Source organism: Pseudomonas sp. o96-267, assembly GCF_003935465.1.
Taxonomy (GTDB): Bacteria; Pseudomonadota; Gammaproteobacteria; order Pseudomonadales; family Pseudomonadaceae; genus Aquipseudomonas; species Aquipseudomonas sediminis.
Genome location: NZ_RHQP01000015.1, coordinates 58,532 through 107,794 on the forward strand (window position 1 = coordinate 58,532; position 49,263 = coordinate 107,794).

Annotated in this window: 52 protein-coding genes and 2 riboswitches (1 of these 54 running past the window's edge); of the genes, 36 read left to right on the plus strand and 16 right to left on the minus strand. The window is 64.6% G+C overall.

Annotated elements, in window-relative coordinates; genetic code table 11:
* The 5 genes from EGJ86_RS12440 to EGJ86_RS12460 form a co-directional block, all read left to right on the plus strand.
* Positions 1 to 221, plus strand: partial view of a response regulator gene (locus EGJ86_RS12440; protein ID WP_158620903.1) — the 3' end only. Its footprint begins 832 nt before the window's first position; 221 of the gene's 1,053 nt are visible here — the last part of the coding sequence; the start codon falls outside the window, past its left edge; the stop codon is at positions 219 to 221.
* Entirely contained in the window at positions 218 to 1,573 is a 1,356-nt protein-coding gene (locus EGJ86_RS12445) for a sensor histidine kinase KdpD (protein ID WP_125835287.1), read from the plus strand. Before EGJ86_RS12440 ends, EGJ86_RS12445 begins: the two co-directional genes overlap by 4 nt.
* Positions 1,574 to 1,721: 148 nt before the next feature.
* On the plus strand, positions 1,722 to 2,606 hold the full coding sequence (locus EGJ86_RS12450; protein WP_125835288.1) for a sugar nucleotide-binding protein: 885 nt from the start codon (positions 1,722 to 1,724) through the stop codon (positions 2,604 to 2,606).
* Complete coding sequence (locus EGJ86_RS12455; protein WP_125835289.1) at positions 2,599 to 3,519, plus strand: NAD-dependent epimerase/dehydratase family protein; 921 nt, start codon at positions 2,599 to 2,601, stop codon at positions 3,517 to 3,519. Before EGJ86_RS12450 ends, EGJ86_RS12455 begins: the two co-directional genes overlap by 8 nt.
* Before the next feature lie 87 nt (positions 3,520 to 3,606).
* On the plus strand, positions 3,607 to 4,980 hold the full coding sequence (locus EGJ86_RS12460; RefSeq protein ID WP_125835290.1) for an IS1182 family transposase: 1,374 nt from the start codon (positions 3,607 to 3,609) through the stop codon (positions 4,978 to 4,980).
* Between the two features lie 128 nt (positions 4,981 to 5,108).
* On the opposite strand, the gene EGJ86_RS12465 is transcribed toward EGJ86_RS12460, so the two are convergent.
* A complete protein-coding gene (locus EGJ86_RS12465) occupies positions 5,109 to 5,801 on the minus strand; it encodes an OmpW family protein (protein ID WP_106733410.1) in 693 nt (230 codons plus the stop codon).
* Between the two features lie 193 nt (positions 5,802 to 5,994).
* Here EGJ86_RS12465 and EGJ86_RS12470 point away from each other — a divergent pair, with 193 nt between their 5' ends.
* The 6 genes from EGJ86_RS12470 to EGJ86_RS12495 are packed head-to-tail and all read left to right on the plus strand — an operon-like array spanning position 5,995 to position 10,860.
* Complete coding sequence (locus tag EGJ86_RS12470) at positions 5,995 to 6,768, plus strand: DUF3450 domain-containing protein (protein ID WP_099526279.1); 774 nt, start codon at positions 5,995 to 5,997, stop codon at positions 6,766 to 6,768.
* Positions 6,765 to 8,114 carry a MotA/TolQ/ExbB proton channel family protein gene (locus EGJ86_RS12475; protein WP_106733411.1) on the plus strand — a complete coding sequence of 450 codons (1,350 nt, stop codon included), beginning with the start codon at positions 6,765 to 6,767 and terminating at the stop codon, positions 8,112 to 8,114. Before EGJ86_RS12470 ends, EGJ86_RS12475 begins: the two co-directional genes overlap by 4 nt.
* On the plus strand, positions 8,107 to 8,655 hold the full coding sequence (locus EGJ86_RS12480) for a MotA/TolQ/ExbB proton channel family protein (RefSeq protein ID WP_003463249.1): 549 nt from the start codon (positions 8,107 to 8,109) through the stop codon (positions 8,653 to 8,655). The genes EGJ86_RS12475 and EGJ86_RS12480 overlap by 8 nt, the downstream gene beginning before the upstream one ends.
* Before the next feature lie 11 nt (positions 8,656 to 8,666).
* Entirely contained in the window at positions 8,667 to 9,077 is a 411-nt protein-coding gene (locus EGJ86_RS12485; protein WP_003463247.1) for a biopolymer transporter ExbD, read from the plus strand.
* On the plus strand, positions 9,077 to 9,760 hold the full coding sequence (locus tag EGJ86_RS12490; RefSeq protein ID WP_125835291.1) for an energy transducer TonB: 684 nt from the start codon (positions 9,077 to 9,079) through the stop codon (positions 9,758 to 9,760). Before EGJ86_RS12485 ends, EGJ86_RS12490 begins: the two co-directional genes overlap by 1 nt.
* Before the next feature lie 2 nt (positions 9,761 to 9,762).
* Complete coding sequence (locus EGJ86_RS12495; RefSeq protein ID WP_125835292.1) at positions 9,763 to 10,860, plus strand: tetratricopeptide repeat protein; 1,098 nt, start codon at positions 9,763 to 9,765, stop codon at positions 10,858 to 10,860.
* A 198-nt stretch (positions 10,861 to 11,058) separates the two neighbouring features.
* Here EGJ86_RS12495 and EGJ86_RS12500 read toward each other — a convergent pair whose 3' ends face one another.
* The 4 genes from EGJ86_RS12500 to EGJ86_RS12515 all read right to left on the minus strand — a co-directional run bounded on the left by EGJ86_RS12500 (position 11,059) and on the right by EGJ86_RS12515 (position 14,417).
* Positions 11,059 to 11,580, minus strand: coding sequence for a DUF3299 domain-containing protein (locus EGJ86_RS12500; RefSeq protein WP_099526283.1), 522 nt, complete (start codon positions 11,578 to 11,580; stop codon positions 11,059 to 11,061).
* Positions 11,581 to 11,638: 58 nt separating this feature from the next.
* Entirely contained in the window at positions 11,639 to 13,045 is a 1,407-nt protein-coding gene (locus EGJ86_RS12505; RefSeq protein ID WP_125835293.1) for an FtsX-like permease family protein, read from the minus strand.
* Between the two features lies 1 nt (position 13,046).
* Entirely contained in the window at positions 13,047 to 13,754 is a 708-nt protein-coding gene (locus tag EGJ86_RS12510) for an ABC transporter ATP-binding protein (RefSeq protein ID WP_125835294.1), read from the minus strand.
* Between the two features lie 75 nt (positions 13,755 to 13,829).
* A complete protein-coding gene (locus EGJ86_RS12515) occupies positions 13,830 to 14,417 on the minus strand; it encodes a DUF2796 domain-containing protein (protein ID WP_125835295.1) in 588 nt (195 codons plus the stop codon).
* A 113-nt stretch (positions 14,418 to 14,530) separates the two neighbouring features.
* On the opposite strand from EGJ86_RS12515, the gene EGJ86_RS12520 reads away from it, so the two are divergent.
* On the plus strand, positions 14,531 to 14,872 hold the full coding sequence (locus tag EGJ86_RS12520; protein ID WP_125835296.1) for a hypothetical protein: 342 nt from the start codon (positions 14,531 to 14,533) through the stop codon (positions 14,870 to 14,872).
* Positions 14,873 to 15,107: 235 nt separating this feature from the next.
* On the opposite strand, the gene trxA is transcribed toward EGJ86_RS12520, so the two are convergent.
* From trxA to EGJ86_RS12535, 3 genes are read right to left on the minus strand one after another with little or no spacing between them, the layout of a single operon-like run.
* Positions 15,108 to 15,980 carry a thioredoxin gene (trxA, locus tag EGJ86_RS12525; protein ID WP_125835297.1) on the minus strand — a complete coding sequence of 291 codons (873 nt, stop codon included), beginning with the start codon at positions 15,978 to 15,980 and terminating at the stop codon, positions 15,108 to 15,110.
* Positions 15,981 to 16,034: 54 nt separating this feature from the next.
* The gene (locus EGJ86_RS12530; RefSeq protein ID WP_064495013.1) at positions 16,035 to 16,694 is read right to left on the minus strand and encodes a methyltransferase; all 660 of its coding nucleotides are present in this window, start codon (positions 16,692 to 16,694) and stop codon (positions 16,035 to 16,037) included.
* Positions 16,691 to 17,131 carry a hypothetical protein gene (locus EGJ86_RS12535; protein WP_125835298.1) on the minus strand — a complete coding sequence of 147 codons (441 nt, stop codon included), beginning with the start codon at positions 17,129 to 17,131 and terminating at the stop codon, positions 16,691 to 16,693. Before EGJ86_RS12535 ends, EGJ86_RS12530 begins: the two co-directional genes overlap by 4 nt.
* A 143-nt stretch (positions 17,132 to 17,274) precedes the next feature.
* Here EGJ86_RS12535 and nrdR point away from each other — a divergent pair, with 143 nt between their 5' ends.
* The 13 genes from nrdR (at position 17,275) to EGJ86_RS12600 (ending at position 27,209) form a co-directional block, all read left to right on the plus strand.
* Positions 17,275 to 17,742, plus strand: a complete 468-nt coding sequence (nrdR, locus tag EGJ86_RS12540) for a transcriptional regulator NrdR (RefSeq protein ID WP_003243991.1) — start codon at positions 17,275 to 17,277, stop codon at positions 17,740 to 17,742.
* Positions 17,739 to 18,854, plus strand: a complete 1,116-nt coding sequence (gene ribD / locus EGJ86_RS12545) for a bifunctional diaminohydroxyphosphoribosylaminopyrimidine deaminase/5-amino-6-(5-phosphoribosylamino)uracil reductase RibD (protein ID WP_125835299.1) — start codon at positions 17,739 to 17,741, stop codon at positions 18,852 to 18,854. The genes nrdR and ribD overlap by 4 nt, the downstream gene beginning before the upstream one ends.
* Positions 18,855 to 18,918: 64 nt before the next feature.
* A riboswitch (FMN riboswitch) is annotated at positions 18,919 to 19,073 on the plus strand.
* Between the two features lie 126 nt (positions 19,074 to 19,199).
* A complete protein-coding gene (locus EGJ86_RS12550; RefSeq protein WP_125835300.1) occupies positions 19,200 to 19,862 on the plus strand; it encodes a riboflavin synthase in 663 nt (220 codons plus the stop codon).
* A 12-nt stretch (positions 19,863 to 19,874) separates the two neighbouring features.
* The gene (gene ribBA, locus EGJ86_RS12555) at positions 19,875 to 20,954 is read left to right on the plus strand and encodes a bifunctional 3,4-dihydroxy-2-butanone-4-phosphate synthase/GTP cyclohydrolase II (protein WP_125835301.1); all 1,080 of its coding nucleotides are present in this window, start codon (positions 19,875 to 19,877) and stop codon (positions 20,952 to 20,954) included.
* A gap of 312 nt (positions 20,955 to 21,266) precedes the next feature.
* Positions 21,267 to 21,743 (plus strand): 6,7-dimethyl-8-ribityllumazine synthase, encoded by a 477-nt coding sequence (gene ribE, locus EGJ86_RS12560; RefSeq protein WP_064495009.1) that lies wholly within the window; start codon positions 21,267 to 21,269, stop codon positions 21,741 to 21,743.
* On the plus strand, positions 21,740 to 22,219 hold the full coding sequence (nusB, locus tag EGJ86_RS12565; RefSeq protein WP_003463208.1) for a transcription antitermination factor NusB: 480 nt from the start codon (positions 21,740 to 21,742) through the stop codon (positions 22,217 to 22,219). The genes ribE and nusB overlap by 4 nt, the downstream gene beginning before the upstream one ends.
* Before the next feature lie 150 nt (positions 22,220 to 22,369).
* Positions 22,370 to 23,323, plus strand: coding sequence for a thiamine-phosphate kinase (gene thiL / locus EGJ86_RS12570; protein WP_125835323.1), 954 nt, complete (start codon positions 22,370 to 22,372; stop codon positions 23,321 to 23,323).
* A gap of 15 nt (positions 23,324 to 23,338) precedes the next feature.
* Complete coding sequence (locus EGJ86_RS12575; RefSeq protein ID WP_125835302.1) at positions 23,339 to 23,866, plus strand: phosphatidylglycerophosphatase A; 528 nt, start codon at positions 23,339 to 23,341, stop codon at positions 23,864 to 23,866.
* A 9-nt stretch (positions 23,867 to 23,875) separates the two neighbouring features.
* The gene (locus EGJ86_RS12580) at positions 23,876 to 24,610 is read left to right on the plus strand and encodes an ABC transporter substrate-binding protein (RefSeq protein ID WP_125835303.1); all 735 of its coding nucleotides are present in this window, start codon (positions 23,876 to 23,878) and stop codon (positions 24,608 to 24,610) included.
* A gap of 18 nt (positions 24,611 to 24,628) precedes the next feature.
* Positions 24,629 to 25,273, plus strand: coding sequence for a TIGR02281 family clan AA aspartic protease (locus tag EGJ86_RS12585; protein WP_125835304.1), 645 nt, complete (start codon positions 24,629 to 24,631; stop codon positions 25,271 to 25,273).
* Positions 25,274 to 25,384: 111 nt separating this feature from the next.
* On the plus strand, positions 25,385 to 26,005 hold the full coding sequence (gene ribA, locus EGJ86_RS12590) for a GTP cyclohydrolase II (protein ID WP_099526297.1): 621 nt from the start codon (positions 25,385 to 25,387) through the stop codon (positions 26,003 to 26,005).
* Complete coding sequence (locus EGJ86_RS12595; protein ID WP_090337664.1) at positions 26,002 to 26,415, plus strand: MFS transporter; 414 nt, start codon at positions 26,002 to 26,004, stop codon at positions 26,413 to 26,415. Before ribA ends, EGJ86_RS12595 begins: the two co-directional genes overlap by 4 nt.
* Positions 26,415 to 27,209: a cobalamin-binding protein gene (locus EGJ86_RS12600; RefSeq protein WP_125835305.1), complete on the plus strand. Its 795-nt coding sequence runs from the start codon at positions 26,415 to 26,417 to the stop codon at positions 27,207 to 27,209. Before EGJ86_RS12595 ends, EGJ86_RS12600 begins: the two co-directional genes overlap by 1 nt.
* Before the next feature lie 57 nt (positions 27,210 to 27,266).
* On the opposite strand, the gene EGJ86_RS12605 is transcribed toward EGJ86_RS12600, so the two are convergent.
* From EGJ86_RS12605 to EGJ86_RS12640, 8 genes are all read right to left on the minus strand, one after another.
* Positions 27,267 to 29,153 (minus strand): TonB-dependent receptor domain-containing protein, encoded by a 1,887-nt coding sequence (locus EGJ86_RS12605; protein ID WP_125835306.1) that lies wholly within the window; start codon positions 29,151 to 29,153, stop codon positions 27,267 to 27,269.
* An 82-nt stretch (positions 29,154 to 29,235) separates the two neighbouring features.
* A riboswitch (cobalamin riboswitch) is annotated at positions 29,236 to 29,442 on the minus strand.
* Between the two features lie 72 nt (positions 29,443 to 29,514).
* The gene (gene dxs / locus EGJ86_RS12610; protein ID WP_125835307.1) at positions 29,515 to 31,410 is read right to left on the minus strand and encodes a 1-deoxy-D-xylulose-5-phosphate synthase; all 1,896 of its coding nucleotides are present in this window, start codon (positions 31,408 to 31,410) and stop codon (positions 29,515 to 29,517) included.
* A gap of 82 nt (positions 31,411 to 31,492) precedes the next feature.
* Complete coding sequence (locus EGJ86_RS12615) at positions 31,493 to 32,443, minus strand: alpha/beta fold hydrolase (protein WP_125835308.1); 951 nt, start codon at positions 32,441 to 32,443, stop codon at positions 31,493 to 31,495.
* A 10-nt stretch (positions 32,444 to 32,453) separates the two neighbouring features.
* On the minus strand, positions 32,454 to 35,726 hold the full coding sequence (locus EGJ86_RS12620) for a carboxyl transferase domain-containing protein (RefSeq protein WP_125835309.1): 3,273 nt from the start codon (positions 35,724 to 35,726) through the stop codon (positions 32,454 to 32,456).
* A 120-nt stretch (positions 35,727 to 35,846) separates the two neighbouring features.
* Positions 35,847 to 36,155, minus strand: a complete 309-nt coding sequence (locus EGJ86_RS12625) for a DUF2388 domain-containing protein (protein ID WP_106733431.1) — start codon at positions 36,153 to 36,155, stop codon at positions 35,847 to 35,849.
* A gap of 7 nt (positions 36,156 to 36,162) precedes the next feature.
* Positions 36,163 to 37,050, minus strand: a complete 888-nt coding sequence (gene ispA / locus EGJ86_RS12630; RefSeq protein ID WP_125835310.1) for a (2E,6E)-farnesyl diphosphate synthase — start codon at positions 37,048 to 37,050, stop codon at positions 36,163 to 36,165.
* Positions 37,047 to 37,289 carry an exodeoxyribonuclease VII small subunit gene (locus EGJ86_RS12635; RefSeq protein ID WP_125835311.1) on the minus strand — a complete coding sequence of 81 codons (243 nt, stop codon included), beginning with the start codon at positions 37,287 to 37,289 and terminating at the stop codon, positions 37,047 to 37,049. Before EGJ86_RS12635 ends, ispA begins: the two co-directional genes overlap by 4 nt.
* Before the next feature lie 183 nt (positions 37,290 to 37,472).
* A complete protein-coding gene (locus EGJ86_RS12640) occupies positions 37,473 to 38,249 on the minus strand; it encodes a sulfite exporter TauE/SafE family protein (RefSeq protein WP_125835312.1) in 777 nt (258 codons plus the stop codon).
* Between the two features lie 145 nt (positions 38,250 to 38,394).
* On the opposite strand from EGJ86_RS12640, the gene pcaQ reads away from it, so the two are divergent.
* From pcaQ to pcaD, 11 genes are all read left to right on the plus strand, one after another.
* Complete coding sequence (gene pcaQ / locus EGJ86_RS12645; RefSeq protein ID WP_125835313.1) at positions 38,395 to 39,327, plus strand: pca operon transcription factor PcaQ; 933 nt, start codon at positions 38,395 to 38,397, stop codon at positions 39,325 to 39,327.
* A gap of 127 nt (positions 39,328 to 39,454) precedes the next feature.
* Positions 39,455 to 40,174 carry a protocatechuate 3,4-dioxygenase subunit beta gene (pcaH, locus tag EGJ86_RS12650; RefSeq protein WP_106733434.1) on the plus strand — a complete coding sequence of 240 codons (720 nt, stop codon included), beginning with the start codon at positions 39,455 to 39,457 and terminating at the stop codon, positions 40,172 to 40,174.
* A gap of 12 nt (positions 40,175 to 40,186) precedes the next feature.
* Positions 40,187 to 40,795, plus strand: coding sequence for a protocatechuate 3,4-dioxygenase subunit alpha (gene pcaG / locus EGJ86_RS12655; RefSeq protein ID WP_125835314.1), 609 nt, complete (start codon positions 40,187 to 40,189; stop codon positions 40,793 to 40,795).
* Between the two features lie 4 nt (positions 40,796 to 40,799).
* Positions 40,800 to 41,843, plus strand: a complete 1,044-nt coding sequence (gene zapE / locus EGJ86_RS12660) for a cell division protein ZapE (RefSeq protein WP_125835324.1) — start codon at positions 40,800 to 40,802, stop codon at positions 41,841 to 41,843.
* Positions 41,837 to 42,784, plus strand: a complete 948-nt coding sequence (locus EGJ86_RS12665; RefSeq protein ID WP_125835315.1) for an AEC family transporter — start codon at positions 41,837 to 41,839, stop codon at positions 42,782 to 42,784. Before zapE ends, EGJ86_RS12665 begins: the two co-directional genes overlap by 7 nt.
* A gap of 238 nt (positions 42,785 to 43,022) precedes the next feature.
* The gene (locus tag EGJ86_RS12670) at positions 43,023 to 43,868 is read left to right on the plus strand and encodes an IclR family transcriptional regulator (RefSeq protein WP_099526311.1); all 846 of its coding nucleotides are present in this window, start codon (positions 43,023 to 43,025) and stop codon (positions 43,866 to 43,868) included.
* A gap of 131 nt (positions 43,869 to 43,999) precedes the next feature.
* Positions 44,000 to 44,851 carry a CoA transferase subunit A gene (locus tag EGJ86_RS12675; protein ID WP_125835316.1) on the plus strand — a complete coding sequence of 284 codons (852 nt, stop codon included), beginning with the start codon at positions 44,000 to 44,002 and terminating at the stop codon, positions 44,849 to 44,851.
* Positions 44,851 to 45,633 carry a CoA-transferase subunit beta gene (locus EGJ86_RS12680; RefSeq protein WP_099526313.1) on the plus strand — a complete coding sequence of 261 codons (783 nt, stop codon included), beginning with the start codon at positions 44,851 to 44,853 and terminating at the stop codon, positions 45,631 to 45,633. The genes EGJ86_RS12675 and EGJ86_RS12680 overlap by 1 nt, the downstream gene beginning before the upstream one ends.
* Positions 45,630 to 46,835: a 3-oxoadipyl-CoA thiolase gene (gene pcaF, locus EGJ86_RS12685; protein WP_125835317.1), complete on the plus strand. Its 1,206-nt coding sequence runs from the start codon at positions 45,630 to 45,632 to the stop codon at positions 46,833 to 46,835. Before EGJ86_RS12680 ends, pcaF begins: the two co-directional genes overlap by 4 nt.
* 132 nt (positions 46,836 to 46,967) lie before the next feature.
* Positions 46,968 to 48,320: a 3-carboxy-cis,cis-muconate cycloisomerase gene (locus EGJ86_RS12690; protein WP_125835318.1), complete on the plus strand. Its 1,353-nt coding sequence runs from the start codon at positions 46,968 to 46,970 to the stop codon at positions 48,318 to 48,320.
* 9 nt (positions 48,321 to 48,329) lie between these two features.
* The gene (gene pcaD / locus EGJ86_RS12695; RefSeq protein ID WP_125835319.1) at positions 48,330 to 49,118 is read left to right on the plus strand and encodes a 3-oxoadipate enol-lactonase; all 789 of its coding nucleotides are present in this window, start codon (positions 48,330 to 48,332) and stop codon (positions 49,116 to 49,118) included.
* Positions 49,119 to 49,263: the final 145 nt, after the last annotated feature.

Below are 49,263 nucleotides of genomic sequence, written 5' to 3' on the forward strand. Positions count from 1 at the left end.
TGTTCGGTCTGACGCGCACAGAAGCCAAGGTTGCGCGGCTCCTGGCGCTTGGCAAGCGTAGTGAAGAAGTGGCAGAAGTCTTGTTTGTGTCGGCTACCACCGTCGCCTTTCACCTGCGTAATCTCTTTCAGAAAACCGGAGTTTCTCGACAGAGTGACCTGGTGGCACTGATCCTTGCTGCTGGCTGGACTTTGCCGAATCTCGGTGGGGAGCAGTTGTGAGGGCAGCAAGGTGGCTGCGAGCGCTGGCGCTTTTGCTGGTGGTATTTTTCGGCGGGCTGCTGAGCTACAGCCTGATTGCGCTGCTGGATCTGCAAGAGGAACTTGCCGAGGACCTGGGGGAGAACATGGTCTGGGCTGCAGGTCAGGCAACCTATCAGGCCAGTCTGCTGCTGCAGGCGAGTCAGTTGCCCAGTGAGGGGCATCGGGGCAATGCTGCATTGCAGCGACATCTTTTGCGGGCGCGGTTGGAGGTTCTGCTGTCCCCTAGCCAAGCCAATTTCATGCAGCGCGCCGGTGTGCTCGAGCAGCTGCAGCAGGCCAGAAATCAGCTCGGGGAGGCCGACGTCGATCACGCGGCGATGCAGGCGCTGCTTCACGATATCGGTCGCAAGATCATGCAGGTCGAGCGCGAGCAGGCCGGTGAGCGTCGCGACGTCTACAAGCGACTGATGCATCAACTTATTTTGTCGATTCTCTGCGTCATGGCCGCTGGCGGGGGGCTGTGCTGGCAGTTACTGCGCAGCATGTGGGCGAGCCAGCGAGCTCACGACCAGATTGCCGAGCAGCATCGCCACACCCGTAAGCTGCTCAGTGACCTGGAGCATGAGCGCTCGGTGCGATTGCGCTATCGCGATTTCGTTTCGTTGATGTCACATCAGTTGCGTACTCCCTTGTCGGTCATCGATTCCAGTGCTCAGCGACTGATGCGCCAGAGTGAAAGCGAGTCGGGCCCGGTGGCCGAGCGGTCGCAGCGCATCCGTTCTTCGGTAGGGCAACTCAACCGCCTGGTTGGGCGCCTGCTCGACGGACTGCGGCTGGACGAGACGGGTACCTTGGTACAGAGCTCCCTGGTACTGTCACGCTGCCTCTGGCGGGATATCGTCGGTGAGGCTATCGAACGCTTCGCTGACACGCTGGCGGGGCGGCAGGTGCAGCAGGAATGGGCCCTGGAGTGTGAAGGGCAACTGCTTTGCGACCGCCTGTGGAGCGTGGAGATTCTCGTCAACCTGCTGTCGAACGCGCATAAGTACAGTCCGCCAGACCAGCCGATCCTGATCAGGGTATGGAGACGAGACAGCTGGTTGTACTGCGCCGTACGTGATTTTGGCACTGGCGTGCCGGAGGCGGAGCATGCGCAGATCTTCGAGCGCTTCTATCGCAGCGCCGGTACCCAGCATCTGAGCGGTGTTGGGCTGGGACTGCCGATTGCCCGCACGCTGGCGCAGTGGCAGGGTGGTAGTCTGAGCGTGCGCAACGCCGAGGATGGCGGCGCCGTATTTACCCTGGCACTTCCCATCGGCAGCGGCGATGACGATATCGCCCAGAGTACGGCCCTGGTGCTTCCCGCCTGATCGTGCGACCGCAGTGGCCCTCGCCCGGCTGCGGGGTACAACGTGGCGCGTTATAGTGACGTGCGTGATCGAAAACCGCAGAATGGCGCCTTCGCTCTGTTGTTCGGGGTGTATCTCTTATGCTTTTGGGTAGGTTGCTAAACCAATCATGCGAATGCGGTTGTTACTTTTGGGGGGCGGCAACGCCTTGGGAAAGGCCCTGGTGCATCAGGGTGCCGAGGAGGGCATCGGCTTTCTCGCGCCTCGTCCACTACAAGATGGCTGGGATGCGAAGAGCCTGACCGAGTTGCTTGACGACACCCGCCCGGATGCCGTGATCAACCTCGCCTACTACTTCGACTGGTTTCAGGCCGAGTCGGTAGCAGAGCCGCGTCTGCACACCCAGGAGCGTGCCGTGGAGCGTCTGGCCGAGCTGTGCCAGCACCACTCCATCGTCCTTCTGCAGCCGTCGAGTTATCGCGTTTTCGATGGTTCGCGGGTCACTGCCTACAGTGAAAAGGAGGAGCCGATCCCCCTCGGCCCGCGTGGACAGGCCCTGTGGCGACTGGAGCAGAGCGTGCGGGCGATCTGTCCGCGTCATGTGTTGCTGCGCTTCGGCTGGTTGCTCGATGACAGTCGCGAAGGGTTGCTGGGGCGATTTCTACAGCGGGCCGAGCGCGATGATGCGCTGTATCTCGCCGATGATCGGCGCGGTAATCCCACGCCGGTGGACGATGCCGCGCGGGTGATTCTGGCCGTGCTCAAGCAGCTGGACTGCGAGTCGCCCTTGTGGGGCACCTATCATTACGGCGGTCATGAGGCGAGTACGGCGCTGAGCCTGGGGCAGGCGATATTGAGCGAGGCGCGTCACTATCGCAGCAACCTGGTCGAGGATGTCGCCCCCCAGGCGCACGCCGCTCGCCCGGATGCTGCCGACGAACCACAGCACGCCGTATTGGCCTGCAAGAAGATTCTTCACACCTTCGGCATCAAACCGCGCGCCTGGCGCTCCGGTCTGCCGAGCCTGCTGGACCGTTATTATCGCCATGGCTGAAATTCTCGTAACCGGCGGCGCCGGCTTCATTGGCTCGCATCTGGTCGATGCCTTGCTGGCCGCCGGCCACGGCGTGCGTGTGCTGGACAATCTGTCCATGGGCAAGCGCAGCAACCTGCCGCTGGACAACCCGCGTCTGCGCTTCATCGAAGGTGATGTCGCCGATGCCGAGGTGGTCGCCCGCGCGGTAGCGGGTTGTTCGGCCGTGGCGCATCTGGCTGCGGTGGCTTCGGTACAGGCCTCGGTAGACGACCCTGTCGCCACGCATCAGAGCAACTTCATCGGCACCCTGAATGTTTGCGAAGCGATGCGCCAACACGGTGTGCGGCGTGTGGTCTACGCCTCCAGCGCGGCGATCTATGGCAATAACGGCGAAGGCGTGGCGATCGATGAAGCCACCGCGAAGGCGCCGCTGACGCCCTATGCGGCAGATAAACTTGCCAGCGAGCACTACCTGGATTTCTACCGCCGTCAGCATGCGCTGGAACCGGCGATATTCCGTTTCTTCAATGTATTCGGGCCACGCCAGGATCCGTCGTCGCCGTACTCCGGGGTGATCAGTATCTTCACCCAGAGGGCGCAGCAGGGGCTGCCGATCAGCGTTTTCGGCGATGGCGAGCAGACCCGGGATTTTTTCTATGTGGGTGACCTGATCGAACTGCTGCTGCAGGGCTTGCTGGGTGAATTCGTCGAGCAGCCGGTCAATGTCGGCTGGAACCAGGCGGTAAGCCTCAATCAGTTGCTGGCGGAGATCGGTGCGCTTTGCACGGGCTTGCCGCTAGTCACCCACTCGCCTGCACGAGCTGGCGACATCCGTCACTCTCGTGCCGACAATACGCGTTTGCAGGCTCATTACCGTATGCCGCCGCAAACGCCTCTGCGTGAAGGGTTACGTCAGTTGCTCGAACAGTGAATCGGGCACATGAAAAAGCCGGCTTTCCAGACTGTGTGAAAACCTAGCAGTCTGAGAGCAAGCTAAAGACAATGCCTCCATCAGTTGATGGGGGCAGAGGAGCTGGTACCGGAGGATCATCTGGTACGGGTGATCGAGGCCTATGTCGCTCGTCTGGATCTGCAGGCTCTGGGTTTCAGCAAGGCCGAGCCGCTCAAGACTGGACGTCCTGGCTACGATCCGGCGGATCTACTCAAGCTTTATCTATACGGTTACTTCCAGCGCATCCGCTCCTCCCGACGCCTGGAAGCCGAGTGCCAGCGCAATGTCGAGGTGATGTGGCTGCTGGGCCGATTGGCACCGGATTTCAAGACCATTGCTGATTTTCGCAAGGACAACAGCGCTGCTTTTCAGGCGACCTGCCGCACCTTCGTCCAGCTCTGTCGCCAGGTGGGGCTGATCAGCGGGCAACTCGTGGCCATCGATGGCAGCAAGTTTCAGGCGGTAGCGTCGCAACGCAAGCATCTGAGCCTGACAAAGCTCAAGCGTCAACAAGCCAAGCTGGAGGCGCAGATCGCCCGTTATCTGGCAGAACTGGACGAGGCTGACCGCAGTGAGGCCGCTGAAGTGGTTGATCGCAGTGCGGTCAAGGCTGCGCTGCAGCAGCTGGAGAGCCGACATGCCGATAACCTGACAGCCCAGGCGTTGATGGAGGCACAGGGGCTGGATCAGTTCGTCGTGGGTGAGGACGAGGCCCGCATGATGCGTACCCACCAGGGGGCTCGCGTGGCTTATAACGTGCAAAGCGCGGTAGATGGCGAGCATGGGCTGATCTTGCATCATGTCGTCACTCATGACGGCAGCGATAACCAGCAACTGGAACCTATGGCCAAGGCCGCCCAGGCGATCCTAGAACAGGAAGCGCTGACGGTTACAGTCGATGCCGGCTACTCCAATGGCGAGCAGTTTCAAGCCTGTGACGATGCAAAGATCACGGCCTATGTGCCGGAGAATCGAGGCATCAATAACAAGGGCGGCGACACACCGCTATTCGATCGCAGCGCCTTCACCTACGACGCAGAAAACGATCAGTACCAATGCCCGGCGGGCAAGTGGCTACTGTTCAAGCAGGTCAGTGGCCTACAGCGCATCTATGCCGTGCAGGATGACTGCGCGGGCTGTCCTTTGAAATCACGCTGCACCAAGGCCAAGCGCCGATACGTGACTCGGCATGTCCATGAAGCCGCGTTCGAACGCATGCATCAGCGGATGCAGGCGCATCCAGAGATGATGGTCAGGCGCCGATCCATCGTCGAACATCCCTTCGGCAATCTGAAGCAGTGGATTTTGGGTAATGGTCGCTTCCTGCTCCGACAACTGCGGGGAGCGCGGACGGAAATGGCCCTGGCGGTCAACGCCTACAACCTGAAACGAGCCATCAATGTGCTGGGTGCCCGTCGGTTGATCGAACTGTTGGGATAAATCCCGTCTTCCATTTCCAGCCATCAAAAACACCAACGCCCCGAACCAGACGGGGCGTTGGGTTTGCCTATGGTCGGGGCGTTTTCACACGCTCTGTAGTGCGGGCTTTTTCGTTTCTGTGAGGGCTGTCAGAACTTGTAACCCAGGCCAACCATGTAGATGAAGGGGTCTACGTCCACATCAACCTTGGCGCGCACGCCGAGGGCGTTGTTGTCGACATAGGCAGTAGTGTCGATGTCGATGTAACGCACTTGGGCGTTGAGCATCAGGCTGTCGGTCAGCATGTAGTCGGCACCCACCTGCCAGGCCAGGCCCCAGGAGTTCTTGGCGCGGAAGTTGTCGAAGCCGTTGGCGCTGGCGGCGCTGCCGACGTGCTCGTCGAAAATCCAAGTGTAGTTGATGCCTGCTCCGACATAGGGCTGGAAGGCTGACTTGGCGTCCAGCGGGTAGTACACCAGGCTCAGGGTCGGCGGCAGGTGCTTGAGGCTGCCCAGCTTGCCATTGGCTGCATCGAGGACGGTGCCTTTGATCTTCACATCGTGCTCGAATGGGGTTGCCGCCAGCAACTCGATGCCCAGATTGTCGGTGAGCATGTAGGCGAAGTTCAGGCCCAGTTGGGTGTCACTGCTCATGGTTGCTTTGCCGCCCAGGTCGGTGCCGGCGAGGCCGCCGCGATCAACCTTGACGCTGGAGGAGTCGGCCTCCGGGTTGACGGTGATGGCGCCGGCACGGATGAGGATGTCGCCAGCCTGGTGGGCCTGGGCGACAGGGGCAGCGATGGCGAGGGCCAGCAGTGAGGCAGTGAACAGTGACTTGTACATAGCGAGCTCCAGTTCGAGTCGGTTGTGTGTCTTGGCTGAAATCAATGCTAAGCCAAGCAACAATTCACTTTTTGACCTGGCTCAATAGATCGACGGGCTCTGCTGCGGTGTTTTGTCCATTGCTTCGAATGCATCTGTAGATGATAATGTTTCTCTTTTTGAAGCAAGCCCGTCTGTCGAGGACCCTCTGCGCATGAATCGCTTCCCCCACCGTTCCCTGGTCGTGGCACTGATGTTGAGCAGCGGCTCGCTGCTCGCCGCGCCGCTGGATGCTGCGCTGGACGAAAGCCAGCGCCTGGCCGCCGAGGCGAAAGCCTCCCAGGGCCGTGTCGAACAGCTGGATGACGCCAGCCGTGAGATGCTCAATGAGTACCGAAATGCCTTGCAGCAGGCTGAGGCTTTGAAAGGTTATAACAGTCAACTTCGTGACCTGGTCGAAGCCCAGCGTCAGGAGCTGGCCAGTTATCAGAAGCAGCTCGATGGCATCGAACGCACCCAGGAAGCGGTAAGCCCGCAGATGGTCAAGATGGTTGAGGTGCTGGGTGAGTTCATCGCCGCCGATCTACCCTTCCTGCCCGAGGAACGTGAAGACCGTCTGGCTCAGCTGCAGGACCTGCTACCGCGCGCCGATGTCAGCCTGGCCGACAAATATCGCCGCATCCTCGAGGCTTACCAGATTGAAAGCGACTACGGTCGCACCCTGGAGGCCTGGCGTGGCGAACTGAACCAGGCCGATGGCGGCTCGCGTAGCGTCGAGTTCCTGCGCCTGGGCCGCAGCATGCTCTATTACCAGACCCTCGATGCCCACGAGAGCGGCTGGTGGAACCCGCAGACCAAGGCCTGGGAAGTGCTCGACGGCAGCGCGCGTCGTCCGCTGACCCAAGCTATCGCCATCGCCCGTCAGCAACAGGCGCCCGCCGTGCTGTCCCTGCCGATCAAGACCCTGGCCGAGGAGGCCGCACAATGAGTCGTCGTGTTGTAGCCGTATTGGCGCTCAGCCTGTTGCCGGCACTGGCCGCCGTGGCCGAAACCCTCAACCCCGATCAACTGCTGCAGCGCATCCGTAGCGAGCGCGCTGCCGAAGTCAGCGCCATGCAGGAGCGCGAGCAGGCGTTTCTCGCCAAACGTAGCGAGCAGGCGCAGTTGCTGGCTGCCGCACGTTCCGCGCTGAATACCCAGAAAGCCGAAAGCGAACGCCTCAAGGCCGAGTTCGACCGGCAGGAGGCCGAACTGGCCGAGCAGGAAAAACTGCTGGCACAGCGCGTTGGTCACCTCGGTGAGCTGTTTGGCGTGGTGCGCCAGAGCGCGGGTGATGTCGCCGGGCAATGGCAGGACAGTCTGCTCAACGCCCAGTATCCGGAGCGTCTGAAGCGCCTCAAAGCATTGGCCGAAAGCCGCTCGCTGCCGTCCGCTGACGATCTTGACGGCTACTGGATGCTGCTGCTCGAAGACCTGGCTGCCAGCGGCCGTATCGAGCGCCTGCAACTGCCGGTGGTGAGTGCCGATGGTTCGCGTCAGGAGCAGCAGGTACTGCGGGTCGGCGCCTTCGCTGTGTATGGCGAGGATGCCTTCCTGCGTTACGACGCCGATGCCGGGCAATTGGTGGCGCCGCCGCGTCAGCCGTCCGGCCTGGGCCAGGTCAAGGACTACCTGAGCAGCACCGATGCGCTCGCCACGCTGCCCATCGATCCGAGCCGTGGCAGCCTGCTGGCGCAGCTGCAGCAGCAGCCGACTCTGTGGGACCGTCTGCAACAGGGTGGTCTGGTCGGTTGGGTGATCGTCGTGCTGGGTGCTTTCGGCCTGCTTCTCGCTGTGTGGCGCATGGTCTACCTGGCTCGCGTTGGTAGCGGCGTCAAGGCGCAGATGCACGACCTCAGTGCGCCGCGTAATGACAACCCGCTAGGCCGCGTGATTGGTGTACTGGGCGCCAAGCCACAACTGGCCGACCTGGAGACGTTGGAGCTGAAGCTCGACGAAGCGATTCTGCAGGAAACGCCGCCGCTGGAGAAAGGCCAGGGCCTGCTCAAGCTGCTGGCAGCCGTGGCACCGCTGCTCGGCCTGCTGGGCACCGTGACCGGCATGATCGTGACCTTCCAGGCCATTACCCAGAGCGGTGGCGGCGACTCGCGCCTGATGGCCGACGGTATCTCCCAGGCGTTGGTGACTACCGTGCTCGGTCTGGTGGTGGCCATACCGCTGCTGTTCCTGCACAGCCTGCTGGCCAGCCGCAGCAAGGGCCTGATCCAGATTCTGGAGCAGCAGAGCGCCGGGCTGATCGCCCTGCACCTGTCGGGAGCGCCGCGCCGTGACTGATCTGTTCGCCTTCTGGCTGCGTGCAGTCGACAGTGCTCATGCACTGCTCGACTTCATGAGCGCTGGCGGCGTGGTGATGTGGGCGCTGGCGGTGCTCTGCGTGGTGTTCTGGACCCTGGTGTTCGAGCGTTTCTGGTACATGCGCAGGATTTTCCCGCGCTGGGTGCAGGAGCGCCGCGAGGCCTGGCAGCAGGTGCTGGCTGATGACAACGGCAACTGGCAGCGCGCCGTTCGCCTGGCCTGGCTGGCGCAGGCGCGTCAGCAACTGGCCGCGCCGCTGCGCCTGGGCAAGACCCTGGTGGCGCTGTATCCGCTGCTCGGCCTGCTCGGCACCGTGCTTGGCATGATCGCCGTATTCGATGTGCTCGCCCTCAACGGCACCGGTAACCCTCGCGGCATGGCCGCAGGCGTGTGGCAGGCGACCCTGCCGACCATGGCCGGCATGGTTCTGGCCATTCCTGGATTGTTCAGCCTGGCGCGCCTCGAACGCGAAGCCAGCCAGGCCATCGAGCGGCTGGCCGACCAGCTGCGTCACGACTGAGATCGCCCAACATGAGAATGCGTCGTCACCACCAGCAGGACGAAGACACCGGCATCGACCTCACGCCGATGCTCGACGTGGTCTTCATCATGCTGATCTTCTTCATCGTCACCAGCTCCTTCATTCGTGAGTCTGGCGTCGAAGTGCAGCGCCCGCAGGCGGAAACCGCCAGCCCGCAGGACAAGGGCAATATCCTTATCGCCGTCACCGCCGATGGGCAGATCTGGATGGACAAGCAACCCGTGGACATCCGCAGCGTGCGCGCTCACGTCGAGCGCATGCGCGTTGATCAGCCGGATGGCGCCGTGGTGGTGCAGGCCGATCAGGATGCGCGTACCGGCCTGGTGGTTCAGGTGATGGATCAGGCGCGTCTGGCCGGTGTGCAGGATGTCGCTCTGGCCGCCGGTAGCGGAGTCAACTGATGCGCCTGCCGCTGTCTTTTCTCGGCGCCTGCCTGATGGCCTTGGGGCTGTTCGCCCTGATGCTGTACATGGTCGCGCCACCGAGCGCCAAGGTGAGTCAGGACCCGGTCAGCGTGGCCAATTTCGTGCGCATGGACGGTAACGCCAGCGAGACCGCCAGCCGCACCCGTCAGCAGGCACCACCGCCACCTCAGCCGCAAACGCCGCAGCCACCCACGCCGCCGACGCCGCAAACGGCCACGCCGAATGCCAACCTGCCGGCGCTGGATATCCAGCTGCCGAGCCTGGCCAGCGGTATTGCTGTCAACAGCGCGCCTGCACCGAGTCTATCCGGTCTTGCACCGGGGGCTCCGGCACCGACGCCGCCGAGCGAGGCAGCCGAGTCCGGCGGGCAGATGGGCGGGATGGAGAGCGAAGTCATGCCGCTCAACGACGTGCGTCCGGAATACCCGCGTTATGCGTTGCAGCGTGGTATCGAAGGTTTCGTCAAACTGGCTTTCACCATCAATCGTTCCGGCAACGTGGAGAACATCCGCGTGCTGGAGGCCAACCCGCGTAACGTGTTCGAGCGCGAAGCGCGCCGTGCCGCCTCTCGCTGGCGCTTCGCACCACGCACCGAGGGTGGCCTGGCGGTGGACCGCGAAGCGGTGAAAACCCTCTACTTCCGTCTGGAAAGGAGCTGACCATGTACCGTTGGTTGTTGCTCGTGATGCTCAGTGCTGCGGCCATGCCTGGCATGGCCCAGCAGACCGTCGATCCGGCCGTGTTCAAGGCCCTGAATGCGGCGCAGGCGGCGCAGCAGAAAGGTGACTACGCCGCCGCCCGGCGCGCGCTTGATGAGGCCAAGGTCAAGAGCGACAGCCTTGAGGAGGCGCTGGTGTGGCGTAGCAAGGCCTACGTGGCCTGGTCTGCCGGCAACAATGGCCAGGCCATCGACTGGCTGGACAAGGCTGTGCGCAGCGGCAAGCTCGACGCCGAAATGCTGGCTGGCGAGCGGCTCAACCTGGCCAAGCTCAATCTGGGCGAGCGTCGTTACGCCAAGGTCGTCGAGCTGCTGGCGCCGAATCAGGGCCATGCCTCAGAGGAGGTGCTGCAAATGCTGGTGCAGGCCTATCAGGGCATGAACCAGCCGGCCAAGGCGTTGCCGTTGGCCGAGCGATACGTGCAGGCCAATCCCAACGCCGCCGACATCTGGCTGCAGTTTCTGGTGGGTGCCAATGCCGACCTGAAACGTTATGCCCAGGCCGAGCGCTGGCAGCGTCAGTTGCTGTCGCGCCAGCCGAACGATGCCAAAGGCTGGCGTCAGCTGGCTGGCCTGCAGCAGATGGCCGGTAGTAATGACAAGGCGCTGGCGACCCTGCGTGCGGCGCATAGCAAGGGCCTGCGTTTTAGCGAATCCGAGCTGGACAACCTGGTGCTGCTGGCTGGCGCTGCGGATCAGCCCTGGCAGGGCGCCAAGCTGCTCGCCGGGATGCTCGACAGTGGTCTGCTGGCCAACACCGCCGCGCGCCAGGAGCGCCTGGGGCTGTTCTGGTGGCAGGCGCGTGATCGCTCTGCTGCGGTGCGGGTGCTGCGCCCGTTGGCCGAGCGTAGTGGCAACGGTAAGCACTGGCTGTACGTCGCTCAGCTGGAGCTTGAGCAGTCGCGCTGGCAGGCAGGGCTGGATGCGCTGGCGCGCGCCGAACGTGGCGGTGCCGAGCGGGCCAAGGTGCGCTCCTGGCGGCAGTGGGCGGAAAGCGAGCTGCGCTTCGAGCGGGAGAACCGGGTCGCCAGTCGCAGTTGAGTCGTGTTCGGTGCGCGCGGCGCACCCTACTTGGGTGACCGCCGCCTGTAGGGTGCGCCGCGCGCACCAAGTAAAAAGCCAGACTCCAGGGTCTGGCTTTTTTTGTTGTAGGCGCGGCGGGCGGTGTTCCGATTTATCCGCGAATCTTTTCGCGGCTGAAGCCGCTCCTACAGCTACACCTACGAATGCCCGGCAGGGTCAGCTATCCGGCAATTCGTAGGCGTAGATCTTGTCCGCTTCCATCTGATAACCAACTTCGGCCAGCTCGCTGCTGACATGTTCGGTTTTCAGCGGGCCTTCCACCCAGAACGGTTGGTACAACGCGTCGAGCAATACGCCGAGCTCGCTGGTGACGTGGACGATCTGGTTCGAGGGCGGTGGTGGTACGTGAATGCAGGCGCCGAAGTAGGGCACCAGCAAAAACTCCACCACCCGGCCTTCGTCAGTCACATCCAGCGGCACGATATAACCGGGCAGCTTCACCTGCTGACCATTGAGCTCCTTGACCACTGGCGCGGCCGGCGATTGCTGCATGGCGGCCGGGCCAGATTCGGCCAGGGCGTCGGCCAATTGCGAGAGGTCGTGGATCGGCGCTGGGTTGATGACCTGCGGCGGAGCGTCCGATGGAATCAGCTCGGACCAGGTGAGTTCGCGCACATCAGCGGCGGCCAGCGGCAGTGCCAGGGTCAGCAGCAGAGTGGCGAGCAGGGGGCGGGACATGAGGAACCTCGTAATAAGAGCGCCTGCGCAGTGTACGACAGGCGCTCTCAAGTTTCCCTCAGAGCCTGATCGACAGGCCATCGGCCAACGACTGCCGATAGGCCCGCCAGGCCGGCACGCTACCCATCGCCACGGCTGCGGCGAGAATGCAACCAAGTAGTTTCCATTCGTAACTCGACGGCGCATTGAGTGCCAGATACAGGCCGTAATTGGCCTGAACGAAACCCTGACTGCCGGCGATGCCCAGATAGAGCAGCGCGACACCGAACGCCACGCCGGCAAGCGCCAGAGTGAAGGCCTCCAGCACCAGCAGACTGGCGATATGCCAGGGGCGGGCGCCTACCGAGCGCAGAATGGCCATCTCCCGGCGGCGCTCGTTGAGGCTGGTGAGGATCGCTGTGAGCATGCCGATCAGGCCGGTCAGCACGACGAACAGCGAGACCACGAACAGTGCTTTTTCGGCCGTACCCATCAGGCTCCACAGCTCCTGCAGGGCGACGCCTGGCAGGATCGCCAGCAGCGGTTCACCACGAAACTCGTTGATCTCGCGTTGCAGGCTGAAGGTGGCGATCTTGCTGTTGAGACCTAGCATGAAGGCAGTGATCTGCTTGGGCTGCAGCGCCTGTCCACAAGCTACTGCGCTTGACGCTGCTGCGTTGAAAGCGGGCTCGGAATGCTCATTGAGACTCGACTCAACTGCGCTTCCTCGCCCGCTTTCGCCTTGCCCCGTCTGCGCTCGCGACGCTTGTGAACAGGCGCTTGCCCACTCTCGCACCTGATCCGCGCTGATCTGCGCCGCGCCGCGTGCCGGCATGCCGTTTTGCCAGTCGATGTGCAGCGCCTCCATGCCGGCCAGGGAAATGTGCAGCGTGCGGTCGACTGGTGTGCCGGTGCGCTCGAGGATGCCGACCACGGTGAACGGCTTGTCGTCGTGCTTGACCAGGCTGATGGTGGCGACGCCGTGTGCCAGAACGATGTTCTCGCCGAGGCCGTAGCCCAGCGCCTGGGCCACTTCCGCGCCGAGTACTACCTCGAACGGATCGTCGGCAAACTCGCGGCCCTGGGCCAACTTCAGGGCCTGGCTGCGGGCGTAACGATAGTGCTCGAAGTAGGCGGTGCTGGTGCCCATCACCCGGTAGCCGCGGTGTGAGTCGCCGAGAGAAATGGGGATGGCCCACTTCACCTGACGGTGGTTGGCGAAGTGCTCGAAACTGTCCCAGCGGATGTTGTTGGTGGCATTGCCGATGCGGAACACCGAGTACAGCAGCAGGTTCACGCTGCCGGAGCGGGCGCCGACGATCAGGTCGGTGCCACTGATGGTGTTGGCGAAGCTGGCGCGGGCTTCGGTACGTACACGCTCCACGGCCAGCAGCAGGCAGACCGAAAGGGCGATGGCGAATACCGTGAGCAAGGCGGTGAAACGGCGGTTGGCCAGGCTGGCCAGGGCGATGCGGATCAGATGCATCTCAGGCCTCCTGAGGGCGCGTGGCGCGGTTGAGTTCGGCCAGTGAAAGGTTGCGGTCGAACAGCGAAGCCAGGCTCTGATCGTGGCTGACGAACAGCAGGCTGGCGCCGGCAGCGCGACATTCGGCGAAGAGCAACTGCAGGAAGGCCTCGCGGGCGTCGAAGTCCAGCGCCGAGGTCGGCTCGTCGGCGATCACCAGCTCTGGCTGGCCGATCAGTGCGCGCGCGGCAGCGACCCGCTGTTGCTGGCCGATGGACAGTTCGTCGGCGCGACGGCCGAGTAGGTCGGCGCGCAGGCCGAGATGGTCGAGCAGCGCTGCTGCGGCGGCATCGACGCTGCCGTGACGCTGGCGCGCGCGGTCGGCGCGCCGGCGCGAGAAGCGGCAGGGCAGCTCGACGTTCTCGCGCACAGAAAGAAATGGCAGCAGGTTGAACTGCTGGAAGATGTAGCCAGTGTGGTCGACGCGAAAACGGTCGCGGGCACCGGCGGAGAGTTGGCCGAGGTCCTGGCCGAGCAGGCGGATATGGCCGCTTTGCGCACGTTGTACGCCGCCTAGCAGGCCGAGCAAGGTGGTTTTGCCGCTGCCACTTGGGCCTTTGAGAAACAGGGTTTCACCGCGTGCCAGGGTGAAGGCGGGGATATCCAGCAGCTGCGCCTGGCCGGGCCAGGCGAAGCCGAGATTGGCGAGTTCGATCAGAGGTTCGGTCATTGTCTGCAGCGTGTCGGGAGAAGGCGTTTATTGCCGGAGCGAGGGGCGCTCACTCCGGCAATGAGACGTGGCAGGTCAGAAGCTCAAGCGTGGCTGTGCTGGCGTCAGTTCCACGCCCTGCTGACCATTCGGGCCGATCAGTTGTACCTGAATCTTCTCGGTGGCGGGGAAGCGTTTGAACAGTTCGGCGAGATCCAACTGTTTCAATTCGTTGGCCTTGGCGCATTCGAAGCGATAGTGCGCCTGGATGTCGCTGTGCTCACCTTCATGATCGTGATCGTGATCGTGATCGTGATCGTGGTCGTGGTCAGCGTCGCCGAACAGTGGGCTTTCCAGTTCGACCTGGGTGGCCTTGCAATCGCCGCTGTTCAGGGCGAACAGGCTGATGGGCTGCTCCAGTTCACGCTTGGCGGCGGCGACCTTGGCCTTGTCGGCATCGCTCTTGGCGGCATGCTCGAAGCCTACCAGGTTCATTGCCGGGCTTTCGAGCTGCAGCTCCAGCAGGTTGCCGTCCAGCGCTGCGTTGAGGCTGGCGACGCCGTGTTCGTGGGCACCCAGGCTGTCGTGGGAATGTTCGTGGTCGTGATCATGACCGTGTTCATGGGCCTGGGCGGCGACCAGGGGCAGCAGGGCGAAGGGCAGGGCGAGCAGCAGGTGGCGCATGGGTGTCTCCAGCTTGGGCGCGAGTTAATTGTTACGTTATAACAACTTTCGTGGCGAACTGGCCAGTCTGACGCTGTCATGGGAGCATGCAAGATCCTGACTGGAGGCTGAACATGGTGCGAATACGTGGGCGCATCGGCGACTGGCCGGTGGATCTGACGGTGGAGCTGGATGCTGAGGACTGGGCGCAACTGGCACAGCACGTGGCCGTTACGCCGACACCCAGCGTAGCGGCAGCGACTGCCGCAGCTGACGCGGGTGATGCGCTGTGGCAGACCGCGCTGCAACTGGTGCGCGATGCAGGGCAAGTGGAAGGACCGAAACTGATGACGCAGCTAGCCGCGCTGGCAGGTGGCGAGGTCGCTGGCAAGCGTTTGCTGGTGCGTCTGCGTCATTGCGAGCAGATCCGCATGGAAACCGGCGCGGATGCGCCGATCTATCACTGGCAGGAGTAGTCGCTCAGGGTGTCGTGGGACAGCTCTGCTGTGAGCAGCGAAACATGAGCGGTTTCATCGGAGGTGCGCGCGGCCTAGGCGGCCCCGCGACACCCTACAAAGGCCATCCGTGTCAGGCCGGAGCCTTATCTGTGTCGTCGTAGGGTGCGCCGCGCGCACCGAACATCACCTGCTTGATCTGGCGAGTACTCGGTGCGCAAGGCGCGCCCTACGGCGAGCGCGATCCCACGCTGGATCAGTAGATCGCCTGATACAGCTTGCGGCGGTAAGTGGTGACCAGCGGGTGATCGCCGCCGAGCAGGTCGAACACTTGCAGCAGAGTCTTGTGCGGCAGGCCTTCGCTGTAGCTGCGGTTACGCACGAACAGCTTGAGCAGGCCGTCCAGCGCCGCTTCGTACTGCTGGCGCGCCAGTTGCTGCACGGCCAGTTGATACAGCGCCTCGTCATCCTCTGCGTTCTGCGCCAGGCGGCTTTTCAGCGTGGCGGCGTCTGGCAGGTCGGCGGCCTGACGCAGGAAGGTCAATTGCGCCTTGGCGCCGGCCAGCGCCTGCTTGTGCTCGTCACCCTTGACGGCGTTGAGCACGGTTTCCGCTTCGCCCAACTCGCCGCGCTCGGCCAGGCAGCGCGCGTAGAGGATCAGCGCGGCAGCATTTTCGTTGTCTTCGGTCAGCACCTGTTTGAGCAGTGCTTCGGTGTCGGCAAAACGGCCTTCGGCGAACAGCGCCTGAGCGGCCTCCATCGGGTCGGCGGCGGTAGGCGCCGGTTCGGCGACATGAGGCTTGAGCATCTCGCGGATCGCCGCTTCCGGCTGGGCGCCGGCGAAGCCATCCACCGGCTGACCGTCCTTGAACAACACCACGGTGGGCAGGCTGCGAATGCCGAAACGCATGACGATGTCCTGCTCGATATCGCAGTTGACCTTGGCCAGCAGCAGCTCACCGGCATATTCCTCGGTGATCTTCGCCAGCATTGGCATCAGCGCCTTGCACGGTGCGCACCACTCGGCCCAGAAGTCCACCAGCACCGGTTTGTGGAAGGAATTCTCGATCACCAGTTGCTCGAAATTGGCGGCGCCGGAGATGTCGAAGATGTAGGGGGAGTCGCTCATGGTCGGTCTCGAAAAACAGGGCAATGGTCTATTAATGCGGGCACTGCCGCACGGTTACAAGGGGCGCACGGCGTGATACAGGCTGACCTCGCGGAATTCGGCGGGCTCGGCCAGGTCTGGCCAGGTGCAGCCGTCCAGCAGTGCCAGGCGCTGGTACAGCGGATGCTGGAAATCCTTGACCCGTGAATCGGCCACCAGGGCCTGACGCCCGCGGCTGAGAAAGTGGTCGAGCAGCGGCAGATTGGCGCGATCGTAGAGCACGTCGGCGACCAGAATCAGGTCGTAGCGATCCGCTTCGGCGAAGAAATCGTCCGAGTAGTTCAGCGTCACACCGTTGAGTGCGGCGTTGGCGCGGCTGGCGGCCAGCGCCAGTGGGTCGAGGTCGCAGGCCACCACTTCTGCCGCACCCGCCTTGGCCGCGGCAATGGCCGCTACGCCGGAGCCAGCGCCGAAATCCAGCACGCGCTTGCCGCGTACCCACTCGGGGCGCTCGGCCAGCCAGCGTGCCAGCACCAGGCCGCTGGCCCAGCAGAAGCACCAGTAGGGCGGCTCTTCGAGGATGCGCCTGGTCTCCTCGGGGTTGAAAGCGCGCTCCATGTTGCTGGCATCGATCAGCCACAGGGCGATATCGGTACCTGGCAGTGTTTCGGCCACCAGGCGGGCATCGCCGAGCAATTCGCTGAGCGCATGCTGCAGCGGTGCGGGTGGTTTCATGGCGCCGGCACCAGATGCAGCGCGCCAAGGTCCTGGTCGTTCAGTTCGGCGATGGTGCGTGCCGGCAAGCGCTGCACCAGGCGTCCGGATTGACTGACGCGGCCGCGCAGTTCCAGGCGCAGGTCCTGAGGCGCCTGCTGCGTGTTCAGTGGCAGATGGAACGGCAGCGCTTCGCCGTCGCCACGCAGATGAACCTGGCCAAGCAACGCACGCGGGCGACCGCGCATGTCTACGCCCAATAATGCGAGGTCGACATCGGCGCCTGCGGCGACGCCAAGCAATTCGCCGCGCAGGCCTGGGCCCTGGATCGGTGCTGCGATGAGTTCTGCCTGTGCAGGTGCTGGAGTGGGTGGCGGCGCAGTGCTCGTGGGCTCGCCGGCGCAGGCAGCAAGTAGGCCGCTCAGGGCAATGGGTAGGAGGGGCAGATATCGATTCATGGCAGGTTCTGCTCTTGGAGGGGCATGGGCATAGCTTAATTTGTCTTGCCGCCGTAAGCAGGCGATCTCAAGGCTCCTTACATTTTTCAATGGCGTGCTATGCGCTACCATGGCGACTTTGCCGCCATTCGTCAGCCCTCACCATGCATTGTCCGTTCTGCGCTGCCAACGACACCAAGGTCATCGATTCCCGTCTGGTCGCCGAGGGCGACCAGGTCCGCCGCCGCCGCGAATGCGTGGCCTGCGGTGAGCGCTTCACCACCTTCGAAACCGCCGAACTGGTGATGCCGCGCCTGATCAAGCAGGACGGCAGCCGCCAGCCTTTCGACGAAGAAAAGCTGCGCGCCGGCATGCAGCGTGCGCTGGAAAAACGCCCGGTGAGCGTCGAGCGCCTGGAGGAAGCCATCGCCCGTATCAAGCAGCAGCTGCGCGCCACTGGTGAGCGCGAGGTGAAGTCGCTGGTGCTGGGTGAGTTGGTGATGACCGAACTGAGCAAGCTCGACGAGGTGGCCTATATCCGCTTCGCCTCGGTCTACCGCCGCTTCCAGGACCTCAACGAATTCCGCGAGGAAATCGAACGCCTGGCCCGCGAGCCGTCGAAAAGCCGATGAGCGAACGCGACCAATTCTTCATGGCGCGCGCCCTGCGGCTGGCGCGCAAAGGCCTGTACTCCACCCATCCCAATCCACGAGTCGGCTGCGTCATCGTGCGTGATGGCGAGATCGTCGGCGAAGGCTGGCATGCCCGTGCCGGTGAGCCGCACGCCGAGGTGCACGCACTGCGCCAGGCCGGCGACAAGGCGCGTGGCGCCACGGCGTACGTGACACTGGAGCCCTGCAGCCATCATGGGCGCACGCCGCCCTGCGCCGATGCGCTGGTTGCCGCCGGTGTCAGCCGCGTCGTTGCAGCGATGCAGGACCCCAACCCGCAGGTGGCCGGCAGTGGCCTGCTGCGCCTGGCCCAAGCCGGTATCGAGGTGGCCAGTGGCGTGCTGGAAAGCGAGGCGCGAGCGCTCAATGCCGGTTTCATCAAGCGGATGGAGAGCGGGCTGCCGTTTGTGCGGGTCAAGTCGGCGATGAGCCTGGATGGCCGCACTGCCATGGCCAGCGGTGAGAGCCAGTGGATCACTGGCCCGGCGGCGCGCGCGGAGGTGCAGCGTTTACGCGCGCAGTCCAGCGTGGTGCTCAGTGGTGCCGACACCGTGCTGGCGGACGATGCCCGGCTGACGGTACGTCCCGACGAGCTGGGATTGGGGGTCGAAGCCACTTTCATGGCTGCTTCGCGACCACCGCTGCGGGTGTTGGTCGATGGTCGTCTACGCGTGCCGCTGAGCAAAGCCTTCTTCCAGGCCGGTCCGGCGCTGGTGGCCACCTGTGCGGCTGCCGCCGCCCGTGATCGCTATCTGGCCGATGGTCACGAACTGCTCGCCGTGCCGGGCAGCAATGGTCACGTCGACTTGCGCAAGTTGCTGCTGGAGCTGGCCGGCCGTGGCGTCAACGAAGTGCTGGTGGAAGCCGGGCCGCGTCTGGCCGGCGCCTTCGCCCGTTCTGGCTTGGTGGACGAGTACCGCATCTTCGTCGCGCCCAAGCTGCTCGGCTCCAGTGCCCGGCCGCTGTTCGAATTGCCGCTCAACCGCATGGTCGAAGCGCCGGAGTTGCAGATTCTCGATATTCGCGCCGTCGGCGACGACTGGCAGATCACCGCGGTGCCCAAGGCCAGATAGCGCACGGGCCATGCGTCGCGGCGATAAATGTGATAAAACGCCACGCGGTCATTTCACATGGCCGCAACGTTCTCAGGGCGGGGCGAAATTCCCCACCGGCGGTGATGGTTCGTAGAACCTAGCCCGCGAGCGCTCGCCCCGGCACCTGCCAGGCGAGGTCCAGCAGACCCGGTGTGATTCCGGGGCCGACGGTATAGTCCGGATAAAGAGAGAGCGGGATTCCCTCCACGGGCGCCTCGTGCGTGTCCGCGAAATCCCTATCGATCGGCATTGCCCTGTTTTTGACCAAAACAGGAGTTCGTCCATGCTGTTCAGCACCACCTTCAACGTGAAACCGGAGGGCTTATGTTCACCGGCATAATCGAAGCCATCGGCAGTATCCGCGCCATGACGCCGAAAGGCGGCGACGTGCGCGTTTACGTGGCCACCGGAAAACTCGACCTGGGCGACGTCAAGCTCGGCGATAGCATCGCCGTCAACGGCATCTGCCTGACCGCTGTGGAATTGCCCGGCGACGGCTTCTGGGCCGACGTCAGCCGCGAGACGCTGGCGCGCACCGCCTTCGTCGACCTCAAGCCCGGCAGCGCCGTCAATCTGGAAACGGCCCTGACGCCCACCAGTCGCCTCGGCGGCCATCTGGTCAGCGGTCACGTAGACGGTGTCGGCGAGATCGTCTCGCGCGCCGATAACGCCCGCGCCGTGCAGTTCACGGTGCGCGCCCCGCGCGAGCTGGCCAAGTACATCGCGCACAAGGGTTCGATCACCGTCGATGGCACCAGCCTGACCGTCAACGCGGTCAATGGCGCCGAATTCGAGCTGACCATCGTGCCGCACACCCTGGCCGAGACCATCATGGTCGACTATCAGGCCGGGCGTAAGGTCAACCTCGAGGTCGACCTGCTGGCGCGTTACCTGGAGCGCCTGCTGCTCGGCGACAAGGCTGCAGAGCCCAAGGCCTCGGGCCTCACCGAAAGCTTTCTCGCCGAACACGGCTACCTGAAGAATTGAGGAGACGCCCCGATGGCGCTCAATACCGCTGAAGAACTGATCGAAGACATCCGCGCCGGCAAGATGGTCATCCTCATGGATGACGAAGACCGCGAGAACGAAGGCGACATCATCATCGCCTCCGAATGCGTCACCGCCGAGCACATCAACTTCATGGCCCGCTTCGCCCGTGGCCTGATCTGCATGCCCATGACCCGTGAGCGCTGTGAGCTGCTCAAGCTGCCGCTGATGGCGCCGCGCAACGGTTCCGGTTTCGGCACCAAGTTCACCGTCTCCATCGAGGCGGCCGAAGGTGTGACCACCGGCATCTCCGCTGCCGACCGCGCACGCACCGTGCAGGCTGCAGTAGCGCGCAATGCGGTGGCCGAGGATATCGTCAGCCCTGGCCACATCTTCCCGCTGATGGCCCAGCCCGGCGGCGTGCTGGCCCGTGCCGGCCACACCGAAGCGGCCTGCGACCTGGCGCGTATGGGTGGTTTCGAGCCGAGCGGGGTGATCTGCGAGATCATGAACGACGACGGCACCATGGCCCGTCGTCCGGAGCTGGAGGCCTTCGCCGAGCTGCACGGCCTGAAGATCGGCACCATTGCCGACCTGATCCACTACCGCCTGATCCACGAGCGTACCGTCGAGCGCATCAGCGAGCAGCCGCTGGACACCGAGTTGGGTCAGTTCAATCTGGTGACCTACCGTGACGGCGTCGAGGACACCGCGCACATGGCGCTGACCCTGGGCACCATCTGCGCCGAAGAGCCGACCCTGGTGCGCGTGCACAACATGGACCCGCTGCGCGACCTGTTCATGGTCAATCAGCCGGGCCGCTGGAGCATGCGTGCTGCCATGGCGGAAGTGGCCAAGGCCGGTAGCGGCGTGGTGCTGCTGCTCGGCAATCCGCTGACCGGGCCGGAGCTGCTGGCACTGATCAGCCGCCAGCAGCCAGCCAAACCGGCGACCTACAGCACCGTAGGCGCGGGCTCGCAGATTCTGCGCGACCTCGGCGTGCGCAAGATGCGCCTGATGAGCTCGCCGATGAAGTTCAACGCGATATCCGGCTTCGATCTCGAAGTTGTAGAATACCTGCCGGCTGATTAAAAGCGGCCCGAAGGGCCAAAGCTGATGACCCTCTCCCTCTGGGAGACGACTGCATGGATGCAGGAGGTAGGGCGACGCAGGATGCCAAAGCCGAGGGTGCCCGGAGGGCGGGAGAGGGTGTTATGGCCAACGCCTAACCCTTTCCCCCGGCCCCTCTCCCACAAGTGGGAGAGGGGAGCTAAAGCACGTAGCCCGGATGAAATCCGGGAAGATCGGCACAGTGGCCCCGGATTGCATCCGGGCTACGCTGAGCACGAATTTTATTTTCGGAGCGCAAGGCGCTCCGGCTCTTTAACCCATGTGAGACCTGTCATGACCCTGAAGACCATCGAAGGTACCTTCATCGCCCCGAAGGGCAAATACGCCCTGGTGGTAGGCCGTTTCAACAGCTTCGTCGTCGAGAGCCTGGTCAGTGGCGCCGTCGACGCCCTGGTACGCCACGGCGTGAGCGAGAGCGAGATCACCATCATCCGTGCACCGGGTGCTTTCGAGATTCCTCTGGTCACCCAGAAGGTGGCTCAGCGTGGTGAATACGCGGCGATCATCGCCCTCGGCGCGGTCATCCGTGGCGGCACCCCGCACTTCGAATACGTCGCCGGCGAGTGCACCAAGGGTCTGGCCCAGGTCTCCATGGAATATGGCGTACCGGTCGCCTTCGGCGTGCTGACTGTCGACTCCATCGAGCAAGCCATCGAACGTTCCGGCACCAAGGCAGGTAACAAGGGTGCCGAAGCTGCGCTGTCTGCCCTGGAAATGGTCAGCCTGCTGGCGCAGTTGGAGGCCAAGTGAGCAACTCCGGTAACGGCCAGCCGGCCAAGAAGGGGCCCAGCGGCAAGATTCTCGCACGCCGTGAGGCCCGTACCCTGGCCATGCAGGCGCTGTATTCCTGGCACATTGCCGGGCAGCCGCTGAACGAGATCGAAGCGCAGTTTCGTGTCGACAACGATTTCAGCAAGGTCGATGGCGCTTACTTCCACGAAATTCTGCACGGCGTGCCGCGACAGAAGACCGAGCTGGACGAGGCCTTCACGCCGCTGCTCGATCGCCCGCTGGAAGAGATCGATCCGGTCGAGCTGGCCATCCTGCGCCTGTCCACCTACGAGCTGAAGAACCGCGTTGATGTGCCCTACAAGGTAGTGATCAACGAAGGTATCGAGCTGGCCAAGGTGTTCGGTGCCACTGACGGGCACAAGTTCGTCAACGGCATCCTCGACAAGCTCGCGCCCAAGCTGCGTGCGGCCGAAGTCAACGCCAACAAACGTTGAGGCCTATGGGGATGCTTGATTCACGATCTTGCGAGCTAGAGCCGTGCAAGGCAAAAGCAGTCGAGGAAGCGCAGTGTGCTGTAGCACATGAGCATTCCGAGTCTGCTTTTAACGCAGCAAGGCCGACGCGCAGCAGATCGTTGCTTGCCCGTGAATGAGTTCGAGCTGATCCGTCGCTATTTCGCCGCCGCCCGTTGCGCTCAGGGTGGTGACGGCGTGGTTAGCGGTATCGGCGATGACTGCGCCCTGCTGGCGTTGCCAGCGGGTGAGCAGTTGGCGGTGTCCACCGATACGCTGGTTGCCGGGGTTCACTTTCCCGACGCCTGCGATGCCTTTCTTCTCGGTCAGCGTGCGCTGGCCGTCTCTGCCAGTGACCTGGCTGCCATGGGCGCTACGCCGCTGGCCTTTACTCTCGCGCTTACCTTGCCGAACGCCAGTGAAACCTGGTTGGCCGAGTTCGCGCGTGGCCTGCAGCAGATGGCCGAGAACTGCTCGCTGGCGTTGGTCGGTGGCGACACCACGCGTGGCCCGCTGAGCCTGACGCTGACCGTGTTCGGCCGTGTGCCGGCCGGGCAGGCACTGTTGCGCAGCGGTGCGCAGGTGGGTGATCTGCTGTGCGTGGGTGGCGAGCTGGGTGACGCTGCTGGCGCCCTGCCGCTGGTATTAGCCCAGCGTGATGCAATGCCTGAAGTCGCCGAGCCTTTGCTGGCTCGTTACTGGTCGCCGCAACCGCAACTGGCCCTGGGGCAGGCACTGCGCGGCCGAGCCACGGCAGCACTGGATATTTCCGACGGCCTGCTCGCTGACTGCGGGCATATCGCCAACGCCTCGCAGGTCGCCCTGCGCATTGAGCTGGCGCGCGTGCCGCTGTCCGTAGCGCTGCGCGCCTTTGCCGGTGAAGAGCAGGCGCGGGTCTGCGCGCTCGGTGGTGGCGATGATTACCGCCTGGCCTTTACCCTACCGCCAGCGCTGCTCGCCGACATTCAGCGTGACTGGCCTGAAGTCCGAGTTATCGGCCGTGTGCTGAACGGCACCGGGGTGCAACTGCTGGATGCCAACGGCCAGCCAATCGAGCCGCCGCGCGGCGGCGATCAACATTTCTGACAGGACGGAGTGCGTGTGACCGATCACCCCAGCCAGGTTCCCGCCGAATACGTACCGCCCTCGGTGTGGCGCAATCCGTGGCACTTCATCGCCTTCGGCTTCGGTTCCGGCACGCTGCCCAAGGCGCCGGGTACCTGGGGCTCGCTGGTGGCGCTGCCGTTCGTGCCGCTGTGGCAGATGCTGCCGGACTGGGGCTACTGGCTGCTGCTCGGGGTCACCATGCTGTTCGGCTTCTGGCTGTGCGGCAAGGTCGCCGACGACCTACGCGTGCACGACCATGAAGGTATCGTCTGGGACGAAATGGTCGGCATGTGGATCACCCTCTGGCTGGTGCCCGAGGGTTGGGTCTGGTTGTTGCTAGGCTTTCTCATGTTTCGTCTGTTCGACATCGTCAAGCCCTGGCCGATTCGCTGGATCGATCGCCACGTACACGGCGGTGTTGGCATCATGCTCGATGACATCATCGCCGGGGTCTTCGCCTGGTTGGCCATGCAGGGGCTGGTCTGGGCGTGGGCCAACTACGGAGCAGGGCTGGGTTTCTAAGGAGTGGGCATGCGCATGAGGCAAGTCTGGCTGGGCGCGCTGCTGATGCTGTGCGCTCTGGGCGGCGCTCAGGCTCAGAGCGAGCTGCCAGGTGAAATACGTCTGGCCAGTGAGATCTGGGAGGCCTATACCGAAGCCGACGGTACCGGCCTGGGCTGGGACGTCATGCGCAAGGTGTTCGAGCCGGCGGGGGTGCGTTTGAGCATCCACAGCGTGCCTTACACCCGCTCGATCGGGTTGGTACAGCGTGACGAGGCCGATGCCTGGGTCGGGTCCTATCGTGACGAGGTCGAGGGGCAGGTGTTCTACCCCACGCATCACTATGATCGAGATCAGATCGTCGCTCTCAGCCTCAAGGACAAACCCGTGCCGCCCCTCGACAGCCTGGGCAAGTACCGGCTGGTCTGGGTGCGGGGCTACGGTTACGAGGAATATCTGCCGAATGTGCACGACTACCGGGAAGTGCAGCGGCGTAGCGGTATCCTCGGCATGCTCGACCTGGGCCACGCAGATTTCTATATCGATGCGCGCCCCGAGGTCGACTATGTGCTGAGCCTGACTGGTAAGCCGCAGCAGTATCGCGCGACGGATCTCACGCAACTGCCGCTCTATCTCGGCTTTGCCGATACGCCACGTGGGCATGCCCTGGCCGAACTCTTCGATCGGCGCATGACGCAACTGATTGCCAGCGGTGAATTGCGACCGATCTTCGCCCACTGGCGCCAGCCCTATCCCTTCGACTAAGCCGGGAGACTTTCACACATGCAGCTTCGTTACTGTCTCGCCGTGCTGGCGCTGCTGGGTGCAAGTTCCTGCTGGGCGGCCTCTCAGGTTCAGGTGGTTGGCCTGTTTCCCGGCGCTGCGGTGGTCAATGTCGATGGCCAGCGCAAGCTGGTGCGGGTCGGCCAGACCGGTCCGGGCGGGGTAGAGGTGGTCAGCGTCGACAAGCAGGGGGCGGTGCTGCGTGTCGAGGGTGTCGAGCGCGCCTATCCACTGAGTCGGGAATACAGTGCCGGTTTTGCCGAACCAGTAAGAAAGCGCCTGAGTATCGCCAAGGGTATTGGTGGCCACTATTGGGTCGTCGGGTCGGTCAACGGCCAGACGGTGCAGTTTCTAGTGGATACCGGTGCCACCTCGGTGGCTCTTAATGACGCGCATGCCCGGCGCCTAGGTATCGATTATCGAGTCAGTGGCCGGCCTCTACAGGTCAACACCGCCAGTGGTGTCGCTCGTGGCTGGCGCGTGATGCTTGACCGGGTCAAGGTCGGCGATCTCGAGGTGCTCGGCGTCGAGGCCGTGGTGTTGGAGGGTGGCGCGCCCGCCGAAGCCTTGCTCGGCATGAGCTTCATGGGGCGGGTGGGCTGGCGCGAAGAACAAGGCATGCTGGTGCTCGAATCCAAGCTTTGAGGTTGCCATTGACCGTTTCGATACTGATGATCGGCAATTCTGACTGACCCGCCAGCGGGGGCTGCTGATACAATGCCGGCCCTGTTTCGTACTCATTGCTAGGAGTATCCGGTGTCCGTCGTGTTCGTCGCCGCCTCCCAACTGCCCACGCCCTTCGGTGTGTTCACCATGCATGGTTTCCTCGATGAGGTTACCGGCAAGGAACATGTCGCCCTGACCTTCGGCAATGTTGCCGACGGTGCACCGGTGCTAGGGCGTCTGCACTCCGAATGCCTGACCGGCGACGCGCTGTTCAGCCTGCGTTGTGACTGTGGTGCCCAGCTGCAGGCCGCGCTGCAGGCCATCGCCAACGAAGGTCGCGGCGTGCTGCTGTATCTGCGTCAGGAGGGCCGGGGCATTGGTCTGCTGAACAAGATCCGCGCCTATGAGCTCCAGGACGGTGGCGCCGATACCGTGGAAGCCAACGAGCGCCTGGGTTTCGGCGCTGACCAGCGTGATTACGCCATCTGCCTGCCGATGCTCGAGCACCTGGGCATTCACAGCCTCAAGCTGATGACCAATAACCCGCGCAAGGTCAAGGCGCTGGGTGACATGGGCATCGCCGTGGATCACCGTGTGCCGTTGCAGATTGCACACAACCCCTACAACAAGCGCTACCTCGCCACCAAGGCCGGCAAGCTCGGTCATATGCTGGGCAACCAGCATCAGGGTGAGACCGAGGAGCGCCTGTGACCCGAGGCCAGGTAAAGCGGCGCCTTGCGCTGGCCTGGTGGCGTCAACTGGGCGTGGCGCTGGCGCCCTTGTTCATGTTCAACCTGCTGTTCGGCGGTGGCGGGCACACGGTCATGAGCATGCCGATGTTCATTGCTGGCCTGGCCTCTATGTTCGTCAGCCTGCCGCTGTTCTCTGCCTACAAGCACGCCCTTATCGCCACCCAGAAAGCCCTCGATAGTGACGAGGAACCCGCCGCCTGGCTGGAGTTGGATCGTGTGCGTCTGCGCGCCCTGCTTGGCGCTGCGCTGCCTGCGTGGATCGCCGCGTTGGCAGTCCTTGCTGGCCTCGAGGCGATCCCGCTGGTTCTGCTGGCGCTGTCGTCCATCGTGCTGCACAGCCTCTACCGCATACCCCGCCAGTTGGGTTGATGCGCACGCTGCTGCTCGCGCTTTGCCTGCTGGCGTTGCCGCTGTCAGCTGCCGAACGGGTAATCAGCCTGGCACCCTCGCTCAGTGAAATCATGCTCGACCTGGATGCTGCTGATCTGCTGGTCGGCGTGCTCGAAGGCGATGAGCGTCCCGCCGCGCTGTCGCACCTGCCCACTGTTGGTCGTTATGGTCAGCTGGAATTCGAGCGACTGCTGCAACTGGCGCCGGATCTGATCCTTATCGCACCTGGCAGCGTGCCGCCGGCGCAACAAGCGCAGTTGCAGCGTTTCGGTATCGACTTGCTGATCGTCGAGCCGCAGCGCCTTGACCAGCTCGGCGACGCCTTTGTGCATATTGGTGAGCGAGTGGGCCGGACGGAGCAGGGCGAGCGGCTGGCGGCTGAGTTTCGCGCCGAGCTGCACGCGCTGCGCCAGCGCTACCAGCGTGAGCATCCCCTGACGGTGTTCTATCAGGTCTGGCATCAACCGCTTTACACCATCGGTGGCGAACAATTGATAGGTGACGCCTTGCAGGTGTGCGGCGCGCGCAACCTGTTCGCCGATCTGCCGCAGCCGGCGCCACAGGTCAGTGTGGAGGCTGTGCTGGCGCGTGACCCGGACGTGATACTCGGCGGCAGCAATGCCGAGCTGAGCGCCTGGCAAGCCTGGCCGCAGTTACATGCCGTGCGGCTGAAACAGGTCTGGGCGGTGCCGGACAAGGGCCTGGAGCGGCCCAGCCGGCAGATGCTGGGTGCCATCAAACAGTTGTGTGAGCGGATGGCGGGGGGGCGGTAGCCCCCTCAGGTTGTGTGCACCCTACAGCGGTCGTAGGGTGCGCCGTGCGCACCAAGCTCAGAGTTGCGGCGTCCAGGTCAGCGAGAGCATTGCGCTGCGGCCTTCTTCGCGGTAGCCGTAATAGCTCACGCTGCTGAAGAACGGATCATCCGGTCGACTGTAAAGGGCCTGGGAATAGTCCTTGTCTAGCAGGTTGTCGACCTTGACCTGCCAAAGCAGTTCCTCGTCCATCTGCCAGCTCGCGCGTACGCCCAGCAGGCCGTAGCCGGCGATCTCGCGGTTGTTGGCGGCATCATCGTAGCGGCCGGAGAATGTCTGCCAGGTCATGCCGGCGGCGAACGCGCCGAACTGACGATCCAGGTCCAGGCTCAGGCTGCGCTTGGCGCGGCGCGGCAGGATATGGCCACTACTGCGGTCACGCGGGTCGAGTAGACTGGCGCCGAGGGCCACATGCCAGCCCAGCAGCTCGCGTTCGACACTCAACTCCAGGCCCTGCAGGCGCGCCTTGTTGACGTTCATTGGCGTGCTGAAGAAGGTAACCGGGTCGCTGACTACTGTGATCAGGTCCTCAACCTCGGTCCGGTAGGCCGACAGGCTCCAACGCGTATCCATGTGATCACCGCGCAGTTGAGCTTCGTAGGTTTTCGAGCGCTCCGGGGCAAGATCCGGGTTACCACCGTAGAACGAACTGGTCGGGAAGTAGAGGTCGTTGAAGGTCGGTGCATGGAAGCCCTCGCCATAGCTCAGCACTAGCTCCAGGCGTTCGGCCAGGTCCAGACTCAGCGCAGCATTCCAGGTGTTCTCACTGCCGAACTGCTGGTTGTCGTCGTGGCGCAAGCCCAGTTCGGTGGCGAAACCGTTGCCGCGATAGCGGTGCTGGGCGAAGGCTGCCCGGTTCCAGCGTTTGCTTTGGCTGAAGTCACTGTCGCTACCCAAGCGGTCCTCGTACCAGTCGAGGCCAAGTAGCACCTGGTGAGCGTCACCAAACCGCAGAGTGTTAAGCCAGCCGGCACTGTCGCGGTAGGTGTTGTAGGCGTAGTTGTTGTCGGCATTCAGCGGGTCGCGGTTTTCGCTCTTGTCCTCGCTATGACCGAGCTCCAGGCGGCTGCTCCAGTCTTTGGCGAGTTGCGCTTCGAGATGGCCGGCAATGCTGGAGACGCTGAAGCGTTCGCTGGGGTTGCCCGGATCGAAACTGAACAGGTCGTCGTACTCGCTCTCGCCATGTTGCTCGAGCAGGCTCAGGCCTCCCTTGAGACGGTCGTTGAAGCGATGATCGAGGTTTAGGTTGAAGGCCTTGCGGCGCAGGCCATCGTGGTCGTTGTCGTAACCACGGCCATCTTGGGAGCGGTCGAAGCCGGCGCGTTCGACCAGGCTTGCGCCGAGATCGAAGCGGGTGCGCTGGTCACCGCCGGACATGCCTAGGCTACGCTCGAAGGTCTGTTGGCTGCCGGCGGCCAGGCGTAGGCGCGGCTGCAGGCGATCCTCGCCGCGCCGAGTGAAGATCTGGACCACTCCGCCAATGGCGTCGGAGCCGTAAAGCGCCGAGCGGGCGCCGCGCACGACCTCGATACGCTCGATTTGATCGGGGCTGAGAAACTCCAGACGGGCCAGACCGCTGGCAGCAGCATTCAGACGTACGCCATCTACCAGCACTAGGGTCTGGTTGGCGTTGGCGCCACGTAGGAACAGACTGGTGAGGCTGCCGCGACCGCCGCTTTGTACGATAGACACACCGGGCACGCGGCTGAGTAGGTCGGGCACGCTACTGACCTGCAGACGTTCGATGTCGTCCCGCTCGAACACCGTGGTAGCCGCGGTAGCCTGCGCTTGCGGTTCGGCCAGGCGCCCGGAGGTGACGACCAGCGGCTCGGCCACGTAGGGCTCGGCGGCCAGCGAGAGACCTGGCATGACGGCGATGGCCAGAGCCAGACGGGACAGTTTCATTTTCTTTCCTCAACGGGCGGCAGACGGTCGAGGAGGGCAGGCGCAAGCGCAGGACGGCGCTTGACCGTGCTGCCCTCCGCAACACCAGTCGCACCGCCTTGGCCGGTCTCCGGGCTCTCGACCCGCGTCCGCCTTCCCAGGCAGAGCCCAGTGGCTGTTGGACGTGGCGCACGCTCAGCGCGTGCAGTCGATTACCGTTGCGGGGGCAGCGTCGGCATTGCTCGTGACGAGCGCACCGACTTCCCGTTTAACACTGCTTGCGCAGCGCACCCTGGCGGAACATGAATGGCGCGCACCTTAGTGCGCACGCATATGAATCACAAGCAAGCGCCGCTCATATAGCGATGAGCGGGCTTCATGCTCAGGCCTGAAGCAAACTCAGACGCTCACGTACCGCGCGTTCGATGCCTGCTTCGTCGAGACCGCACTCGGCGAGCATCTGGCTGGGCTTGGCGTGCTCGACGTAGTAGTCGGGCAGGCCCAGGTGCAGCATCGACATCTGGATGTTCTCGGCGGCGAAGAATTCGCTGACCGCGCTACCGGCGCCGCCCATGATGCTGTTTTCTTCGATGGTCACCAGCAGCGTGTGGCTACCTGCCAGTTCGCGCAGCAGGGCTTCGTCCAGCGGTTTGACGAAGCGCATGTCGACCACTGTGGCATCCAGCGTTTCACCCACGCGCAGGGCTTCGGCCAGTTGCACGCCGAAGGCCAGCAGGGCGACGTCCTTGCCCTGGCGGCGTATCACCGCCTTGCCAATTTCCAGCGGCTCCAGGCCGGCATCGAGCGCTGCATTGGGGCCGGTGCCACGCGGGTAGCGCACCGCTGCCGGGCCGTCGAACAGGTGGCCGGTGGTGAGCATGCGGCGCATCTCGTTCTCGTCGCTCGGCGTCATCACCAGCATGCCGGGGATGCAGCGCAGGTAAGACAGGTCGAAGCTGCCTGCATGGGTCGGACCGTCTTCGCCGACCAGACCGGCACGGTCGATGGCGAACAGCACGTCGAGGTGCTGCACGGCCACGTCGTGAATCAGTTGGTCATAGGCGCGCTGGAGGAAGGTGGAGTAGATCGCCACCACCGGTTTGGCACCTTCGCAGGCCATGCCGGCGGCCAGGGTCACGGCGTGCTGCTCGGCAATCGCCACGTCGAAGTAGCGCTCGGGGAAGCGCTCGCTGAACGCCACCAGATCCGAGCCTTCCTTCATCGCCGGGGTAATGCCGACCAGGCGCGCGTCCTGCTCGGCCATGTCGCACAGCCACTGACCGAACACGTTGGAGTATTTCGGCCCGCTGAGCTTCTTGGGTGCAGCGACAGGCGTTACCGGCTCCAGCTTGGTGATGGCGTGGTAGCCGATGGGGTCGACCTCGGCCGGGGCGAAGCCCTTGCCCTTCTTGGTCACCACATGGAGGAACTGCGGACCGTCGAGGTCGCGCATATTGCGCAGGGTGGCGAGCAGGGTGGGCAGGTCGTGGCCGTCGATGGGGCCGACGTAGTTCCAGCCCAGCTCCTCGAACAGGGTGCCGGGTACCAGCATGCCTTTGGCGTGCTCCTCGACCTTGCGCGCTATTTCCCAGGCGCCAGGCAAGCGCGAGAGGATCTTCTTGCTGCCCTCGCGCATGCTGGCGTAGGTGCGGCTGGAGATGATCTTGGCCAGGTAGTTGGACAGGCCGCCGACATTCTTGGAGATCGACATGTCGTTGTCGTTGAGGATCACCAGCATGTTGGCGCCGACGTCGGTGGCGTGGTTGAGCGCCTCGAAGGCCATGCCGGCGGTCAGTGCGCCGTCGCCGATCACCGCCACGCTCTTGCGCTTCTCGCCTTTCAGACGGGCGGCGATGGCCATGCCCAGTGCCGCGCTGATGCTGGTGCTGGAGTGGCCGACGCCGAAGGTGTCGTACTCGCTCTCGACGCGCCGTGGGAAGGCGGCCAGGCCGTCCTTCTGGCGCAGGCTGCCCATGCGCTCGCGACGACCGGTGAGGATCTTGTGCGGGTAGGCCTGATGGCCGACGTCCCACACCAGACGGTCATCGGGGGTGTCGAAGACGTAATGCAGGGCGATGGTCAGCTCGATCACGCCGAGGCCGGCACCGAAGTGCCCGCCGCTCTGGCCAACGCTGTAGAGCAGGTATTGGCGCAGTTCGTCAGCGAGGGTTTCCAGGTCCGCTTCGGCCAGGCGGCGCAGTTCGTCGGGCGTGTTGGCGCTGTCGAGCAGCGGCGTCAACGGGCGCTCGCGGGGGATCTCGTGGAAAGTGGTCGGCATCAGGCGAATCGTTATAGGTGTAAAAGATGCGGCAGTTTACCTGATGCCAGGAAAACAGCCCAATCCGCTGTCCATCTCGCCGTTACCGGTAGTTTCGCGCTAGGAAATCCAGCAGCAGTACGCTGATCCGTTCACCGCATTCGGCCTGCAGCCAGTGGCCGGCGCCGGGCAGGTCGTGGCGTTCCAGGTGCGGCACCTTGTCGCCCATGCGTTTCAGCGTCGGCGCCTCGAAGCGGCCGACCGGGTCGTGCTCGCCGAGCAGGAACAGCGTTGGCTGCGTGATCTGCAGACCCGCCAGATGCTCGCTGCGTTGCCAGTTGCGCTCGAAGTTGCGGTACCAGTTCAGCGCGCCGCGAAAACCGTGGCGCTCGAAGGTGCGCAGGTAGTGGGCGAACATCGCCTCGTTGCACCAGGGCGGCAGCGGCAGGTCATCCGGCATGCCGTCGAACAGCCGCGCATCGGCCGGCTTGTCCGTCGCCAGCAAGGCATCGCCGAGGCCGCCTAGCAGCAGGCGCAGGCTACGGCCGATATCCTCGTCCAGCTCGGCCTCGGCCAGCCCCGGTTGCTGGAAGTAGAGGATGTAGTGAAAGCGCCCGGCGTAGGCTTCGCGCATCATCTCGATGGCCGGGCGTTTCGGCCTGCCGCCGAAGGGCACCGACAACGCGCCGAGCGCCTTGACTCGCTGCGGCTCCAGTAGCGCCAGGTGCCAGGCCACTGGTGCGCCCCAGTCGTGGCCGACCACCGCCACCTCGCGCTGGCCGAGCTTGTCCATCGCCGCCTGGATATCGCCGCACAGGGTGAGCAGGTCATAGGCCGCCGGATCTGCCGGCGCGCTGCTGGCGCCGTAGCCGCGCATCTCCGGGGCGAACACCCGGTAGCCGGCGGCGGCCAGCGCCTCGATCTGCGGGTGCCAGGCGTACCAGCATTCGGGAAAGCCATGCAGCAGCCACACCGGCTTGCCATGCTCCGGGCCGGCGCTGTAGAGGCTGAGTTCGATGCCGTTGACGGCGAGCAGGCGGTGATAGATATGCATGGAGATGTCCTTACCAGGTGTCGACGAAGGGACGTTTCTTGCCGTCGCGCCGGGGCGAACGCGGCGCCGCATTGAGGCCGCGCAGCAGCCAGGCGCGGCTGTCGGCTGGGTCGATCACGGCGTCGATCTCCAGATAGCTGGCCATGTTCAGCGCCTTGCCGTTGTCGTAGGCCTTGGCCACCAGCTTGTCGAACAGCGCCTGGCGCGCGGTCTCGTCTGGCTGGGCCGCCAGCTCCTTGGCAAAACCCAGGCGCACCGCGCCTTCCAGGCCCATGGCACCGAATTCGCCACTGGGCCAGGCAGCGGTGAACAGCGGCGAGTGGAAGCTGCCGGCGGCCATGGCCTGGGCGCCGAGGCCGTAGCCCTTGCGCAGCACCAGGGTGAAGAAGGGCACCGTGAGGCTGGCGGCGGTGACGAACAGGCGCGAGACGTGGCGCACCGTGGCCTGTTTCTCCGCGTCCGGGCCGACCATGAAACCGGGGGTGTCGCACAGCGAGACGATGGGCAGGTCATGCGCCTCGCACAGTTGCAGGAAGCGCGCGGCCTTGTCGCCGGCCACGGCATCGATGGCGCCACCCAGGTGCGCGGGGTTGTTGGCGATCAGCCCGAACGGTTTGCCCTCGATGCGGATCAACGCGGTGATCAGGCCGGGGGCGAACTGCCTGCGCAGCTCCAGCACGCTGCCGTGATCGGCCAGCAGCTCGATCACCTGGCGGATGTCGTACACGCGTAGGCGATTTTCCGGGATCACATGGCGCAGCTCTCGGGTGTCGCTGCACTGCCAGTCGCTCAGCGGGCCCTGGAAATAGCCCAGGTATTGCTTGGCCACGGCGACCGCTTCGGCTTCGTCCTCCACCAGCACGTCGATCACCCCGTTGGGGCCTTGCACGCTGGTCGGGCCGACCTGCTCGGGGGTGAAGCTGCCGAGGCCGCCACCTTCGATCATCGCCGGGCCAGCCATACCGATGCTGGCATTGCGGGTGGCGATGATCACGTCGCAGCAGCCGAGCAGCGCGGCGTTGCCGGCGACGCAGCGGCCGGAGACCAGGCCCACCGTCGGCACCAGGCCGGAGAGTTTGGCCATGGCGACGAAAGTGTGGCAGTCCAGCCCGGCCACGCCGACGAAATCGGTATCGCCTGGTCGGCCACCGCCGCCTTCGGCGAACAGCACCACCGGCAGGCGCCATTGCTCGGCCAGGGCCAGCATGCGGTCGGTCTTCTTGTGGTTCATCACGCCCTGGGTGCCGGCGAACACCGTGTAGTCGTAGGCGATGGCCATGCAGCGCGCAGCATCGCTGCCGAAGCTCGCGGCGTTCACCGTGCCGATGCCGGCGACCAGGCCATCGGCCGGGCTCAGCTCCAGTAGTTCCTCGGGCGAACGTCGACGGCGCTGGGCGGCCAGGGCCATGGCGCCGTATTCGATAAAGCTGTCGGCATCGAGCAAGTCCGTGAGGTTTTCCCTAACCGTGCGCTGGTCGGTCTTGCGCCTTTTCGCCACGGCCTCGGGGCGACGCGCATCGGTCAGGCGGGCATGGCGCTCCAGTACCTCGGCCAGATCGTCGCGGATATGCGCCAGGTCGACCGCCTGCTCGCCGTGGGCGTCGAGATCATGCACCTCGGCCGGTTCCAGAAACGCCAGCGCCTGGCCCTCACCGATGGCGTCACCGGGGGCCACGGCTAACGCGCGGACGATACCGCTGTGCTCGGCCTTGACCTCGAACTCCATCTTCATCGCTTCCAGCACAGCGATGACTTGGCCGGCGGCCACGGCATCGCCATCGGCCACCGCCAAGCTGACCAGCACGCCAGCGCTGGGGGCGCTCAGGGCCAGGGTGCCAGGCGGCGCGTCGACAGTGGCCTTGGCGCTGTGCAACGCGGCGTCAGCGGCGAAGTAGCGATGTGGATGGGCTTGTTCGCGGGCAGCCAGCAACTCGCTCAGATGCCGCTCTACGTAGGTGGTGTCGACCTGATTGGCGATCACCTCGTCGCGCTGCAACAGGTTCTGCAGCAGATACAGGTTGCTCGCCACACCGTCGAGGCGAAACTCGCACAGACCCCGATAGGCACGGCGTAGAGCGCTGGGATAATCGCTGGCGCTGGCGATCAGCTTGGCGATCAGCGAGTCGTAGGCCGGGCTGACGACGTAGCCGGCATAGCCGCAGCCATCCACACGCAGGCCCGGGCCGGAGGGCGGTTGATAGGCGCCGAGCACGCCACTGGCCGGGCGGGCGCTGCCATCGGCGAGCAGGGTCTCCAGATTCAGGCGTACCTGCACGGCATAGCCTTTGGTCGCCGGTGACGTGAGCAGCTTCAGCTCGGCAAGGCTTTTGCCGGCGGCCAGGTGCAGTTGCGTGTGCAGCAGGTCGACGCCGGTGACCTGCTCGGTGACGGTGTGCTCCACCTGCACGCGCGGGTTGGCTTCCATGAAGTAGAAGTGCCCCGGCTGGTCGAGGTCGAGCAGAAACTCGAAGGTGCCGATGCCGCGATATTTCACCTCGGCCGCCAGGCGCAGGGCGCTGGCGATGATGGCGTCACGGGTGGCCGCATCCAGCTCGGGGCTGGGGGCGATCTCCACCAGCTTCTGGTGGCGGCGTTGCAGGCTGCAGTCGCGCTCCCACAGGTGGCTGACCGCGCCGCTGCCGTCACCGAGCACCTGCACTTCGATATGCCGGGCGCGGCGCACGCGCTTCTCCACGTACAGCGCGCCGCTGCCGAAGGCGCCCTGAGCCTCGGAGGCGCAGCGGGCGAAGGCCTCGGCCAACTGCGCCGGATCGTCCAATGCACGCATGCCGCGCCCGCCGCCACCGGCCAGGGCCTTGAGCATCACGCTGCCGTGCTCGGCGAGAAAGGCGCCGGCCTGCTCCAGCGTCACCGCCTGGTTGATACCGGGCACCAGCGGTACGTTGCAGCGCGCGGCGAGATCACGGGCGGCGGCCTTGTCGCCAAACAGTTGCAGCGTCTCGGGCGTTGGCCCTACGAAGGTCAGCCCAGCGGCCTGGCAACGGCGGGCGAATTCGGCGTTCTCGGCGAGAAACCCGTAGCCGGGGTGGATGGCCGTGCAGCCCTGCTCACGGGCGATGGCAATGAGCTGATCCATGTCCAGGTAGGCCGCGGCACCGCGACCGACCAGCGCCACGGCCAGGTCGGCCTTGCGCGTGTGCAGGCAGGAGGTGTCGTCCTCGGCATACACCGCGACACTGCGGATGCCGAGGTCGGCGCAGGCCTGGGCGATGCGAATGGCGATCTCGCCACGGTTGGCGATCAGCAGGGCAGGGAAGGGCATGGCGGCTCCGGACATCTTGTCGTTATGGAGCCATCTTAGGTGGCTGGTGGCCGGGGTAAAGCAAGCCTTATGTGGCGATCATGCCGACATAGATTGGAGTGATGGCGCGAGTGGCTCGGGTCAGCGCAATGAGGCGATGGCCTGTGCCAAGTGCATGTCGCTTGTGCCGGCATCTGGATGGTCACGGCGGTACTGCCGCAGCGCACTTTCCAGCCGTGCGCCTCGAATATCGCCGGCCGAGGCGACATAGGCCAGGGCATCGTCACGGGCGCTCTGGTAGGCGCGCAGTGAATTGCTGGTGGAGGCGGTGATACCGGCGGTACCGAGGCTGCTGCCCACGGTGAAGTGGTCGCTGGAGTTGCCTTGCCCGTCCATGCCCCAGGCCTGGCTGGCGCTGAGCATAACGAGCAGGACAAGGGCTCGCTTCATGCGTCGCTCAGCTGCGCCGCTCGACGATGTAACGGGCCAGCTCGCGCAGCGGTTCGGCGCTGTTGCCGAACGGGCGCAGCACGTGCAGGGCCTGGTCGCGCAGTTCCAAAGCGTAGTCCTTGGCAGCGTCGAGGCCGAGCAGGGCGGGGTAGGTGGGCTTGTCGTGGGCTTCGTCCTTGCCCTGGGTCTTGCCCAAGGTGGCGGTATCGCTTTCCACATCGAGGATGTCGTCCTGCACCTGAAAGGCCAGGCCGATGGCGCGGGCGTATTGCAGCAGGGCCTTGAGTGCCAGTTCGTCGGTGCTGCCGCTGGCCAGGGCACCGAGCGCCACGCTGGCCTCGATCAAGGCGCCGGTCTTGTGCCGGTGCATGACTTCCAGCGCCTGCTGGTCGAGTTGCAGGCCAACCGAGCCAAGGTCGATGGCCTGGCCGCCGACCATGCCGGCCGGGCCTGCAGCCTGGCTCAGCAGTTCGATCATCTGCAGGCGCGTCTCGGCATCCTGCGGGTTGCGTCGGCGGTCGGCGAGTACGCCGAAGGCCAGGCTTTGCAGAGCGTCGCCGGCAAGGATTGCACTCGCTTCATCGAAGGCCTTGTGCGTGGTCGGCTGGCCGCGACGCAGGTCGTCGTCGTCCATCGCCGGCAGGTCGTCATGCACCAGCGAGTAGGCGTGAATCAGCTCCACCGCGCAGGCCGCGCCATCGGCACGTTCGAGATCACCTTCGAGAGTTTCGCAGGCGGTGTAGACCAGCAGCGGACGTATGCGCTTGCCGCCATTCATGACGCTGTAGCGCATGGCCTGGTAGAGCCGTTCGAGTTCTGTGCGCGGTGCTTGGAACAGCTGTTCCAGAGCGGTATCGACGCGGGTCTGGCAGCGTTTCTGGTACGCCGCGATCATGCGGACTCGTCCGTATCGAAGGGGGCGGGCTGCAACTCACCATCGCGCTCCAGCAGGATCTGCACCTTCTGCTCGGCCTGAGCCAGCGCGGCCTGGCATTCGCGGGTCAGGCCGATGCCCTGCTCGAAGGCGGTCAGGGAGTCTTCCAGCGACAGCTCGCCGCTCTCCAGGCGCTCGACCAGAGTCTGCAACTCGGCGAGGGAGTGTTCGAAGTCGGGAGCGGCTTTCTTGCGGGCCATGGTGCGGGTTCTCGCTGATTCTGGAACGGGCGCGACACTAGCAGAGCCGCGCCACTCGGGCAAATCAGCGGGCTTGAGAGGCGCTTGTAAGAGCTGCTGGGCGGCTTCCGTTTTATCCGCGATGCTGTCCAGGCACCCACCGGCAATCGCGGCTGAAGCCGCTCCTACACAGGAGTCGCTTTATTACGCCGAGAAGTAGGTGTTCCAGAAGTAGTACAGCGTCATCGTGCTGCCGACCAGAATGACGAAGCTGCGCAGCAACGCAGGCGCTAATTTCTCGCCCAGTGCGCCGCCGAAATAACCGCCGATGGTGGCGCCGGTAAGCAGGATGGCCAGCTCGTACCAGCTGACCCGGCCGGCGATGACGAAGGTCAGTGTGGCGATGCTGTAGATGACTGCCGAAATCAGGTTCTTCAGGGCGTTGGCGCGGGCCAGCGGGTGGCCTTCGATGGAGAACGCGGCGAGCTGCAGAATACCCATGCCGGCGCCGAAGTAACCGCCGTAGATCGAAACGCCGATATGCGCGCCCAGCGACAGTGGCGTATGCGGCGGATGTGCGGATGCCTTGTTCTTGCGCCGCTCGGCCAGCCAGCGTCCCAGCCATGGGCTGGCGGCAAATAGCGCAGTGGCGGCCAGCAACAGCCATGGGATCAACACGCGGAACACATCGTCGCCGCCGGCCAGCAGCAACAGGCCGCCGAGCAGACCGCCGGCCAGGCCGGCCAACAGCAGTGGAAGCAGATAACGACCCAGCGGCCGCAATGAGGCGCGCGCTGCCCAGGCACCGGCCAGGCTGGCCGGCCACAGGGCCACTGCGTTGGTGGCATTGGCCGTCACCGGTGGCAGGCCGGCGGCGAGCAGCGCAGGGAAGGAGAAGAAGGTGCCGCCGCCAGCCAGGGCGTTCATGCCCCCAGCGGCGAAACCGGCGAGGGCCAGCAGCAGTAGATCGAACAGGGACATCGGGCAGGCTCGCACAAAAAAGGTGCAGCATAGAGCTGACCCTTCGGTCAGCCAAGTGCGACCAAAGTGAAGAACCTGCCAATTGTCGTCTGTGCCAGGCCTATGCTTTGCGGCATCATCGCAGCACCTGTATTCGGTACCCGCGATGAACATCGACACCCGTATCAAATTCCGTCACCTGCTGTGCTTTCTCGAGATCGCCCGCCAGCGCAGTTTCGCCAAGGCGGCCGATGCCCTGGCGGTGAGCCAGCCAGCGATTTCCAAGACGCTCAAGGAGCTGGAGGAGATCCTCGAGGCCAGTCTGTTCGAGCGGGGCAAGAGCGGGGTGAGTCTGACCGCTGCCGGGGTGGCCTTCATGCGTTACGCCGGCCCCTGCGTGCAGGCGCTGCGTGATGGCGTGAACAGCCTGCGCGAAGGCGAGCACGAGGCTGGGCAGGTGCGCGTGGGCGTGCTGTCTACCGTCGAGAGCCTGCTGATTCCTGAGGTGGCCGGGCGCCTGCACCAGCGTCATGCGGCGCTGGTGGTCAGCGTCGCCACCGGGCCTGGTGCCTATCTCTTGAGTCAGTTACGCGTCGGCGAGCTGGATCTGGTGATCGGCCGCATGACCGACAGCCCGGACATCCAGGGCCTGACGTTCGAGCACCTGTACAGCGAATCGATGACCCTGGTGGTACGCCCGGGGCATCCGTTGCTGGCTGCCGGAGAGGAGGCGCTGGGGCGGTTGGGTGATTACCCGTTGGTATTGCCGACCACCGGCACCACCATCCGCAAGCATGCCGACAGCCTCTTCGTGCAATGCGGGGTGACGCCGTCGCGGCAGCGTCTGGAAACCCTCTCGCCGGCCTTGAGTCGGCGCTACGTCCTGTGCAGCGATGCGCTATGGGTGGCGCCGCAGGACGGCGTATGCCTGGACGTGCGACGCGGCGAGCTGGTCGAGTTGCAACTGCCGGTGCGTGAGCCTGGTGGCTCGGTAGGCATATGCCGTAACAGTGCGCTGGGCCTGTCACTGGCGGGGGAGCGCTTCTGCGATGTGCTACGCGAGGTGGCGCAGGCCTACCGCGAGGGCGCTTTTCCATAACCATTTGGTTATGTTTTGACGGTGTCTTTTCAATGTTCATCTAGGCAGGTTTGGCCGAGACTGCGCCAACTCCCCGGGGAACCTGCACCCTGGGAAAACTCCACAATAGCCATAACAGGAGTGCACCATGCCTGCCGAGGACAACCGTCGCTTTGCCATTCGCGACCGCAACTGGCATCCGAAAGCCTTCACCCCCGACTACAAGACATCCATTGCCCGTTCGCCGCGCCAGGCGCTGGTAAGCATTCCGCAGTCGATTTCCGAAACCACCGGCCCGGACTTCTCGCACCTGAAGTTCGCCGAGCACGACAACGATTTGCTGCTCAATTTCAACAACGGTGGGCTACCCATCGGTGAACGCATCATCGTCTCCGGCCGGGTCATGGACCAGTACGGCAAGCCGATCCCGCATACCCTGGTGGAGATGTGGCAGGCCAACGCCGGCGGCCGCTACCGCCACAAGAACGACCGCTATCTGGCGCCGCTCGATCCCAACTTCGGTGGTGTCGGCCGCGCGCTGACCGACAGCGAAGGCCGCTACATCTTCCGCACCATCAAGCCCGGCCCCTATCCGTGGCGCAACAACCCCAACGACTGGCGCCCGGCGCACATTCACTTTTCGCTCAATGGCCCCTCGATCTCCACGCGCCTGATCACTCAGCTGTATTTCGAGGGTGATCCGTTGATTCCGCTGTGCCCGATCGTCAAGGCGATCGCCAACCCGGACGCGGTGCAGACGCTGATCGCCAAGCTCGACATGAGCACGGCCAATCCCATGGATTGTCTGGCCTACCGCTTCGACATCGTGCTGCGCGGCCAGCGCAAAACCCATTTCGAGAATAAGTAAGGAGGGATGACCATGCCTGTTGAACTGCTGCCGGAAACCCCTTCGCAAACCGCCGGCCCCTACGTCCATATCGGCCTGGCCCTGGCCGCCGCCGGCAACCCGACGCGCGAGCAGGAAATCTGGAACCAGATGGCCAGCCCCGAGGCGCCGGGCGAGCACATCGTGCTGGTCGGTCATATCTATGACGGCAACGGCCACCTGGTGCGCGACGCCTTCCTCGAGCTGTGGCAAGCCGACCACCAGGGCCAGTACGACGAGGATTACGACCAGAGCAAGGCCTTCAATGGCTTCGGCCGTACCGCTACCACCTTCGATGCTGGCAGCGAATGGTTCGCCTACACGGTCAAACCGGGTGTAGTGAACAACGCCGCCGGCGTGCCGATGGCGCCGCACGTCAACGTCGCGCTGTTCGCCCGTGGCATCAACATCCACCTCAATACTCGCCTGTATTTCGAGGACGAGGCTGAGGCCAACGCCAAGGACCCGGTGCTGAACCTGATCGAGCAGCCGCAGCGCCGCGAGACGCTGATCGCCAAACGCTGCGAAGTCGAGGGCAAGACCGCCTACCGTTTCGATATCCGTATCCAGGGGGACGACGAGACAGTGTTCTTTGACTTCTGACCCGGTGGCGCCCGCCGAGGCGGTGCGCCGTCACTTCGACCGCGAGCTGGCGGCCCGGGGCTTTCGCGCCGGCCCCGCCCAGCAGCGGGCCATCGCCCAACTTGCCGACTGGCTGGGCGCGCAGCTGGCGCCCAAGCGGCGCTGGCGGCGTCCGGCTGCGGGTGTCTACCTATGGGGCGGTGTCGGGCGCGGCAAGAGCTTCGTCATGGATTGCCTATTCGCCGCCGCGCCCGTGGCGAACAAGCGCCGGGTGCATGTGCACGGTTTTCTCCAGGAGCTGCAACAGCGCCTGAACGCCTACAGCGGCCAGCCCGAGCCGCTGGCCCGGGTCGCCGCCGACCTGGCCGTGGAAGCGCGCCTGCTGTGCTTCGATGAGTTCCATGTGCATGACATCGGCGACGCCATTCTCCTCGGGCGCCTGCTCGAATGCCTGCTGCGTGAAGGCGTGGCGTTGGTGTTCACGTCCAATTTCGCACCGGCCGGGCTGTGCCCGAACCCGCTCTATCATGTACGCTTCAGGCCGTTCATCGCGTTGCTGCAGCGCCATTGCCAGGTACTCGAACTGGACGCCGGCGAAGACTATCGCCAGCGCACCCGGCACGATTGGGGGCGCTTCATCCAGGCGCCTGCCGAACGGGCCGACAGCCTGTTGTGCCGCGCCTTGCAGATCGTCGCGGGCGAGGGCGGCGAGCTGCAACTGAACCGCCGCTCGTTCGCCTTGCGGGGGCGAAGCGGGCAGGGGATCTGGCTGGATTTTTCGGCGCTGTTCGAGGTGCCGTCATCGACCGCGGATTACCTGTGGTTGTGCGAACATCTCGCTTGCGTCGCCGTCAGTAACGTTCCGCCGCTGCATCGGCTGTCACTGGATGTGCAGCAGCGGGTGATCAACTTCATCGATGTTGCCTACGACAGTGGGGTGGTCCTGCTGCTCGCCAGCGAGTCGAGCCTGGAGCGGGTGTGCGCCGATATCGGCGCCAGCGATTTCAGCCGCACCCGCAGCCGTTTGCAGCAACTGTCCAGCTCTGTGGAGAACTGCGTCGCGTGTTAGCCGTACTCAGCATTACCGCACCGATTTTCATCCTGATCGGTCTGGGTTTCGTGTCGGTACGGGGTGGTCTGGTCAACCGCGAACAACTGCGCGGCATGGGCACCTTCGTCATCACCTTCGCCTTGCCCGCCCTGGTGTTCAACGCCCTGGCCAAGCGGCCGCTGAGTGAGGTGCTCAACCTGCCGTACATGGGCGCCTATGCCCTGGGCTCGCTGGCGATCTTCGCCATCGGTTTTGCCGTGGCCTTCTGGTTGCGCCAGCAGGGCGTGTCGCGCAGCGCGATCATGGCCCTGGGCGTGTCGGTGTCCAACAGCGGTTTCATCGGTTACCCGATCGCGCTCACGGTGCTGGGCGAGCAGGCCGCCGTAGCGCTGGCCCTGGGCATGCTGGTGGAAAACCTGCTGATGATCCCCCTGGCGCTGATGCTTGCCGAGAGCGGACAGCAGCAGGCGCAGTCGAAGTGGGCGGTGCTGGGTGAAACCCTCAAGCGCCTGCTGAAGCACCCGATCATCGTCGGTATCAGTCTGGGCCTGGCGGTCTCGTTGCTGGGGATCGACCTGCCGACCCTGCTGAGTCGCCCCATCGACATGCTGGCCAGTGCCTCGGCGCCGGTGGCGCTGTTCGTGATCGGCGGCACCCTGTACGGCATGAAGGCCAATGGCGTGTGGCGCGAGGTGGCGCAAATCAGCCTGGCCAAGCTGCTGTTGCACCCGCTGGCGGTGTTCACCGCGCTGATGCTCATGCCCGGTATCGAGCCGCACATGCTGGTGGCCGGGGTGCTGTTCGCCAGCGCGCCGATGCTGAGCATCTACCCGATCATGGGGCAGCGCTTCGGCCTCGAGGAGCGTTGTGCGGCGGCGCTGGTCGGGGCGACCGTGCTGGCGTTCTTCACTATCAGTGCGCTGATCGGCTTCATCGAATTCCGCGGGCTGCTCGCGTAAGCAGTGGCTAGCCCCGCCCGCACCCTGAGGGGTACCTGACCGTAACGGCCGGGGCTGGGCGGCAGCAAGGGCATTGAGCCTCGTAGCCCGGATGAAATCCGGGAATGACTGAGACAATGGCCGCGGATTGCATCCGGGCTACAGAAGTGTCGTTTGCTGTTTTGCTCAGCATGTTTGCGATTACCGCACGACGGTTCGATAATCGCCAAGTGCTGTTCATCGCCGTTTCGGAGTCATCATGAGCGAAACCCGTCCGCCGCTTACCAGTCTTGCTCCGCCGCCCTACGTATCGCCGGCCAAGCGTATCGAGGAGTTCGCTGGCGACCCCAACTTCATGACTTCCCTGGCCCGTGGCCTGGCGGTGATCAACGCTTTCCAGGAGCGCAAACGCCACCTGACCATCGCGCAGATCAGCCACCGCACCGAGATTCCTCGTGCTGCCGTGCGCCGCTGTCTCTACAGCCTGATGAAGCTGGGCTACGTCACCACCGACGGGCGCACCTATTCGCTGCTGCCCAAGGTCCTCACCCTGGGCCACGCCTACCTGTCGTCGACGCCGCTGGCGGTATCCGCGCAACCTTTCCTGGATCGCCTCAGCGAACAACTGCACGAGGCCTGCAACCTGGCCACGTTGGAAGGCGAGCAGGTGCTCTACATCGCGCGCTCGGCGATTCCACAGCGGCTGATCTCGGTAGACCTGAGCGTCGGCAGCCGCCTGCCGGCCTACTGCACCTCCATGGGTCGCATCCTGCTCGCCGCGCTGGATGACGATCAGTTGCAGGACTACCTGGCCCACGCCGAGATGCAGCCCAAGACCAGCCGTACCCTGCACACCCCCGACGCGCTATGGGAGTGCCTGCAGCGCGTGCGGCACCAGGGCTGGTGCATCGTCGACCAGGAGTTGGAGCAAGGCCTGCGTTCGCTGGCGGTGCCGGTGTACGACTCCGCCGGCCACGTGCTGGCAGCGATGAACATCAGCACCCACGCTGCTCGCGTTCCGGCCGCCGAGCTGGAAAAGCGCTACCTGCCGCTGATGCTGTCGGCCAGCCGAGAGTTGAGCGGGCAGTTGTTCCGCGCGGTGTAAACGTTCGAAGGTGTTCGATAATCGCCCGATATGGCGATTATCGGATTGTTCTCGTCAGGGTCAGTTTTTAATGTGGCAGGTATCCACCGCGCTCGCTTCGGTGGCGCCTGCAACCTGACGAGAACAATACGATGGCCGACATCATCACGCTGCGCGACGCCATTTCGCGCCATGTCCAGGACGGCGATTGCGTCGCCCTCGAAGGCTTCACCCACCTGATTCCCACTGCCGCTGCCCACGAGATCATCCGCCAGGGCAAGAAAGACCTGCATCTGGTGCGCATGACCCCGGATCTGGTCTACGACCTGCTGATCGGCGCCGGTTGCGCGCACAAGCTGACCTTCTCGTGGGGCGGCAACCCTGGCGTCGGTTCGCTGCACCGCCTGCGCGATGCGGTGGAGAAGCACTGGCCGCACAAGCTGGAAATCAGCGAGCACAGCCACGCGGCCATGGCCAACGCTTATGTCGCCGGCGCTTCCAACCTGCCGTTCGCCGTGCTGCGTGGCTACCAGGGTTCTGATCTGGTCAAGGTCAACCCGGAGATCAAATTCATCGAGTGCCCGTTCACTGGCGAGAAGCTGGCCGCGATCCCCAGCGTGCGCCCGGACGTCACCGTGATCCACGCGCAGAAGGCCGACCGCAAGGGCAACGTGCTGATCCAGGGCATCCTCGGCGTGCAGAAGGAAGCCGCCCTGGCCGCCAAGCGCTGCATCGTCACCGTCGAGGAAATCGTCGACGACCTGCAGGCGCCGATGAACGCCTGCGTGCTGCCGACCTGGGCCATCAGCGCTGTCTGCGTGGTACCTGGCGGTGCCCATCCGTCCTACGCCCATGGCTACTACGAGCGCGACAACCGCTTCTACCAGGCCTGGGACCCGATTGCCCGTGACCGCGACACCTTCACCGCATGGATCGATGAGTACATCCGTGGCACCGAGGATTTTGCGCAGTACCAGGCGAAAGTGAATGGGGAGGCCAAGTGATGAGCGCGTTCAACACCAATGAAATGATGACCGTGGCCGCCGCACGCCGCCTCGGAAATGGCAGCGTCTGCTTCGTCGGCATCGGCCTGCCGTCCAAGGCCGCCAACCTGGCGCGCCTGACCCATGCGCCGGAAGTGGTACTGATTTATGAGTCCGGCCCGATTGGCGCCAAGCCAAGCGTGCTGCCGCTGTCCATCGGTGACGGCGAGCTGGCCGAAACCGCTGACACCGTGGTGCCGACCGGCGAAATCTTCCGCTACTGGCTGCAGGGCGGGCGTATCGACGTCGGCTTCCTCGGCGCGGCTCAGGTCGACAAGTTCGGCAACATCAACACCACCGTGATCGGCGACTACCACGCGCCGAAAGTGCGCTTGCCGGGCGCCGGTGGCGCGCCGGAAATCGCCGGTTCGGCGAAGAAGGTGCTGATCATCCTCAAGCAGGGCCATCGCACCTTCGTCGACAAGCTGGCCTTCATCACCTCGGTTGGCCATGGCGAGGGTGGCGATCATCGCAAGCGCCTGGGCCTGCCAGGTGACGGCCCGGTGGCGATCATCACCGACCTGTGCATCATGGAGCCGGAAGCCGGCAGCAACGAATTCATCGTCACCTCGCTGCACCCGGGCGTGACCCGCGAGCAGGTGATCGAGAACACCGGCTGGCAGATTCGCTTCGCCGACAACCTGACCACCACCGAGGCGCCGAAAGCTGAGGAACTGGCCGCCCTGCGTGACCTGGAAGCGCGCACCGCTGCCGCCCATGGTCAGGCTGGAGGTGAGGAATGAGCCGCGACGTATTCATCTGCGACGCCATCCGCACGCCGATTGGTCGCCTCAATGGCGCGCTGTCGGCGGTACGCGCCGATGACCTGGCGGCGATTCCGCTCAAGGCGTTGGTGGAGCGTAACCCGCAGGTCGACTGGTCTGCAGTCGATGAAGTGTTCATGGGCTGCGCCAACCAGTCCGGCGAAGACAACCGCAACGTCGCCCGCATGGCGCTACTGCTCGCCGGTCTGCCGGAAACGGTGCCAGGCGTGACCCTCAACCGCCTGTGCGCCTCGGGTATGGAGGCTGTGGGCGCTGCCTTCCGCGCCATCGCCTCGGGCGAGATGGAGCTGGCCATCGCGGCTGGCGTCGAGTCCATGACCCGCGCGCCTTACGTGATGGGCAAGGCCGACAGCGCCTTTGGCCGTGGCCAGAAGTTGGAAGACACCACCCTGGGCTGGCGCTTCGTCAATCCGCTGATGAAAGCGCAGTACGGCGTCGACCCGATGCCGGTCACCGGTGACAACGTCGCCGATGACTACGGCGTCAGCCGCGCCGACCAAGATGCCTTCGGCCTGCGCAGCCAGCAGCGTGCGGCGGTGGCCCAGGAGAGCGGTTACTACGCCGAGGAAATCGTCCCGGTGGTGATCAATACCAAGAAGGGCGAGATCGTCGTCGACCGTGACGAGCACCCGCGTGCCGACACCACCGCCGAAGGCCTGGCCAAGCTCAAGCCGGTCAACGGCGAAGGCAAGACTGTCACCGCCGGCAACGCCTCGGGCCTTAACGATGGCGCCTCGGCGATGATCCTGGCGTCCGCTGAAGCAGTGCAGAAATACGGCCTCAAGCCGCGCGCCAAGGTGCTGGGCATGGCCAGCGGCGGCGTCGCTCCGCGCATCATGGGCGTCGGCCCGGTGCCTGCGGTGCGCAAGCTGCTGGCGCGGCTGAACCTGAGCATCGAGCAGTTCGACGTGATCGAGCTGAACGAAGCCTTCGCCGCTCAAGGCCTGGCCGTCACCCGTGATCTCGGTCTGCCGGACGACAGCCCCAAGGTCAACCCGAACGGCGGTGCTATCGCCCTCGGTCACCCCCTGGGCATGAGCGGCAACCGCCTGGTGCTCACCGCCGTGCATCACCTGGAGAAGACCGGCGGCAAGCTCGGCCTGGCGACCATGTGCGTGGGCGTCGGCCAGGGCCTGGCGCTGGCCATCGAGCGGGTTTGAGGTTTATTGGTGCGCACGGCGCACCCTACGGTTTGGCGTATGACGCGCCTCGTAGGGTGCGCCGTGCGCACCATAGGCCGACATTGATGCCACACTAGGCCGTGCGCCCATTTCCTCAGGAACCCACTGCTCGTGAGCAACCAACTTTTCGATGCCTATTTCACCGCGCCGGCCATGCGCGCGATTTTCTGCGACGCCGGGCGGGTGCAGGGCATGCTCGACTTCGAGGCCGCCCTGGCACGGGCCGAGGCGCGCGTGGGGCTGATCCCCTCCGAGGCCGTGGCGCCCATCGCGGCGGCTTGCAAGGCCGAACTCTACGACTATCCGGCGCTGGCCCAGGCCATCGCCACGGCGGGTAATTCCGCTATCCCGCTGGGCAAGGCACTGGGCAAGCGCATCGCCGCCACTGACCCCGAGGCCGAGCGCTACGTGCATCTTGGCGCCACCAGCCAGGACGCCATGGACAGCGGCCTGGTGCTGCAACTGCGCGCTGCCATCGGCCTGCTGGAAAGCGATCTGGCGAAGCTCGGCGATGCCCTGGCGGCGCAGGCCGAGCGCCATATCGAAACTCCGCTGGCCGGGCGCACCTGGCTGCAGCAGGCCACGCCGGTCACCCTCGGCATGAAGCTGGCCGGTGTGCTCGGTGCCGTTACCCGTCATCGCCAGCGTCTGAGCGAACTCAAGCCGCGCCTGCTGAGCCTGCAGTTCGGCGGCGCCTCCGGCAGCCTGGCGGCGCTGGGCGAGGCCGGTTGGGCGGTCAGCGGTGCGCTGGCGCAGGAGCTGGAACTGACCCTGCCCGAGCAGCCCTGGCACACCCAGCGTGATCGTCTGGTGGAATTCGCCAGCCTGCTGGGGATGATCGCCGGCAGCCTGGGCAAGCTGGGCCGCGACCTCAGCCTGCTGATGCAGACCGAAGCCGGCGAAGTCTTCGAGCCGTCGGCGCCGGGCAAAGGTGGCTCGTCGACCATGCCGCACAAGCGCAATCCGGTCAGCGCTGCGGTGTTGATCTGTGCCGCCACGCGCGCGCCGGGCCTGGTAGCGACCATGTTCAGCGCCATGCCGCAGGAACACGAGCGCAGCCTCGGTCTCTGGCACGCCGAGTGGGAAACTCTGCCGGAGCTGTGCTGCCTGGTCTCCGGCGCCCTGCAGCAGGCGCTGCTGGTGGTGCCGGGGCTGGAGGTGGATGCCGCACGTATGCGCGCCAATCTGGAACTGACCCAGGGGCTGGTGCTGGCCGAGGCGGTGAGCATCGCTCTGGCGCAGAAGATCGGCCGTGACGCGGCTCATCACCTGATCGAACAGTGCTGCAAACAGGCGGTGCGCGAGGGCGCCCATCTGCGCGCGGTGCTCGGCGCCAATGCCGAGGTCAGCGCACAACTCTCCGCTGCCGAGCTGGATTGCCTGCTCGATGCTGCGCACTACCTGGGTCAGGCTCGTCGCTGGGTCGAGCGGGCCGTTGCCGAACACACGCAATTTTCGCGTTAGGAGTTATCCATGTCTGCCGTACGTCTCGCCGATGGCGATTTGAACTACCTACTAGAAGGCCCGGCCGGTGCACCGGTGCTGGTGTTGTCCAACTCGTTGGGCACCGACCTGCACATGTGGGATGCGCAGATCGCGGCCTTCACCCAGCACTTGCAGGTGTTGCGCTACGACACCCGTGGTCATGGCGCCTCGCTGGTGAGCCAAGGCCCGTACAGCATCGAACAGAACGGTCGCGACGTGCTGGCCCTGCTCGATGCGCTGGGCATTGCCAAGGCGCATTTCTGCGGGCTGTCCATGGGTGGTCTGATCGGTCAGTGGCTGGGCATCAACGCGCCCGAGCGCATCGAGCGCCTGGTGCTGTGCAACACCGCCGCCAAGATCGGCACGCCAGAAGTGTGGAACCCGCGCATCGAGATGGTTCTGGCCGAGGGCGAACAGGCCATGCGCGGTTTGCGTGATGCGTCGATCTCGCGCTGGTTCACCGCCGACTTCGCCGAGGCCAATCCGGGCAAGGTCGACCCCATTGTCGGCATGCTGGCGCAGACTTCGCCCGAAGGCTACGCAGCCAACTGCGCGGCCGTGCGCGATGCCGACTACCGCGAGCAGCTTGGCAGCATAGTCGCGCCGACGCTGATCGTCTGCGGCAGTGGCGACCCGGTTACCACCACCGAGAATGGTCGCTTCATGCAGGAACGAATCGCTGGCGCCGAACTGGTGGAGTTCTACGCCGCGCACCTGTCCAACGTGCAGGCCGGTGATGAGTTCAGCCAGCGCGTGCTGGATTTCCTGCGCGCCTGAACACTGCATCTTTTCTGTAGGAGCGGGGGGGGGGGGGGGGGGGGGGGGGGGGGGGCGGTGGGGGGGGGGGGGGGGGGGGAGAGAGCACCAATAGAGGGGTGTTTAGTTGGGGAAAAAAAACCCAAAAAAGAACGCGGAGAGGGGG

Excerpts from the sequence above, each read along its gene's own strand:
- EGJ86_RS12450 (WP_125835288.1), top strand. The coding sequence starts at position 1,722 with ATGCGAATGCGGTTGTTACTTTTGGGGGGCGGCAACGCCTTGGGAAAG.
- EGJ86_RS12455 (WP_125835289.1), top strand. The coding sequence starts at position 2,599 with ATGGCTGAAATTCTCGTAACCGGCGGCGCCGGCTTCATTGGCTCGCAT.
- EGJ86_RS12460 (WP_125835290.1), top strand. The coding sequence starts at position 3,607 with ATGGGGGCAGAGGAGCTGGTACCGGAGGATCATCTGGTACGGGTGATC.
- EGJ86_RS12465 (WP_106733410.1), bottom strand. The coding sequence starts at position 5,801 with ATGTACAAGTCACTGTTCACTGCCTCACTGCTGGCCCTCGCCATCGCT.
- EGJ86_RS12470 (WP_099526279.1), top strand. The coding sequence starts at position 5,995 with ATGAATCGCTTCCCCCACCGTTCCCTGGTCGTGGCACTGATGTTGAGC.
- EGJ86_RS12475 (WP_106733411.1), top strand. The coding sequence starts at position 6,765 with ATGAGTCGTCGTGTTGTAGCCGTATTGGCGCTCAGCCTGTTGCCGGCA.
- EGJ86_RS12485 (WP_003463247.1), top strand. The coding sequence starts at position 8,667 with ATGAGAATGCGTCGTCACCACCAGCAGGACGAAGACACCGGCATCGAC.
- EGJ86_RS12490 (WP_125835291.1), top strand. The coding sequence starts at position 9,077 with ATGCGCCTGCCGCTGTCTTTTCTCGGCGCCTGCCTGATGGCCTTGGGG.
- EGJ86_RS12495 (WP_125835292.1), top strand. The coding sequence starts at position 9,763 with ATGTACCGTTGGTTGTTGCTCGTGATGCTCAGTGCTGCGGCCATGCCT.
- EGJ86_RS12500 (WP_099526283.1), bottom strand. The coding sequence starts at position 11,580 with ATGTCCCGCCCCCTGCTCGCCACTCTGCTGCTGACCCTGGCACTGCCG.
- EGJ86_RS12505 (WP_125835293.1), bottom strand. The coding sequence starts at position 13,045 with ATGCATCTGATCCGCATCGCCCTGGCCAGCCTGGCCAACCGCCGTTTC.
- EGJ86_RS12510 (WP_125835294.1), bottom strand. The coding sequence starts at position 13,754 with ATGACCGAACCTCTGATCGAACTCGCCAATCTCGGCTTCGCCTGGCCC.
- EGJ86_RS12515 (WP_125835295.1), bottom strand. The coding sequence starts at position 14,417 with ATGCGCCACCTGCTGCTCGCCCTGCCCTTCGCCCTGCTGCCCCTGGTC.
- EGJ86_RS12520 (WP_125835296.1), top strand. The coding sequence starts at position 14,531 with ATGGTGCGAATACGTGGGCGCATCGGCGACTGGCCGGTGGATCTGACG.
- trxA (WP_125835297.1), bottom strand. The coding sequence starts at position 15,980 with ATGAGCGACTCCCCCTACATCTTCGACATCTCCGGCGCCGCCAATTTC.
- EGJ86_RS12530 (WP_064495013.1), bottom strand. The coding sequence starts at position 16,694 with ATGAAACCACCCGCACCGCTGCAGCATGCGCTCAGCGAATTGCTCGGC.
- EGJ86_RS12535 (WP_125835298.1), bottom strand. The coding sequence starts at position 17,131 with ATGAATCGATATCTGCCCCTCCTACCCATTGCCCTGAGCGGCCTACTT.
- nrdR (WP_003243991.1), top strand. The coding sequence starts at position 17,275 with ATGCATTGTCCGTTCTGCGCTGCCAACGACACCAAGGTCATCGATTCC.
- ribD (WP_125835299.1), top strand. The coding sequence starts at position 17,739 with ATGAGCGAACGCGACCAATTCTTCATGGCGCGCGCCCTGCGGCTGGCG.
- EGJ86_RS12550 (WP_125835300.1), top strand. The coding sequence starts at position 19,200 with ATGTTCACCGGCATAATCGAAGCCATCGGCAGTATCCGCGCCATGACG.
- ribBA (WP_125835301.1), top strand. The coding sequence starts at position 19,875 with ATGGCGCTCAATACCGCTGAAGAACTGATCGAAGACATCCGCGCCGGC.
- ribE (WP_064495009.1), top strand. The coding sequence starts at position 21,267 with ATGACCCTGAAGACCATCGAAGGTACCTTCATCGCCCCGAAGGGCAAA.
- EGJ86_RS12580 (WP_125835303.1), top strand. The coding sequence starts at position 23,876 with ATGCGCATGAGGCAAGTCTGGCTGGGCGCGCTGCTGATGCTGTGCGCT.
- EGJ86_RS12585 (WP_125835304.1), top strand. The coding sequence starts at position 24,629 with ATGCAGCTTCGTTACTGTCTCGCCGTGCTGGCGCTGCTGGGTGCAAGT.
- EGJ86_RS12600 (WP_125835305.1), top strand. The coding sequence starts at position 26,415 with ATGCGCACGCTGCTGCTCGCGCTTTGCCTGCTGGCGTTGCCGCTGTCA.
- EGJ86_RS12605 (WP_125835306.1), bottom strand. The coding sequence starts at position 29,153 with ATGAAACTGTCCCGTCTGGCTCTGGCCATCGCCGTCATGCCAGGTCTC.
- dxs (WP_125835307.1), bottom strand. The coding sequence starts at position 31,410 with ATGCCGACCACTTTCCACGAGATCCCCCGCGAGCGCCCGTTGACGCCG.
- EGJ86_RS12615 (WP_125835308.1), bottom strand. The coding sequence starts at position 32,443 with ATGCATATCTATCACCGCCTGCTCGCCGTCAACGGCATCGAACTCAGC.
- EGJ86_RS12620 (WP_125835309.1), bottom strand. The coding sequence starts at position 35,726 with ATGCCCTTCCCTGCCCTGCTGATCGCCAACCGTGGCGAGATCGCCATT.
- EGJ86_RS12625 (WP_106733431.1), bottom strand. The coding sequence starts at position 36,155 with ATGAAGCGAGCCCTTGTCCTGCTCGTTATGCTCAGCGCCAGCCAGGCC.
- ispA (WP_125835310.1), bottom strand. The coding sequence starts at position 37,050 with ATGATCGCGGCGTACCAGAAACGCTGCCAGACCCGCGTCGATACCGCT.
- EGJ86_RS12635 (WP_125835311.1), bottom strand. The coding sequence starts at position 37,289 with ATGGCCCGCAAGAAAGCCGCTCCCGACTTCGAACACTCCCTCGCCGAG.
- EGJ86_RS12640 (WP_125835312.1), bottom strand. The coding sequence starts at position 38,249 with ATGTCCCTGTTCGATCTACTGCTGCTGGCCCTCGCCGGTTTCGCCGCT.
- pcaQ (WP_125835313.1), top strand. The coding sequence starts at position 38,395 with ATGAACATCGACACCCGTATCAAATTCCGTCACCTGCTGTGCTTTCTC.
- pcaH (WP_106733434.1), top strand. The coding sequence starts at position 39,455 with ATGCCTGCCGAGGACAACCGTCGCTTTGCCATTCGCGACCGCAACTGG.
- pcaG (WP_125835314.1), top strand. The coding sequence starts at position 40,187 with ATGCCTGTTGAACTGCTGCCGGAAACCCCTTCGCAAACCGCCGGCCCC.
- EGJ86_RS12670 (WP_099526311.1), top strand. The coding sequence starts at position 43,023 with ATGAGCGAAACCCGTCCGCCGCTTACCAGTCTTGCTCCGCCGCCCTAC.
- EGJ86_RS12675 (WP_125835316.1), top strand. The coding sequence starts at position 44,000 with ATGGCCGACATCATCACGCTGCGCGACGCCATTTCGCGCCATGTCCAG.
- EGJ86_RS12680 (WP_099526313.1), top strand. The coding sequence starts at position 44,851 with ATGAGCGCGTTCAACACCAATGAAATGATGACCGTGGCCGCCGCACGC.
- pcaF (WP_125835317.1), top strand. The coding sequence starts at position 45,630 with ATGAGCCGCGACGTATTCATCTGCGACGCCATCCGCACGCCGATTGGT.
- pcaD (WP_125835319.1), top strand. The coding sequence starts at position 48,330 with ATGTCTGCCGTACGTCTCGCCGATGGCGATTTGAACTACCTACTAGAA.